52 protein-coding genes and 1 pseudogene (1 of these 53 running past the window's edge) are annotated in these 57,671 nt (G+C 68.7%); 36 read left to right on the forward strand and 17 right to left on the reverse strand.

All coding sequences use genetic code 11. The annotated features are described in order from the left end of the window. Positions 1 to 137 precede the first annotated feature (137 nt). The 5 genes from ABT130_RS05245 to ABT130_RS05265 all read right to left on the reverse strand — a co-directional run bounded on the left by ABT130_RS05245 (position 138) and on the right by ABT130_RS05265 (position 4,626). On the reverse strand, positions 138 to 1,142 hold the full coding sequence (locus ABT130_RS05245; RefSeq protein WP_350953029.1) for a methyltransferase: 1,005 nt from the start codon (positions 1,140 to 1,142) through the stop codon (positions 138 to 140). A 129-nt stretch (positions 1,143 to 1,271) separates the two neighbouring features. Then, positions 1,272 to 2,054: an ABC transporter ATP-binding protein gene (locus tag ABT130_RS05250; protein ID WP_350923981.1), complete on the reverse strand. Its 783-nt coding sequence runs from the start codon at positions 2,052 to 2,054 to the stop codon at positions 1,272 to 1,274. 9 nt (positions 2,055 to 2,063) lie between these two features. Then, positions 2,064 to 2,855, reverse strand: a complete 792-nt coding sequence (locus ABT130_RS05255; RefSeq protein WP_350953031.1) for an ABC transporter permease — start codon at positions 2,853 to 2,855, stop codon at positions 2,064 to 2,066. After that, positions 2,855 to 3,643, reverse strand: a complete 789-nt coding sequence (locus ABT130_RS05260; protein WP_350923985.1) for an ABC transporter permease — start codon at positions 3,641 to 3,643, stop codon at positions 2,855 to 2,857. The genes ABT130_RS05255 and ABT130_RS05260 overlap by 1 nt, the downstream gene beginning before the upstream one ends. Next, positions 3,640 to 4,626 carry an ABC transporter substrate-binding protein gene (locus ABT130_RS05265; RefSeq protein WP_350953033.1) on the reverse strand — a complete coding sequence of 329 codons (987 nt, stop codon included), beginning with the start codon at positions 4,624 to 4,626 and terminating at the stop codon, positions 3,640 to 3,642. Before ABT130_RS05265 ends, ABT130_RS05260 begins: the two co-directional genes overlap by 4 nt. Before the next feature lie 677 nt (positions 4,627 to 5,303). On the opposite strand from ABT130_RS05265, the gene ABT130_RS05270 reads away from it, so the two are divergent. From ABT130_RS05270 to ffh, 5 genes are all read left to right on the forward strand, one after another. Further along, on the forward strand, positions 5,304 to 8,309 hold the full coding sequence (locus ABT130_RS05270) for a nitrate- and nitrite sensing domain-containing protein (protein ID WP_350953034.1): 3,006 nt from the start codon (positions 5,304 to 5,306) through the stop codon (positions 8,307 to 8,309). 43 nt (positions 8,310 to 8,352) lie between these two features. Further along, entirely contained in the window at positions 8,353 to 8,766 is a 414-nt protein-coding gene (locus ABT130_RS05275) for a roadblock/LC7 domain-containing protein (protein WP_326646986.1), read from the forward strand. 24 nt (positions 8,767 to 8,790) lie between these two features. Then, on the forward strand, positions 8,791 to 9,249 hold the full coding sequence (locus ABT130_RS05280; RefSeq protein ID WP_451935512.1) for a DUF742 domain-containing protein: 459 nt from the start codon (positions 8,791 to 8,793) through the stop codon (positions 9,247 to 9,249). After that, positions 9,230 to 9,823 (forward strand): GTP-binding protein, encoded by a 594-nt coding sequence (locus tag ABT130_RS05285; RefSeq protein WP_350923991.1) that lies wholly within the window; start codon positions 9,230 to 9,232, stop codon positions 9,821 to 9,823. Before ABT130_RS05280 ends, ABT130_RS05285 begins: the two co-directional genes overlap by 20 nt. Before the next feature lie 85 nt (positions 9,824 to 9,908). After that, on the forward strand, positions 9,909 to 11,468 hold the full coding sequence (gene ffh, locus ABT130_RS05290) for a signal recognition particle protein (protein WP_350923993.1): 1,560 nt from the start codon (positions 9,909 to 9,911) through the stop codon (positions 11,466 to 11,468). Here the strand turns inward: ffh and ABT130_RS05295 are convergent. Continuing rightward, entirely contained in the window at positions 11,446 to 12,021 is a 576-nt protein-coding gene (locus ABT130_RS05295; RefSeq protein WP_350953035.1) for a hypothetical protein, read from the reverse strand. The genes ffh and ABT130_RS05295 overlap by 23 nt on opposite strands. Positions 12,022 to 12,279: 258 nt before the next feature. Here ABT130_RS05295 and rpsP point away from each other — a divergent pair, with 258 nt between their 5' ends. From rpsP to ABT130_RS05350, 11 genes and pseudogenes are all read left to right on the forward strand, one after another. After that, on the forward strand, positions 12,280 to 12,747 hold the full coding sequence (gene rpsP / locus ABT130_RS05300) for a 30S ribosomal protein S16 (protein WP_350953036.1): 468 nt from the start codon (positions 12,280 to 12,282) through the stop codon (positions 12,745 to 12,747). Between the two features lies 1 nt (position 12,748). Then, on the forward strand, positions 12,749 to 12,991 hold the full coding sequence (locus ABT130_RS05305) for an RNA-binding protein (RefSeq protein WP_030906210.1): 243 nt from the start codon (positions 12,749 to 12,751) through the stop codon (positions 12,989 to 12,991). Positions 12,992 to 13,084: 93 nt separating this feature from the next. Then, positions 13,085 to 13,600: a ribosome maturation factor RimM gene (rimM, locus tag ABT130_RS05310; RefSeq protein ID WP_350953037.1), complete on the forward strand. Its 516-nt coding sequence runs from the start codon at positions 13,085 to 13,087 to the stop codon at positions 13,598 to 13,600. A gap of 1 nt (position 13,601) precedes the next feature. Beyond that, entirely contained in the window at positions 13,602 to 14,393 is a 792-nt protein-coding gene (gene trmD / locus ABT130_RS05315) for a tRNA (guanosine(37)-N1)-methyltransferase TrmD (protein ID WP_350924001.1), read from the forward strand. 254 nt (positions 14,394 to 14,647) lie between these two features. Further along, the gene (gene rplS, locus ABT130_RS05320) at positions 14,648 to 15,001 is read left to right on the forward strand and encodes a 50S ribosomal protein L19 (RefSeq protein ID WP_350924003.1); all 354 of its coding nucleotides are present in this window, start codon (positions 14,648 to 14,650) and stop codon (positions 14,999 to 15,001) included. A 154-nt stretch (positions 15,002 to 15,155) separates the two neighbouring features. Continuing rightward, positions 15,156 to 16,022, forward strand: a complete 867-nt coding sequence (gene lepB / locus ABT130_RS05325; protein WP_350953038.1) for a signal peptidase I — start codon at positions 15,156 to 15,158, stop codon at positions 16,020 to 16,022. Between the two features lie 9 nt (positions 16,023 to 16,031). Continuing rightward, entirely contained in the window at positions 16,032 to 16,625 is a 594-nt protein-coding gene (lepB, locus tag ABT130_RS05330; protein WP_350953040.1) for a signal peptidase I, read from the forward strand. Positions 16,626 to 16,689: 64 nt separating this feature from the next. Then, positions 16,690 to 17,418 (forward strand): ribonuclease HII, encoded by a 729-nt coding sequence (locus ABT130_RS05335; RefSeq protein ID WP_350953042.1) that lies wholly within the window; start codon positions 16,690 to 16,692, stop codon positions 17,416 to 17,418. Next, positions 17,415 to 17,738, forward strand: a complete 324-nt coding sequence (locus ABT130_RS05340) for a DUF2469 domain-containing protein (protein ID WP_030511723.1) — start codon at positions 17,415 to 17,417, stop codon at positions 17,736 to 17,738. The genes ABT130_RS05335 and ABT130_RS05340 overlap by 4 nt, the downstream gene beginning before the upstream one ends. A 167-nt stretch (positions 17,739 to 17,905) precedes the next feature. Continuing rightward, positions 17,906 to 18,259 carry a YraN family protein gene (locus tag ABT130_RS05345; RefSeq protein ID WP_350924013.1) on the forward strand — a complete coding sequence of 118 codons (354 nt, stop codon included), beginning with the start codon at positions 17,906 to 17,908 and terminating at the stop codon, positions 18,257 to 18,259. Positions 18,260 to 18,321: 62 nt separating this feature from the next. Further along, positions 18,322 to 19,329: pseudogene (locus ABT130_RS05350) on the forward strand (ATP-binding protein); the annotation flags it as partial. Positions 19,330 to 20,686: 1,357 nt separating this feature from the next. Here ABT130_RS05350 and ABT130_RS05355 read toward each other — a convergent pair. From ABT130_RS05355 to ABT130_RS05370, 4 genes are read right to left on the reverse strand one after another with little or no spacing between them, the layout of a single operon-like run. Next, positions 20,687 to 21,133: a hypothetical protein gene (locus ABT130_RS05355; protein ID WP_350953046.1), complete on the reverse strand. Its 447-nt coding sequence runs from the start codon at positions 21,131 to 21,133 to the stop codon at positions 20,687 to 20,689. Next, on the reverse strand, positions 21,130 to 23,349 hold the full coding sequence (locus tag ABT130_RS05360; RefSeq protein WP_350953048.1) for a site-specific integrase: 2,220 nt from the start codon (positions 23,347 to 23,349) through the stop codon (positions 21,130 to 21,132). Before ABT130_RS05360 ends, ABT130_RS05355 begins: the two co-directional genes overlap by 4 nt. After that, positions 23,346 to 25,181, reverse strand: coding sequence for a hypothetical protein (locus tag ABT130_RS05365; protein ID WP_350953049.1), 1,836 nt, complete (start codon positions 25,179 to 25,181; stop codon positions 23,346 to 23,348). Before ABT130_RS05365 ends, ABT130_RS05360 begins: the two co-directional genes overlap by 4 nt. Beyond that, a complete protein-coding gene (locus tag ABT130_RS05370; RefSeq protein WP_350953051.1) occupies positions 25,178 to 26,629 on the reverse strand; it encodes a tyrosine-type recombinase/integrase in 1,452 nt (483 codons plus the stop codon). Before ABT130_RS05370 ends, ABT130_RS05365 begins: the two co-directional genes overlap by 4 nt. 63 nt (positions 26,630 to 26,692) lie before the next feature. Between ABT130_RS05370 and ABT130_RS05375 the strand changes: the two genes are divergently transcribed. Then, positions 26,693 to 27,307, forward strand: coding sequence for an ATP-binding protein (locus ABT130_RS05375; protein ID WP_350953053.1), 615 nt, complete (start codon positions 26,693 to 26,695; stop codon positions 27,305 to 27,307). Beyond that, complete coding sequence (dprA, locus tag ABT130_RS05380; protein WP_350953054.1) at positions 27,304 to 28,629, forward strand: DNA-processing protein DprA; 1,326 nt, start codon at positions 27,304 to 27,306, stop codon at positions 28,627 to 28,629. Before ABT130_RS05375 ends, dprA begins: the two co-directional genes overlap by 4 nt. Before the next feature lie 92 nt (positions 28,630 to 28,721). Here dprA and ABT130_RS05385 read toward each other — a convergent pair whose 3' ends face one another. Continuing rightward, a complete protein-coding gene (locus ABT130_RS05385; RefSeq protein WP_350953057.1) occupies positions 28,722 to 29,354 on the reverse strand; it encodes a murein hydrolase activator EnvC family protein in 633 nt (210 codons plus the stop codon). 86 nt (positions 29,355 to 29,440) lie between these two features. On the opposite strand from ABT130_RS05385, the gene ABT130_RS05390 reads away from it, so the two are divergent. Next, a complete protein-coding gene (locus ABT130_RS05390) occupies positions 29,441 to 30,793 on the forward strand; it encodes a CoA transferase (protein WP_350953059.1) in 1,353 nt (450 codons plus the stop codon). A 23-nt stretch (positions 30,794 to 30,816) separates the two neighbouring features. Here ABT130_RS05390 and ABT130_RS05395 read toward each other — a convergent pair whose 3' ends face one another. After that, a complete protein-coding gene (locus ABT130_RS05395; protein WP_350953061.1) occupies positions 30,817 to 32,064 on the reverse strand; it encodes an MFS transporter in 1,248 nt (415 codons plus the stop codon). A 103-nt stretch (positions 32,065 to 32,167) separates the two neighbouring features. Here ABT130_RS05395 and ABT130_RS05400 point away from each other — a divergent pair, with 103 nt between their 5' ends. The 6 genes from ABT130_RS05400 to ABT130_RS05425 all read left to right on the forward strand — a co-directional run bounded on the left by ABT130_RS05400 (position 32,168) and on the right by ABT130_RS05425 (position 37,403). Continuing rightward, a complete protein-coding gene (locus ABT130_RS05400; RefSeq protein ID WP_350953062.1) occupies positions 32,168 to 32,776 on the forward strand; it encodes an ArsR/SmtB family transcription factor in 609 nt (202 codons plus the stop codon). A 228-nt stretch (positions 32,777 to 33,004) separates the two neighbouring features. Next, complete coding sequence (gene rpsB / locus ABT130_RS05405) at positions 33,005 to 33,910, forward strand: 30S ribosomal protein S2 (protein WP_350953064.1); 906 nt, start codon at positions 33,005 to 33,007, stop codon at positions 33,908 to 33,910. A 108-nt stretch (positions 33,911 to 34,018) separates the two neighbouring features. Next, the gene (gene tsf / locus ABT130_RS05410) at positions 34,019 to 34,852 is read left to right on the forward strand and encodes a translation elongation factor Ts (protein WP_350924037.1); all 834 of its coding nucleotides are present in this window, start codon (positions 34,019 to 34,021) and stop codon (positions 34,850 to 34,852) included. Positions 34,853 to 34,974: 122 nt separating this feature from the next. Continuing rightward, complete coding sequence (gene pyrH, locus ABT130_RS05415; RefSeq protein WP_350924039.1) at positions 34,975 to 35,670, forward strand: UMP kinase; 696 nt, start codon at positions 34,975 to 34,977, stop codon at positions 35,668 to 35,670. A 276-nt stretch (positions 35,671 to 35,946) separates the two neighbouring features. Beyond that, positions 35,947 to 36,504, forward strand: coding sequence for a ribosome recycling factor (gene frr / locus ABT130_RS05420; RefSeq protein WP_343971771.1), 558 nt, complete (start codon positions 35,947 to 35,949; stop codon positions 36,502 to 36,504). Positions 36,505 to 36,578: 74 nt separating this feature from the next. Then, positions 36,579 to 37,403 (forward strand): phosphatidate cytidylyltransferase, encoded by an 825-nt coding sequence (locus ABT130_RS05425; protein ID WP_350924041.1) that lies wholly within the window; start codon positions 36,579 to 36,581, stop codon positions 37,401 to 37,403. Positions 37,404 to 37,409: 6 nt separating this feature from the next. Here ABT130_RS05425 and ABT130_RS05430 read toward each other — a convergent pair whose 3' ends face one another. Beyond that, positions 37,410 to 38,492, reverse strand: a complete 1,083-nt coding sequence (locus ABT130_RS05430) for a suppressor of fused domain protein (RefSeq protein WP_350953066.1) — start codon at positions 38,490 to 38,492, stop codon at positions 37,410 to 37,412. A 72-nt stretch (positions 38,493 to 38,564) separates the two neighbouring features. Here ABT130_RS05430 and rlmN point away from each other — a divergent pair, with 72 nt between their 5' ends. Further along, positions 38,565 to 39,689, forward strand: a complete 1,125-nt coding sequence (gene rlmN / locus ABT130_RS05435) for a dual-specificity RNA methyltransferase RlmN (protein WP_350924045.1) — start codon at positions 38,565 to 38,567, stop codon at positions 39,687 to 39,689. Between the two features lie 315 nt (positions 39,690 to 40,004). Here the strand turns inward: rlmN and ABT130_RS05440 are convergent, their stop codons facing one another. Together ABT130_RS05440 and ABT130_RS05445 are read right to left on the reverse strand one after the other, a co-directional pair. Further along, positions 40,005 to 40,676: a hypothetical protein gene (locus tag ABT130_RS05440; protein ID WP_350953068.1), complete on the reverse strand. Its 672-nt coding sequence runs from the start codon at positions 40,674 to 40,676 to the stop codon at positions 40,005 to 40,007. Continuing rightward, complete coding sequence (locus ABT130_RS05445) at positions 40,673 to 41,491, reverse strand: ATP-binding cassette domain-containing protein (protein ID WP_350953070.1); 819 nt, start codon at positions 41,489 to 41,491, stop codon at positions 40,673 to 40,675. Before ABT130_RS05445 ends, ABT130_RS05440 begins: the two co-directional genes overlap by 4 nt. 803 nt (positions 41,492 to 42,294) lie before the next feature. Between ABT130_RS05445 and ABT130_RS05450 the strand changes: the two genes are divergently transcribed. Both ABT130_RS05450 and ABT130_RS05455 read left to right on the forward strand, forming a co-directional pair. Further along, the gene (locus tag ABT130_RS05450) at positions 42,295 to 45,054 is read left to right on the forward strand and encodes a glycosyl hydrolase family 95 catalytic domain-containing protein (protein WP_350953072.1); all 2,760 of its coding nucleotides are present in this window, start codon (positions 42,295 to 42,297) and stop codon (positions 45,052 to 45,054) included. A gap of 265 nt (positions 45,055 to 45,319) precedes the next feature. Continuing rightward, complete coding sequence (locus ABT130_RS05455; RefSeq protein ID WP_350953073.1) at positions 45,320 to 46,060, forward strand: DivIVA domain-containing protein; 741 nt, start codon at positions 45,320 to 45,322, stop codon at positions 46,058 to 46,060. Between the two features lie 4 nt (positions 46,061 to 46,064). On the opposite strand, the gene ABT130_RS05460 is transcribed toward ABT130_RS05455, so the two are convergent. Further along, entirely contained in the window at positions 46,065 to 46,559 is a 495-nt protein-coding gene (locus ABT130_RS05460; RefSeq protein WP_030906137.1) for an Lrp/AsnC family transcriptional regulator, read from the reverse strand. Between the two features lie 193 nt (positions 46,560 to 46,752). Between ABT130_RS05460 and ABT130_RS05465 the strand changes: the two genes are divergently transcribed. The 8 genes from ABT130_RS05465 (at position 46,753) to ABT130_RS05500 (ending at position 55,971) form a co-directional block, all read left to right on the forward strand. Then, entirely contained in the window at positions 46,753 to 48,210 is a 1,458-nt protein-coding gene (locus ABT130_RS05465; protein ID WP_350953075.1) for a gamma-aminobutyraldehyde dehydrogenase, read from the forward strand. 25 nt (positions 48,211 to 48,235) lie between these two features. Next, a complete protein-coding gene (locus ABT130_RS05470; RefSeq protein WP_350924059.1) occupies positions 48,236 to 49,381 on the forward strand; it encodes an ABC transporter ATP-binding protein in 1,146 nt (381 codons plus the stop codon). A 19-nt stretch (positions 49,382 to 49,400) separates the two neighbouring features. Continuing rightward, entirely contained in the window at positions 49,401 to 50,630 is a 1,230-nt protein-coding gene (locus ABT130_RS05475) for a polyamine ABC transporter substrate-binding protein (protein ID WP_350953077.1), read from the forward strand. Positions 50,631 to 50,672: 42 nt separating this feature from the next. Continuing rightward, positions 50,673 to 51,524, forward strand: a complete 852-nt coding sequence (locus tag ABT130_RS05480) for an ABC transporter permease (RefSeq protein ID WP_350953079.1) — start codon at positions 50,673 to 50,675, stop codon at positions 51,522 to 51,524. A gap of 46 nt (positions 51,525 to 51,570) precedes the next feature. After that, positions 51,571 to 52,407, forward strand: a complete 837-nt coding sequence (locus ABT130_RS05485; RefSeq protein ID WP_451934872.1) for an ABC transporter permease — start codon at positions 51,571 to 51,573, stop codon at positions 52,405 to 52,407. A gap of 200 nt (positions 52,408 to 52,607) precedes the next feature. Beyond that, the gene (locus tag ABT130_RS05490) at positions 52,608 to 54,002 is read left to right on the forward strand and encodes an NAD(P)/FAD-dependent oxidoreductase (RefSeq protein ID WP_350924291.1); all 1,395 of its coding nucleotides are present in this window, start codon (positions 52,608 to 52,610) and stop codon (positions 54,000 to 54,002) included. A 68-nt stretch (positions 54,003 to 54,070) separates the two neighbouring features. Next, positions 54,071 to 54,958 carry an alpha/beta hydrolase gene (locus ABT130_RS05495; RefSeq protein WP_350924065.1) on the forward strand — a complete coding sequence of 296 codons (888 nt, stop codon included), beginning with the start codon at positions 54,071 to 54,073 and terminating at the stop codon, positions 54,956 to 54,958. A 5-nt stretch (positions 54,959 to 54,963) separates the two neighbouring features. Continuing rightward, on the forward strand, positions 54,964 to 55,971 hold the full coding sequence (locus ABT130_RS05500; protein WP_350953081.1) for an N-acetylglucosamine kinase: 1,008 nt from the start codon (positions 54,964 to 54,966) through the stop codon (positions 55,969 to 55,971). A 117-nt stretch (positions 55,972 to 56,088) separates the two neighbouring features. Here ABT130_RS05500 and ABT130_RS05505 read toward each other — a convergent pair whose 3' ends face one another. After that, on the reverse strand, positions 56,089 to 57,671 hold the 3' portion of the coding sequence (locus ABT130_RS05505) for a propionyl-CoA synthetase (protein WP_350953083.1). The gene runs 346 nt beyond the window's last position; 1,583 of the gene's 1,929 nt are visible here — the last part of the coding sequence; the start codon falls outside the window, past its right edge; the stop codon is at positions 56,089 to 56,091.

Raw genomic sequence — 57,671 nt, forward strand, 5'->3', positions numbered from 1 at the left:
AGGCGCCCGCGCTCCCAGAGGGCGGCGAAGCCGTCGGACACCGCCGGCGCGTGTAGGAGCTTGCGGGCCGTGGCGAGGCTGCCGTGCTCGGCGAGACGAGCCCGAGGTCGGCCTTTACGCCGGCCCCGTATCAGCCCCTAAATAGGCAGGGCCTCAACAATTGAGGCGCCGCCGGGCAGTTCCACCTGCCGGTTGAGCCGGAAACCGGACTTGCCCAGGAGTTCGGCGTACTCGGAGGTGCTGCGCTCCATACCCTCGCCGAAAAGGGCGAGCATTCGCATATCGATGTCCTTACTGATGTGCGACCTGTCGTCGTCCGGCACCACGGCCTCCACCAGGAGTACTCGGCCGTCGTCGGAGATGGCCTCCCTGACATTGCGCAGAATCCGCACCGAGTCCTCGTCGGACCAGTTGTGGATCACACTGCTCAGTAGGTAGGCGTCCGCCCCGGCGGGTACCGAGACGAAGAAGTCACCGTCCACGAATTTGCACCGGCTTTCAAGGCCGGCCTCGGCGAAGAACTCCCTGGCCGCGCTGACCACCTGTTTCTGGTCGAACAGCACCCCGTCCAGATCTGAGTGCGCCTTCAGAACGGCGGCCAGGATGTGCCCCTTGCCACCGGCCACGTCCACCAGGGTTCGCACCCCGGAGAAGTCGTAGCGGGAGGCCACGGCGTCCGCGAACGGCCGGGCCCTGACCACCATGTAGTCGTTGAACAGCGCACCGGCCCCGGGGTTGGCCTTCAGGTAGCCGTAGAGGTGCCCGTGCCGCTCGACGAAGCCCGACCTGCCGGTGCGCACGGTCTGCGGGAGCATGCCCATGCCGTACCAGAAGCCCTCCTCGACGATCATCCGTACGGCGGAGCGGAGCGAGCCGGGCACGTCGGTGCGGAGGGTGACACCCGCCTCGGTCAGTTCGTAGGTGCCGGGCGCCGCGGTGGCGACCATGCCCATGGCGGCGAGCTCGCGGAGCACCCTGCCGAGCGCGGAGGCGTCGGCGCCGCAGCGCAGTGCGAGCTCGTCAACGCTCAGGGCGCCGTCTCGCAGGTGGTCGGCGCAGCCCAGTTCGGCCATCGTGGCCAGGGCGGCGAAACGGGAGACGCCACCGATCGCATCCCATACCGGTGCCTGTGGGTCGCTCATGAAAATCCTCTCTCTGCGGCGTGCGGCCCTGAGGGGGGACCAGCACGTCCCGGCAAGCGTGCGCGCCGGACCCGCGTGCTCGGGCGGGGAGCGGTTCGGGTTCCGGCAGGCGTTTTTGAAGATCGGGCCTCAGGGGGTCGAGGCCGACGGGCTCCGCATGCCGCGCACCAGGCGGCCGACCTCGGCGCGCAGGTGCACGAAGTCGGGGTGCTCGCGGGTGGTGATCTGGTCGCGCGGTCCCGGCAGGTCCACGCGCAGGTCACCGACGATCCCGGCAGGGGCCTTGGACAGGACCACGACGCGGTCACCGACGTAGACGCTCTCGTCGATGTCGTGGGTGATCAGCACGATGGTCATGTTGTGCAGGTTGCGGACCCGCAGGGTCAGGTCTTCCAGGTCCTCGCGGGTCTGGGCGTCCACGGAGCCGAAGGGCTCGTCCATCAGCAACAGGGCCGGGCGGTAGGCCAGGGCACGGGCGATGGACACCCTCTGCTGCATGCCCCCGGAAAGTTGCCACGGGTACTTGGCCGCGGCGCTGTCCAGGCCGACCTCCTCCAGCGCCTCCATCGCCGCCTGCCCGCGCTGCCGTTTGTCCATTCCCCTGCGGCGCAGCGGGAGCGAGACGTTCTCGACCACCGACATCCAGGGGAACAGGGAGCGGCTGTAGTCCTGGAAGACCACGGCCAGGTTGTCGGGGGTCTGCTCGACCTGGGCGCCGTTGAGCGTGACCTGGCCGCCACTGGGCCGGAGCAGCCCCGCGATGGAGCGCAGCAGTGTGGACTTGCCGCATCCTGAGGGGCCGACGATGCACACCAGCTCACCCTGGGCGACCTTCAGGTCGATGCCACCCAGCGCGTTGTGGGCGGTCGGTCCGCTGCCGTAGGTGTGGGACAGATTCGTGATCTCAAGCACAGCAGGTCCTCAGGTCGTCTGCTTGGCGGAGCGGTGCCAGGACAGGACACGTCGCTCGGCCGCCAGGAACGCCGAGTTGAACACGTATCCCAGGACGCCGAGCACCACGATGGTTCCCCACACGCCGGAGAAGTCGTATGACCTCTGGGCGTCCAGAAGCTGGAAGCCGATCCCGTCGGTGCTGCCGACCAGCTCGGAGAGCACCATGAGGATCAGCGCCAGTGACAGGCTGACCCGGAGTCCGGCGAAGATCTTGGGCATGGCCGAGGGCAGGATGATCCGGAACAGCCGCTCAGCGCCCGACAGCCCGAAGACCCTGGCGGTGTCCAGATGCTGGCGGTCGACCTGCCGCGCCCCCTCGGAGGCGTTGATCAGGACCGGCCAGACGATGCCGAACGCGATGAAGCTGATCTGCATCCGGGGGCCGATGGAGAACAACGCCATGAAGAACGCCAGCAGCATGGGCGGCGGGATGGCGCGGGCGAACTGGACCAGGGGGTCGATGAAGCGGAAGAGCAGCGGGGAGCGGCCCAGGGCGACCCCGAGGACGATCCCGACGACCCCGGCCAGCACCCACCCGGCCAGCAGCCGGCCGATGCTCGCGGGGATGTTCGTCAGCGCCGCCTCGGTCAGCCAGAGCCGCTCCGCGGGGCCGGTCAGCCACATCGTGTACATGCTGGTCGCGATCTGCGACGGCGGCGGGAAGCTCAGCATCTCGATGCCGCGGGTGAGCAGTTCCCACAGCAGCAGCACGACGGGCACCGGCCACAGCCGGACCACGCCGCGCAGCAGGCCGTTCATCAGACCACCTCCGTACGGGCGGTGTGCCAGCGGAAGATCCGCCGTTCCGCGAGCACGAACAGGCTGTTGGTGACCACGCCGATGATCCCGGCCCAGATGGCGGCGGCGATGATGTACTCCACCGCGTCCGCGCTGCCGCCGCTCTCCAGGACGTAACTGCCGATGCCCTGGGCGCCGCCGCCGAGCAGTTCCGCGCTGATCGCCACGATGAGCGCGATCGCGGACGCCAGCCGGACACCGGTGGCGATGAAGGGCGCCGTGCTCGGCAGGGAGACGCGCCACAGCACGGCCGACTTCCCGAACCCGAAGCTGCGGAGGGTCTCCTTGGCGAGCGGGTCGACGTCCTTGAGGCCGTACATCGTGTTGATCAGGACGGGCCAGGTCGCCGCGTAGACGATCAGGGTGACCTTCATGTCGAACCTGTCGGAGAACACGGCGAGCGCCAGCGGGATCAGCGCGATCGACGGGATCGGGCGCAGGAACTCAAGGATCGGCCGGAGCGCGCTCTCCACCCGGGGCAGGCTGCCGAGCAGGAACCCGGCGGGCACGGCGAGCGCGACGGTGAACAGCAGTCCAAGAGCCCAGGCCCCGAGGGTCGAGGTGACGTCGGAGAGGAACTCCCCGTCGGTCACCAGCGTGGCTGCTCGACCGAGCACCGTGGAGGCCAGCGGAAACACGAGCGGGTCGATCAGCCCGGTCCGGCCCGCGACCTCCATGACGCAGAACAGCCCCGCGACGCCGAGGGCGCCGCAGAGCAGTCTGTTGTCGAGCGGGTTGCGCCGTGTCACCCGAGGTTGCCGGGAAGGATGGTCTTGGCCTGGATCGGGCTCTTCAGGTAGCCCTGCTCGACCATCAGGTCGGCGACGCGCTGCAGGCGGGTCTCGTCAAGGCTGGTGGGGAAGGAGCCGAGGGTGATGACGGCGGCGGTCGCGGCGTCGATCTTGGTGTAGGTCGGCAGGATCTGCTCGACGGCCTTGCGGTCGGTGGCGGAGATCTGCTGGGCCTTGGCGATCGCCCGCTGGAAGGCGGCGACGGTGTTGGGGTTCTCGGTGGCGAAGTTCTCCATGACGACCACGCCGGCGATGGGGAAGTCCGCCGTGGAGTCGACCATCGTGTCGGCGAGCTTCTGGGCGCCGAGGTTCTTCTGCACCGCGGTCAGGGCCGGCTCCGTCATCCAGGCCGCGTCGACGGTCTTGCTGGCCAGCTGGGCCCCCATCTCGGGGAAGGGGAACTCCAGGAACTGCACGTCGTTCTCGGTGAGGCCGTGCGTCTTGAGCACCGTGGTCACCGCCAGGGTGCCGATGTTCTTGAGGCTGTTGACCGCGATCTTCTTGCCCTTGAGGTCGGCGGGCGTCTTGATCGATGAGTCCTTGGGCACCATGATGTTGAACGAGTTCGGAGCGGCCTGGTAGAGGTCCGAGATGATCTTCATCTTGTTGCCGGCCGCGACGGCGAGGAAGGCCGAGACGTAGTTCGTCTGGGTGGCGTCCAGGGAGCCGCCGACGAGGGCCTGCTGGGCCTGGGCTCCGCCGACCACCGGCTCGATGTCGACGGTGAGGCCCTGCTCCTTGAAGAAGCCCCGATCCTTGGCGATGTAGAGCGCGGCCGAGTCGGGGATCGGCAGCGCGCCGATCTTGATCTGGGTCTTCTCAAGGCCACCCGCGTTCGCGGCGGTGGTGTCAGTGGACTTGTCGGAACCTCCGCAGGCGCTCAGCACCAGGGCGGCTGCGACTCCTGCGATGACGGCCCGGCTCGCAAGTGTGAACCTCATGGGTCTCCTTAGCTGCATTAGCTGCATTTGACCGCCCCTGCCGGAACTCGCGGTAACTCATCGGGCGACATGGAGGGGGTCCCGGGAGGCATGTTGGTCAAGGGGGGGTTTGCCGACCGCGGATCAGAGTAGCGGAGTAGATCAGTCAAATTACAAATATCACCCCTTTCGCCCCTATCGCCCCGAAGCTACAAAGCAGGCATACGCCACCCAGTTGCCACATCCGTAACAATCAACAGATAGGCCCGCATAGCGGGCAAAAGCAAAGATGTCAATAAATCTGTTTCGCAACTTTGTGGAAGTTTGTGGTTACAGGGCGGAGAGTCATCGCCCGGTTACGGGTGCGGTGTGCCCGTTCGGTGGGAAATGCGAGTTATGTGCTGTTGGCCGAACTCATCCGGCTGTGCTCCAATAACCCCTACCCCATGGATGCGTCGGCGTCACTAGCACATCATTGCGTGACGCGATCCCCTCCAAGCAGACGATCCGAGGAGAGGCAGCGGAGGCCAGTGAGGACAGCGTCAATCCCCAGCGAACGCGAATCCGGGCTGGCACCTGCCCTGGGATTCGACAATCAGGGGGGGCAGCCGCAGAGCGGCCCGGGTCAGGGCCCAGACGGCTCCGGCTCCGAGAGGTCTGCGAGGAACGGCGGCAAGCTCGCGCTCAAGAACTGGCGGGTGAGGTCGCGACTGGTCGCGCTCATCGTCATCCCCACGGCCGCCGCGATCGTGCTGGGCGGCCTGCGGGTCACCACCTCGATCAGCAGCGCCGCCGAGTACGAGCGCGTGCGTACCACCGCCGAACTCACCGCGGGCCTGAGCAACCTGGCCGACGAGCTGCAGCTCGAGCGGGACCTGTCGGCCCGGTACGTGGCACAGGGGCGTCTGAGCACCGGCAAGTCGAACCTGCGCAAGCAGTACGAGAGCGTCGACGGTGTCGCCCGCGAGGTGCGCACCCGCATCGACGGCGTCATCAATGACAGCGGCATCGTTGAGTCGTTCAGCACCCGGAGCAGGGACGAGCTCACGCAGATCCGCGCCCGCATCGACGAGCTCAAGAGCCTGCGTGACGCGGCGACGGCCACCCAGATGCCGGCCCAGCCCATGGTCGCCGCGTACTCCCGTACCATCGCGGACCTGCTCGCCCTGCACGACGAGATCATTCAGGGCGTCGCGGACCAGGAGATCACCGCCAGCGCGGCCGCGTTCGCCGCGCTGGCCAGGGCCAAGGAACAGGCGTCCAGGGAGCGGGCGAACCTCGCCATCGCCCTCGCCGTCAGGGGGTTCAGCGCCGAAGGCCTCAACGCCATGCTGGCCGCCCGGGCGCAGTTCGACAGCGAGCTCGCGACCTTCCGCTCCGAGGCCTCGGTCGCCCAGCGCCAGCTCTACGACGACACGGTCAGCAGCCAGAAGAAGGACCGCGCGGCGGCACTGCGCGCCCGCGCCATCGTCCTGGCCCTCAACGGTCAGCCGCTGAGGAACGTCGACGTCTCCAGGACCGGACTCGGTGACCAGACGACGTGGTTCGACGCCTCCAGCGACATCGTCGAGCGCATGCGCACCGTGGAGGAGCAGGTCGCCGACACCCTCATCACGCAGAGCCGGGTCCTGCAGGAGTCGGAGCAGCGCGGAGCGCTGATCGCCGCCGGGCTGAGCGCGCTGCTGCTCATCCTCGTCCTGATCATCACCGCGGTCATGGCGCGGTCGCTGGTCAGGCCGCTGCGCAGGCTCCGTACCGAGGCGCTGTCCATCGCCGGCCAGCGTCTCCCCGAGACCGTCCAGAGCATGCGCGAGAGCGGCGAGGTCTCGACCACCGACATCACCCCGATCGGTGTCGCCTCCGACGACGAGATCGGTGAGGTGGCCCGGGCCTTCGACGAGGTCCACCGCGAGGCCGTGCGGCTGGCGGGCCAGGAGGCCACGCTGCGGAGCAACGTCAACTCGATGTTCGTCAACCTCTCCCGGCGCAGCCAGACCCTGGTGGAGCGCCAGCTCTCCCTCATCGAGAGCCTGGAGCAGGGCGAGCAGGACGAGGGCCGGCTCGGCAGCCTCTTCCGCCTCGACCACCTCGCCACCCGCATGCGCCGCAACTCGGAGAACCTCCTGGTCCTCGCCGGTCAGGAGCCCGCCCGCCGGTGGAGCCAGCCGGTCCCGCTCATCGACGTGGTCCGCGCCTCGCTGTCGGAGGTCGAGAACTACGAGCGGGTCGACCTGCAGCTGTCCGCGGGCGTGGCCGTGGCCGGAACCTCCGTCAACGACGTCGTCCACCTGATCGCGGAGCTCGTGGAGAACGCGATCTCCTTCTCCCCCCGGGAGACCAAGGTCATCGTCTCCAGCAACCGCATCGACGGCGGTGGCGTGATGGTCTCGGTGACCGACATCGGCATCGGCATGACCGCCGAGGAGCTCGCCCAGGCCAACTGGCGACTGGCCAACCCGCCGGTGGTGGACGTCTCGGTCTCCCGCCGGATGGGCCTGTTCGTGGTCGGCCGCCTTGCCCTGCGGCACGGCATCCGAGTCCAGCTCAGGCAGCAGGACAGCGGCGGCCTGACCGCCATGGTCCTGCTCCCGGAGAACCTGCTCGCCGTCACCGCCCGCCCGGGAGGCGCGCCCGGTGCCACGTCGCAGGGCGGAGACTGGGCCGGGTCCATGGCCTCCATGGACCGCCCGCCCGTGCTGGCCAGCCCCGCGGCTCCCCAGATGCCGTCCTTCGCCTCGTTCGAGGCCGCCCACCAGAACTCGTTCGCCTCCTTCGACCTGGGGCAGCAGTTCAACTCCTTCGAGGCCTCGCAGTCTCCCTTCGGAGGCGGCCAGTTCGGGCAGGCACCCGTCGACACCCCGTGGCCGGGACAGCTTCCGCCGCCCGGCGCCACCCCCGGCTGGCCGGACGCCTCCCAGCCCGACCCCACCGCGTGGCATCAGGGCCAGGGCAGCCCGTCCAGAGGCGACACCGGAATGTGGTCCGGGGGGCCGAGCGCGCCCGCGCGCGGTGACGCCCCCGTCTGGCCCGGCGGGCAGAGCAGGGACGGCGGCTCCGACGTCTGGTCGAGCTCCTCGTTCCGCGGCGGCGACTCCGGAGGCTGGCCGTCCACCGGTAACTCCGGTCCGTTCGGGCGGCGCCCGTTCGACGCGGCGGACAACACCGGCCCGCTGCCGGTGATCCCCGACTCCTCGCCCATGGAAGAGGCGAAGGAGGAGTTCCTGCCGATCTTCGCGGCCGTCGAGTCCGACTGGTTCAGGAAGGTCGATCCGGTCCAGGCCGCCGAGGAACGGGACGAGGAGGTCGAACCGGCCCGGCCGGCCCAGGCCGTTCAGGAGACCGTCCAGCTCTCACAGCAGGCCGCCCCCACGCAGGGGACCGGCTGGTCGTCACCCGCCGACGTGGGCTGGCAGGCGGCCAAGGCCGCCAGCGAGCCCTCACTCGGCGGGATCACCGGTTCCGGGCTGCCCAAGCGGGTGCCCAAGGCGAACCTGGTGCCCGGCACGGCCGCGCCCGACCTGAGCGCGGCCCCCCAAACTCCCGCGCTCCGGCCGACAGTCTCCCCGGAGGCGGTGCGCAACAGGCTGGCCAGCTTCCAGCAGGGCGTACGGCAGGGCCGCGCGGCCGCCAGGGGCGGAGCCGCGGACGGACGGCCGTATCCCGACTTCGGCCGGGACGTTGAAGGAAACAAGGAGGACCGGTGAGCGAGCTCATCATGGTCGCCAAGGAGGATGACACGTGCGCGAAATGAGCCAGGCCGCCCGGGGGGTCAATTGGCTGATCACTGACTTTGTGAACAACGTCCCAGGTGTGGCGCACACAGTCGTCGTGTCGGCGGACGGTCTGCCGTTGGCGTATTCCGACGGATTTCCCAGGGACAGGGCGGACCAGCTGGCCGCGGTCGCGGCCGGCCTGATCAGCCTGACCCAGGGCGCCTCACGGGTTTTCGAAGGCGGTGCGGTCACCCAGACCGTGGTGGAGATGCAACGAGGGCTGCTCCTCATCATGTCCATCAGTGACGGTTCCTGTCTGGCGGTGCTGGCCGCCGCCGACTGTGACATGGGACTGGTGGCCTACCAGATGACGATGCTCGTCGAGCGGGCGGGCCAGGTGCTGACCCCGGCCGTCCGTGCGGAACTGCAGTCTTCCCACTCACGGTGACGGCGATGACGCTAGGAGGCTGTCGTGGCAGGCCGCGGCTGGACCGGTGAGGGCGACCCGCACAGCGGGTTTCCCTACCAATCGATGGACGACCCCCACCGGCAACAGGGGGGTCCTTCGCATCTCATGCAGCCGGCGCCGTCGGAGCAGAGCTCCCTCGTCCGTCCGTATGCCGTGACCGGGGGGCGCACCGCCCCCCGGACCCAACTCGCCCTGGAGGCCCTGGTCTCCTCGGCGACTTCCATACATCACGATTTATCCACCCGCACCCCGGAGTATCAGGCGATCAGTGCCCTGTGCCGGCAAGTGCGTTCGGTCGCTGAGATCTCCGCGATGCTCCGCATCCCGCTCGGCGTGACCCGGATCCTGGTCGCCGACATGGCCGCCGAGGGTCTGATCCAGCTGCATCAGCCGCAGCTGGACGCGGGCAAGCCGGATCTCAACCTGCTGGAAAGGGTGCTCAGTGGACTTCGCAGGCTCTAGCCGCGGCGGCGGCCTGACATCGACGAAAATCGTCGTCGCCGGGGGATTCGGTGTCGGTAAGACCACGTTCGTGGGGGCGGTGTCGGAGATCCTGCCGCTGACCACGGAGGCGGTGATGACCGACGCCAGCGCCGGGATCGACGATCTCGGCCTCACTCCGAACAAGACCACCACCACGGTCGCGATGGACTTCGGTCGCGTCTCGCTGGACCGCGACCTGATCCTTTACCTGTTCGGCACGCCCGGCCAGCACCGGTTCTGGTTCATGTGGGACGACCTGGTCCGCGGCGCGATCGGCGCGATCGTGCTCGTCGACACCCGGCGGCTGGCCGACAGCTTCCCGGCGATCGACTACTTCGAGGAGGCCAAGCTCCCCTTCGTGGTCGCGGTCAACGGGTGGGACGGCACCTACCTGCACGGTGAGGAGGAGGTACGCGAGGCGCTGACGCTGGCGCCTCACATCCCCATCTCCAGGACCGACGCCCGCTCGCGCGACGCGGTGAAGGCCACGCTCATCACGCTTGTGGAGCACGCGCTCACCGTGCGGATGGCCGTTCCCGGCTGGGGCCGCTGACCGCGGGAGGGCGTCAGTCGCACCTCCCAGCGGATAGGCTGGGAGGTCGAGTCGCAGACCTGTAGCGCAGAGGCTGGCCAATCACGTGTTCGAGACGCTTTCCGACCGGCTGACATCGGTCTTCTCCTCCCTTCGATCCAAGGGTCGGCTCTCCGAGGCCGACATCGACGCGACCTGCCGCGAGATCCGCATCGCGCTCCTCGAGGCCGATGTCGCGCTGCCCGTGGTCAAGGCGTTCGTCGCCCAGGTCAAGGAGCGCGCCCGCGGCGCCGAGGTCTCCCAGGCGCTGAACCCGGCGCAGCAGGTCGTCAAGATCGTCAATGACGAGCTCATCGAGATCCTCGGCGGCGAGACCCGGCGGCTCCGCTATGCCAAGAACCCGCCGACCGTCATCATGCTCGCGGGCCTGCAGGGCGCGGGCAAGACGACCCTGGCCGGCAAGCTCGCCCGCTGGCTGCGTGAGCAGAACCACACGCCGCTGCTGGTCGCCGCCGACCTCCAGCGGCCCAACGCGGTACAGCAGCTCTCGGTCGTGGCCGAGCGCGCGGGCGTCGCGGTCTACGCGCCCGAGCCGGGAAACGGCGTCGGCGACCCGGTCGCGGTGGCCCGCCAGTCGATCGACCACGCCAAGCGGCAGCAGCACGACATCGTCATCATCGACACCGCGGGCCGCCTGGGCATCGACCAGGAGCTGATGAAGCAGGCGGCGGACATCCGCGACGCGGTCTCGCCCGACGAGGTCCTGTTCGTCGTCGACGCGATGATCGGCCAGGACGCCGTCAGCACGGCCCAGGCGTTCATGGAGGGCGTCGGTTTCGACGGCGTCGTGCTGACCAAGCTCGACGGCGACGCCCGCGGTGGCGCCGCACTGTCGGTCCGCCACATCACCGGCAGGCCGATCATGTTCGCGTCCACCGGTGAGAAGCTCGAGGACTTCGACGCCTTCCACCCGGACCGGATGGCCTCCCGCATCCTCGACATGGGTGACATCCTCACCCTGATCGAGCAGGCCCAGAAGACCTTCGACGAGGCCGAGGCCGCCAAGATGGCGAGCAAGCTCACCTCGGGCGAGGGCTTCACCCTGGAGGACTTCCTCGAGCAGATGATGATGGTCCAGAAGATGGGCCCCATCAAGAACCTGCTCGGCATGATGCCCGGCATGGGGCAGATGCGTGATCAGCTCAACCAGGTGGACGACCGCGACCTCGACCGCATCGCCGCCATCATCCGCTCCATGACCCCCGCCGAGCGTCACAATCCGAAGATGATCGACGGCTCACGTCGTGCCCGTATCGCGAGGGGCTCCGGTGTGACGGTGACCGAGGTGAGCGGCCTGGTCACCCGCTTCTTCGACGCCCAGAAGATGATGAAGCGGATGGCCGGCGGCATGGGCATCCCCGGCATGCCCGGCGGTCGCAAGGGGGCCAAGGCCGCGCAGAAGAAGGCGGCCAAGGGACGCAGGGTCAGCGGTGACCCGCGCAAGGCGGCGCTCGGCAAGGCCGCCCCCGACAAGTCCGGCGAGCCCGCGGCCCCGGCGGGGAACGGCCTCCTCGGCAAGCTCGGTTCCCGGCAGCAGCTGCCTCCTGGCCTGGAGCTGCCGCCGGGCTTCGACCCCTCGAAGTTCAAGCTCCCCGGTCAGAAATGAGCGATGGCCCCTTCCACGCGCGTGCCAGATGGATCTGGGTGATCATCGTCGCGGGGTTCATCCTGGTGGCCGTGCTCGAACTGCTCGGGGTACGTCCGAAGTAGCGCTCCCACCACGGCATCCCGGCCGACGGATCGTACGGCGGGTACGCGGGCCGCGCGGGTGCTCCCGGGGGTGCGGGAATCTCCGGCGGCTGGGCGGCTCCCGGCAGGATCGGCGCCTCGGGCAGGACGGGGGCTCCGAGCCGCGAGGCGGTCCCCGGCGGGTCGAGGGTCTCCGGCGGGGCGGGTGCTCCCGGCCGCGCCGGAGCCCCGGGCAGGAGCGGGGTCTGAGGAGGCACGGACGTTCCTCGTGGGACGTGAGACGGCCAGGGGATCCAGGGGACACCGTCGTGGCCGGTTCCCGGGGTTACGGCGGGGGACGGGGCGGACGCCGGAGGCGCGTCGGCCTGACCGGCAGGGGTCGCCCTGATGGTCAGCACCGCTCCCAGCACGGTGATGGATCCGGTCGCGGTCAGCAGCAGAGATCTGAGGGTGGTTGCCACGGCGGCCATTTAGCGCAGCAGGCCGGACCCGCCGGGGGCCCGGACACACGTGGATTACCGAGATTTGCCCTCCGGCCGCCGCGGGGGATGGCCGCGGATTGGCCGGGCACCCCCGCGCGTCTGGCACAATGACATGTTGGAACATCGTGACACGTGGTTGCCCTCTCACTCCCGCGTGCCATGCCTGTCCCTCGATCGGTCCTCTCCTCGTGCCCCACTCGATGAGACACCGTTCACCCACGCTCTAATGCAGGAGAGACCACACCAGTGGCAGTCAAGATCAAGCTCAAGCGGCTCGGCATGATCCGCAACCCGCAGTACCGCATCGTCATCGCCGACAGCCGCACCAAGCGTGACGGCCGGGCGATCGAGGAGATCGGCCTCTACCACCCGAAGGAGAACCCCTCGCGCATCGAGGTCAACTCCGAGCGGGCGGCCTACTGGCTGGGTGTCGGCGCGCAGCCGACCGAGCCCGTCCTCAAGCTCCTCAAGCTCACCGGCGACTGGCAGAAGTTCAAGGGCGAGTCGGCTCCGGCTCCGCTCCTGGTCGCCGAGCCCAAGGCCGACCGCCACGCCGCCTACGAGGCCGCGGCCAAGGAGGCGCTGTCTCTGGAAGCCGCCACCACGCCGAAGAAGTCGACCCGCAAGGCGGCTCCCAAGGCTGAAGAGGCCCCCGCCGAGGCCCCGGCTGAGCCCACCGCGGCCGCCGAGGAGAAGCCGGAAGGCGAGGCCTGAGGTGCTTGAGGAGGCCCTCGAGCACCTGGTGAAGGGCATCGTCGAATATCCCGACGACGTCCAGGTTCACGCTCGCCGCATCCGTAGCGGGCGTGTGCTTGAGGTCCGGGTGCATCCCGAGGACCTCGGTAAGGTCATCGGCCGCGGTGGCCGTACGGCCAAGGCGCTTCGCACGGTCGTGAACGCCCTCGGCGACGGCAAGTACGTCCGGGTCGATCTGCTCGACCTGAACGAGGCCCGCTAGCCGCCGGACGCGTCCAATCGAGCGAACGGGCCACCCGCCCAGCGCGGGTGGCCCGTCTGCTTTCCACCGGCACCACTATGTGAGGAGGCGGGCGTGCAGCTCGTCGTAGGGCGGATCGGTCGCCCGCACGGACTCCGCGGAGACGTGTCCGTGGAGGTGCGCACCGACGAGCCTGACAGGCGCTTCGCCCCGGGCACCGCCCTGGCCACCGACCCCGCCTCGGCCGGCCCGCTGGTCGTCGAGTCCCGCCGCTGGCATTCGGGCATCCTGCTGGTCAGGTTCGAGGGCGTGAGCGACCGCGACCACGCCGAGGAGCTCCGCGGCACCATGCTCGTCATCGACTCGGCGGACATTCCGCCGTCCGACGATCCCGACGAGTTCTACGATCACCAGCTCATCGGCCTCACCGTGGTCAAGCCCGACGGCGAGCGGGTGGGCGAGGTGTCCGACGTGCTCCACCACGGCCAGGACCTGCTCGTCGTACGGCGTGGGAAGGCGGAGGTCTACGTGCCGTTCGTCAAGGCGCTGGTCCCGGTGATCGACCTTGAGAAGGGCATCCTCGTCGTGGACGCCCCGGCGGGACTGCTCGATCCGGACGAGATCGTCTGACATGCGCGTCGACGTCATCTCGATCTTCCCCGAGTACTTCGCCCCCCTCGACGTCTCCCTCATCGGCAAGGCCCGCGAGCGCGGCATCCTCGACGTCCGTCTCCACCAGCTCCGCGACCACGCCCACGACGTGCACCGCACGGTGGACGACACACCCTACGGGGGCGGCCCCGGCATGGTCATGAAGCCAGAGCCCTGGGGAGAGGCCCTCGACGAGGTCCTCGCCGCGGACCCCGTGGCCCTGCCGCGGATGATCGTGCCGACTCCCAGCGGTGTGCCCTTCACCCAGAAGCTGGCGATGGAGTACGCCGCCGAGCCCTGGCTGCTGTTCACCCCGGCCCGCTACGAGGGCATCGACTCCAGGGTGATGGCCGAGTACGGCGCGCGCATGCGGGTGGACGAGGTCAGTATCGGGGACTACGTGCTCGCCGGAGGCGAGGTGGCCGTGCTGGTGATGATCGAGGCCATCGGGCGGCTGCTGCCGGGGGTGCTCGGCAACGTCCACTCGGCCGTGGACGACTCCTTCGCGCCCGGCGCGATGGAGAACCTTCTCGAAGGCCCCGTCTACACCAAGCCGCCCGAGTGGCGGGGGCACGAGGTGCCGGAGATCCTGCTCTCCGGGCATCACGGAAAGATCGCCCGGTGGCGGCGGGACCAGGCACTGCGCCGTACCGCGAGGAACCGGCCCGAACTGCTGGCGGCGCTCGCCCCGCAGAGCCTGGACAAGCACGACAGGCAGCTCCTGTCCGAGCTCGACCAGCCCGGGACCGGACCCGTCGGCCAGGCTCCCTGACCGGTTCCGTCCCCTGGCCGACGGAGCCGATGCGGAGGCCGGCCCGGCCGCCCTGACCGGCTGATTTCCGGTCGGTCGGGAAAATATGGCAGACTGAAGCGTTGCCGCCGACCGTCCATGGGTTGGCGCGCACTGCCGGAAGAGCGACCCGGCTCCCGAGACACAGTCCACTTCAGCACGCGTGTCCATCACGACGCCGCTCCGTCGCGGCCGGATGGACCTCCGGGTGCGTTTAAAAATGAGGTACCACTGCCATGCACACGCTGATCAGCGAGCTCGAGAAGTCCGCGCTCCGCACCGACATCCCGAACTTCCGGCCCGGTGACACGCTCGAGGTCCACGTCCGGGTCATTGAGGGCAGCAGGTCCCGTGTCCAGGTCTTCAAGGGCTTCGTCCTCCGCCGCCAGGGCGGTGGCGCCCGCGAGACCTTCACGGTTCGCAAGGTCAGCTACAGCGTCGGCGTCGAGCGCACCTTCCCGGTGCACAGCCCGGTCATCGAGAAGATCGTCCTCGTGACCCGTGGCGATGTCCGCCGTGCCAAGCTCTACTACATGCGTGACCTGCGCGGCAAGGCCGCCCGTATCCGCGAGAAGCGCGAGGCCCGCTAGGCGCGCGGTAGTCGCCGCCCTGGCCCGCGTCCTCTTTTCCGGGAGCGGGCCAGTCGCATGTAAGGAGGTTTGACCTCCTATGGCAATACGCATGGCTATGCGGTACCCCGTCACTCGACCACTTGGTGCCGCCCATCATCTAGGCTCGTCAGCGATGACTAGCGAAGACCGGGAGTACGGCGCAGTCTCGCGTCGACCTGTCGAGGACGAGGTGGACGTGGTCGCCGAAGACACCCAGAAGAACGCCAAGAGCGACAAGGGCAAGAAGAAGGGCTCCTTCTGGAAGGAGCTGCCTGTTCTGATCGTCGTGGCGGTGGTGCTCGCTCTCATAATCAAGACCTTCGTGATCCAGGCGTTCTACATTCCTTCGGAGTCGATGGAGAACACCCTCCTCACGAACGACCGGGTCCTGGTCAACAAGCTCGTCTACCGCGTCCGGGACATCGAACGCGGCGACGTGGTGGTGTTCTCCGGGGTCGACTCCTGGGATCCCGAGATCGTCCTTGAGGAGCCGTCCAACCCGGTCACGGGGTTCTTCCGCTGGGTCGGAACCGCCTTCGGCGTGGTCCCCGGTGAGAAGGACTACATCAAGCGGGTCATCGGCGTCGGTGGCGACACGGTGAAGTGCTGCGACGCCCAGGGCCGGGTGACGGTCAACGGGGTCCCCCTCGACGAGGACTACCTCTACCCGGGTGACGTGCCGTCCCAGAGGTTCTTCGAGGCCAAGGTCCCCGAGGGCCGCCTGTGGGTGATGGGCGACCACCGGTTGGTCTCCCTCGACTCCCGCTCCCACCTGGGCGATCCCGGCGGCGGAACGATCTCGGTGGACAAGGTGATCGGCCGGGCCTTCGTGATCGTGTGGCCGTTCTCCAGGGCCACGACCATCCCCATTCCCGACACCTTCGGTCAACCGGCTCTCAAGGCCGCCGCGGCCGTGGGAGGCGCGGCCCCGTTCCTCGCGGGCTTCGCAGGCGCAGTGCCGCTGGTGCTGTGGCGTCGTCGCCGGCTTTCAAGGCGGTAACCGGACCTCATGACCGTGGAACCCGAGGCTGACAAGAACAAGAAGTCCGGTAAGGGCGGCAACCTGCGCGAGTCGCTGTTCCTGCTGGCGTGCGGGGTGGTGGTGGCGCTGCTGTTGCAGGCCTTCGTCTTCCAGTCGTTCTGGATCCCGTCGGAGTCGATGGAGAACACCCTTCAGGTGGGTGACCGGGTGGTCGTCAACAAGCTGCACGGCGACGCCGAGCGTGGCGACATCGTGGTTTTCAAGGGCTGGAACGACGAGGACACCATCAAGCGGGTCATCGCGGTCGGTGGTGACACGGTGAAGTGCTGCGACGCCAAGAAGCGGATCACGGTCAACGGAGTGCCGCTCGAAGAGGGCTCCTACCTGTATCCCGGCGACTTCCCCTCGGGGGACGCGTTCGAGAAGGTGGTCCCCGCCGGGAGACTGTGGGTCATGGGCGACCATCGCACCGCCTCCGCCGACTCGCGCGCCCACGAGGAGCGGGAGGAGGAGGGCACGGTCTCCGAGGACGACGTCGTCGGCCGTGCGGTGGCGATCTACTGGCCGTTCTCCAGGGCCACGATCCTTTCGAGGCCGGAGAGCTTTCTCAAGGTGAGATAGCGGTACCGAATGCACCGGAGGGGGCGTACTCTCTGGTCATGGTCGCTGTGTCACCCGAGGTGTCATGACGGTTGCGTTTCGCCCCAGGCCCAGCGTGGTCCGGCGCGATTTAGGGCTGTACGGCTACGAGCGGGCCCTTGACCGCCGCGGGCTCGGTCCCGTGGCAGGGGTCGACGAGGCGGGCCGTGGCGCCTGTGCCGGGCCTCTGGTGGTCGCCGCCGTGGTGCTGGGCGGCCGGATCGACGGCCTGGGTGATTCCAAGCAGCTGACGGCCTCCCGTCGTGAGTCGTTGTACGAGCGGATCACGGCGACCGCGGAGGCGGTGAGCGTGATGGTGATCCCGCCGGGTGAGATCGACGCCCGTGGTCTGCACAGATCCAACATCGACGGAATGCGCAGGGCCGTGGCACGACTTCCCCGTCAGCCCGGCTACGTTCTCACCGACGGGTTTCCCGTTCCCGGGTTGCCCATGCCGTCATTGGGGGTGTGGAAGGGAGATCAGGTCGCGGCCTGCATCGCCGCGGCCTCGATCGTGGCCAAGGTGACGCGGGACGAGATGATGGTCGCGTTGCACGAACGTCATCCCTGGTACGGATTCGCCGTGCACAAGGGGTATGGCACCGTCGATCATCGCAGGGCTCTCAGAACCTACGGTCCGTGTCCGGACCACCGCTTCTCGTTCTCGACGGTGGCACGGTCAGGAGCGGGCGAGGTGATGGGTGAGAATGAACTGGGGGCCGGTGCGTCTGATCGGGCGGGCCGGGGTGTGCGTTTAACAGGAGGACCGGTATGAGCGCAGAGGATCTCGAGAAGTACGAAACCGAGATGGAGCTGCAGCTTTACCGTGAGTACCGCGACGTTGTCGGCCTGTTCACATACGTCGTGGAGACTGAGCGGCGCTTCTATCTCACCAACTCCGTCGATCTCGACGTGCGGACCGCCGAGAACGGCGACGTGTTCTTCGACGTGAAGATGCAGGACGCCTGGGTCTGGGACATGTACCGGCCCGCGAGGTTCGTCAAGAACGTCCGCGTGGTGACCTTCAAGGACGTGAACGTCGAGGAGCTCGCCAAACCCGATCTGGAGATGCCGAAGGAGGGCTTCTCCTCCTGAGGGGCTTTGCGGCTTTTTGACCATTGCTGAGCGGCGAGAACGCTGTCCGCGGGGCCGGGGCGTCGTCCACAGGGGCGCCTGGTGTCCGGCCGGTTGTCCACAGAGTCCCGTTCGGCTCGTCGGGGGCGCGGTGAGCTGAGCGAAGGTCGGGAACTGGAGGTGGTTCCATGGCCGCGAAGGATGAGCTCGGCAGGTACGGCGAACAGGTCGCCGTCGACTATCTGCTCGCGCACGACCTGCAGATCCTGGATCGCAACTGGCGATGCCCGGACGGGGAGATCGACGTCGTCGCCCGAGAGGGGCGCACGCTCGTCGCGGTGGAGGTGAAGACCCGCTCCGGCCGCCGTCACGGCACCGCCTTCGAGGCGGTCACCGATGCGAAGATCGCGCGCCTGCGCATGCTCGTGGCCAGATGGGTCGCCGAGCACCAGGAGGGGTTCGACGCGATCCGCGTCGACGTCGTCGCCCTTGAGCGGTTCGCCGGGGATTTCGCCATCCGCCACGAGCGGGGGGTGTGCTGATGTCTCCTGGCCTGTCCTGGATCATTCGCTCCCCACATCCCACCCCGTGGGAGGTGAGGTGAGTGGCCGTCGCACGTACGCGCTGCGTCGCCCTGGTCGGGGTGACCGGCCGTCTCGTCGAGATCGAGGCCGACATCGGCAGCGGTGTCGCGGGTCTGCACCTGATCGGAATGCTGGACACCGCGCTGAGCGAAGCCCGCGACCGGGTCCGCTCCGCCCTGGTCAACAGCCGGTACGCGTGGCCCGACGCCCGGATCACCGTCAGCCTGTTTCCCGCCAGCCTGCCCAAGCGGGGCAGCCTCTTCGACCTGGCGATCGCGATGGCCCTGCTCGCGGCGGCCGGATTCGTGCCCGCGGCCAGGGTCGCCGAGCCGTTCTTCCTGGGTGAGCTGGGGCTCGACGGCTCGGTGAGGCCGGTGAGGGGCGTTCTCCCCGCGGTGCTGGCGGCCGTCGCCGCGGGTGCCCGCACCGTCGTCGTCCCCGCGCGCAACGCCGCCGAGGCGGGTCTCGTGCCGGGCGTGACCGTGATCCCCGCGACCACCCTGGGCGCGCTGGTGAGCGGGCTGCGAAGCGGCGAGCCGCCGGGAGGCGTCCTGGACGGCGCCGGAGACCCCGGTCACCGGGCCGCGCGCCCGCTTCCGTCGGGATGTCCCGGCGAGGCCGTCCCCGGGCACGACCTGGGAGACAGTGCCGCCGGTGGCGCCGAGGACGGCCCCGACCTGGGAGACGTCGCCGGGCAACCCGTCGCCCGCCGCGCGCTGGAGGTCTGCGCCGCCGGTGGTCACAACCTCTGGATGCTCGGTCCTCCCGGCACCGGCAAGACCATGCTCGCCGAGCGGCTGCCGACCCTGCTTCCGGCCCTGGAGTGGGATCAGGCCCTGGAGGTGACCGCCATACACTCGGTCGCCGGAGTGCTGCCCAGGGACCGCCCGCTGCTGGTCCGCCCGCCGTTCGTGGCGCCACACCACACCGCGACCGTCGCGTCCGTCATCGGTGGGGGCAGCGGGATGATCCGTCCTGGTGCGGTCTCGCTGGCCCACCGGGGAGTGCTCTTTCTCGATGAGGCCCCAGTTATGTGAACTGTCAAGTTGTCGCTGCTGGCTAGATGTCGCAGTCCTGCGTGCAGTGAGGCTGCCTCGCGGCTGAGAGGCTTCACGTGCCCCTGTCGACCTGACCCTGGAGCTAGACCTCCCGGGCTTCAGCCGAAGCCTCCTTGCCCCCCTCAAGGGCGAGTGGGGTGTCTTCACCGGCTGAGGGCCTTGAGGCATCGACGGTGCTGCTGGAAGATGTAGAGCGCGCGGGCAGCAGTGCCGCGGTGATGGCGACCAGCGCTGCTGCGGCGCTGACTCGCTCCTCGGGAAGCAGAAGGCCGATCACAGCGCTGATCAAAATGATCGCAGCGCGACGCCGTCGCGTCGCCAGAGGGTTTCGGGCAAGATGGATGATGGACCGGACGAGGCGCATAGGCGTGTTCTCTTTCGGTTCGGGCATCTGTCCGTCCGCCGCCTGAGGTTGCGAGCCAAGTGGGCGGCGTCCGGACAGTGTCCGGGCTGTCCGGACTCTTTAATTCCTACCACCCCTGATATGCAGGCGTTTCGTGTGCGCAGAGTATGGGATGTTTAGGTGACAAGCAGGGGACAAGGGGGCGTCATGGTGAAGAGAAGCTTGGGGGCTCCGAAGGTGCCGCGGGGACCTCAGTACGACTTCTTTGATCTGCTCCAGGGGATAGTCCGCCGTCATGGTGATCTCTCCCTAAGTGATCTCGTCGCTCAGGGGGTGCGTTGCAGTCGGCAAGTCCTCCATCGCGTGCTCGTCGGCCCCGACCTTCCAAGCAGGCCACTGGTCGCGATGCTCCTTGACGTCCTGAACTGCTCCGACGAGGAGAAGAAAGCGGTCGAAGGGGCCCTTCTGCGCGCGCAGGAAGATCGAATTCGTCGGCGCAGGCGCGACCAAACCATGGCCGGGGACAAGAGCAACCCTGCGCAACCGTTAAGACGCACGCAGCTGTTAAGGATCAAGGATTTCCAGCGTGAGCTCCATCAGCTTAGGGCTGCTGCAGGAAGTCCCAGCTTTCGCGACATTGCGGCGAGGAGCGGGCAGTATGGGCTGCTCCTGCCTAGAAGCACCCTGGGTGACTGGTTTCAGGGGCAGCACATCCCCTCGAACTTCGATGCGCTCCTTGTTCTGGTTCACACGCTTGAGGCGATGAGATCAGCTCAGGACGGCTCAGAGACGCGTGTGGATCTGGAGAAGTGGCGTAGCCTCTGGGCGGCTGCGAGACCGGAGTCCGTGCCCGTCGGTCGAGACGTGTCCGGGAGCGGTCTCCGGCCATAACCCGGACGTGACCGGTGGTAGGCCAGTGAGCTGCGGTTATGCAGACAAAGTTCTGACGTGTCCGGAAGCGTTGCCGGACACCGAGAAAATGAGTCATCCTTCCCCGGCGCCCGACGGGGTGCTCCTCAGCGGCCGGACCTTCCTGTCGGCTTCAACGTGCTTTCGGAGGCGGCGACACTCTGCCTCGAGTTCGGCGTTGCGCAGGGCCAGGACCTGGATCTGATTGGCGTAGTTCTTGACGAGTTCCTCCAGCTCGCGTCGCCCTTCGGCGGCCTGCTGGGCCTGCTGACGGGCCTGGCGGCGCAGCTCTGTGACCTCGTCTCGGAGCTGGATCAGTTCGGGCTTGCGTGCTTCGATATTGGTCTTGGCCGCGGTGAACTTCTCGACGATCTCCGAGCAGCGGTAGTAGGAATCTCGCCCGACTCCGGCTTCCCTGCAGAGGTTAGACACGGTCAGCTCTCCGTCGCTGATGGTGGGCTGACCGGCAAGCAGCCTGCTCATGGCTGCTTCGAGACGGGCCAGGGTAGCGGCGTGGGTCATGCGGGGGACTCCGAAGGTTGAAGCTCGTCGATGAGCTGGGCGAGTTCGGCGACGTAGCTGGTGATCGCGATCTGTTGCGGCTGAGGAACAGGCCCGGCGTGCGCGCAGGCGGCCTGAAATTCCAGCGCCTGGCCTCGCGCGGCGACCAGACGGGGCAGATGGACGCTGGAGCGGCGGGCGTTGGGGCAGCGTAAACACATGTTGTGCTGCGGAACCGGGCGCCCGATGATCTTGGCGCGTTTGACGCAGACCGCGGTGGCTGCCTGGAAGAAGCAGTCGTTGAGGACACCGGGATGCAACGTCTTGGCCAGATGGGTGAGCATGGTGCGCAGGCGGGTGGGGTTGCCGACCACGCCAGGCAGGTCACCGAGTTCCCGGCGGATCCGGTCGAACTCGGCGTTGATTCGTGCTGCGGCGCCTCCGGCCGCGCCCTGGCCGGTGTCCCAGTCCAGGTAGAGCTCTTCCAGATAGTCCAGCATCGCCACGGCCTCCTCGGCGGCGACCTCGGCGGCGAACCCGGAAGCGGAGGTCCCGGCGTAGCCCTCGAACATGGCGATCTTGGCGTGTTTGTATTGGCGGGCGCCGGCCACGACCCCGAACGGCTGGTGGGCGAGGTGCCAGGCCAGGGTGCGGCGGAACTGGCGAGTGGTGAACCGCCAGTCGTGCTCGCCGTCGGGTGGGATGAGCGGCTCGTCGCTGGTGAGTGGCAGCGTGTTGAGGTGGTCGCGGAAGTCGTCCAGCAGCGCCGGCACCGTGTCCAGCAGCGTGTAATGACCCAGCTTGGAGCGGTATCCGAACAGGTGGGTGGGGTCGTCGTTGATCTCCAGCAGGACCTTCACCGCCTGGTGCACGACATCTAAGACCACCCATTCGTCTTCCTCGCCGCTTAGCTTCCGCCCTTTGAACACCCGGCCGTGCAGCTTGTAGCGGGTGCGGCCATCGTGCCCCTCGGTGGTGAAGGCGCAATCGCGGCGGAGCTCGCGAACCTCGGTGTCACGCATGCCTGACAGGTAGGCGATGACGATCCAGCAAGCGATCCGCAGCATGTAGATCTCGTTGCGCAGCGTTGGGCGGCTCAGCCGCGGCCGCCAAGGCTGGCCGGTATCGGGCCAAACCGATATCGGAGTGTCCAGGCCGCCGTCCTCATAGCCAAGCTCAGCGCCCGCCTGAAGGATCAGGGGCTGGCAGTGCCAGGCCTGCCCGACTTCAGAGAGCTGGAAGACCAGGGTGTAGTTCGGTGCCTGGATCACTCCGTCGACCACCGGAGCCTCGGGTGCTCGAGCCCGTGACCTCGAGGGGAGGGCGGGGATTCCGCGGCCCTGACGGCGCCGCAGGTCGATAAAGGCGCGGATGCGCTGTTCGACCTCACCGGCGCGCAGCTTGGGACGGGCCTCATCGGCGGCGTCCAAGCGTTCCAGCTCCCGCAGGGCGGCCGTGATGTCGACGCTGGCAGTGGTCACGTAGAACACCGCGGCCTTGAGCAGCGGCGCCATGATCACTTCCGGGATCCGGGGAGTGTCGTTCTCCTCGTCGTCACCGGGGTGTTGGGCGACATGCAAGGCTGGTCGTCCGGGCCATGGATCGAAGGTCAGCGCGTCGCCGCTGATGAACCGGCGGTGCGCCGCCATGTGCTTGATCGTCGAAATCCGGGTGCCGACCGTTCGCGGCTTGATCGGCTCAGCGGGCTGCTCCTGACGTGCGCGCTTGTTGTGACTGCGATAGCGGCGGTCCGTGACGGGAACCGTCCGGGACTCGCGAGGCTTTTTCATCTCGGTCAGCCAAGCCCTCAGCACGACGTCCAGGTGCTCCTGGGTGGCCTCAGCCAGCCGCGTCACCCCAAGCTCGGCGAGAGCCTCGACGATCATGACGTAACGGTTGAACTCTTGGTTCACCCAGGTGATCTTCATCGGGCGAGTGCCGGCTCGGGGCCGATGCCGATTGGGGACGGCTCGGTTGATCCGTGAGTAGAAGTACTCCCGTGCGGCGAGTTGAGCCGGACCGTCCGGCAGACGATCGAATCGGATCATGGCGTCCTTCACCGTCCGCGGGACGAATGGTGTGAAGTCCCACTCCAGGTCGGCGAACTTCGGGCCCCGCCCGGTGCGCTCGTCGGTCACATACTCAGGCAGGACGTACTGATCCGGGGCCAGCGGTGAGGCCGGCCTGGAAGTCGGAGCGGCCAGCGGTCTTTGCTCCGTGCTGGCTGACCTGCTCACGCCACTCCTTCGGTGAACTCGGGCGGCAGCAGCAGGTGGGCCCCGCCGCCTTCAGCGATCGCCCAGGCGGTGGAGATCTGATCGGAACGGAACCGGTTGCGGACCCCGTGGACGATCCGCTGCCAGGCCAGGCCATAGCGCAGGTTCCATTCGGCGACCGGGAGCTCGTCGCGTTGCCGTTCGATGAAGTCCAGGAACGTCAGCACCTGCGGCAGGTGTCGGGCGGTGAACACGGCGTTCGGGCATTCCAGGCATCCCCAGAGCGCGACCGGGCAGGCCTTGCCCTTGGAACCGAAGGGAGAGTCGTAGAAGTCCCGGCAAGAGGCCAGGAACACATCACTCTCCCCGCTGAGAGCGGCCCTCACCTGCTCAGGCGGCAGCGGTTCTCCCTCATCCAGGCGGCCCCCGTCCTCGTCCAGGACGACCGGTGCCGGTAGCGAGACCTCCAGAGCCTCGTGCAGTCCAGCCTCCAGGGCCAGATCGTGAATCTCCTCGTGTGCTTCGATATCGGCGTAGTGGCGGGCGGCGACGTCAGGCGTGTGGCCCTGGGTGAAGTCAGCCAGGACACCAGCGGCCTTCAGGTATTGCTGTGACTTGAAGCTCTTGCGCAGCCTGCGCATGTCCAGCCGCACCGAGGTGCCGTCGAAGTCGGTCAGCTTGTCCAGCCCGTGCGAGGCCATCCAGCCGTCCGTGTGGAACGCCAGTATGCCGAGATGCCGGTCGAAGGCCGCCCGGGTGCCGGCCTGGCCGTGGTAGCACCACAGGTAGTCGCTGCCGATCCTGGCCCGGGCGCGCTCGGTGAGCCTCAACGCCAGCCGTAGCAGCCCTCCAGGCTGTTTGAGGGTGCCGCCGTCGCTGACCCGTAGTTGCTTGACCTCACGCCCCTTAGCGCGGCGTTTGACGTACTGAATGCTGACGAAGCCGCGGGCGGGACTGACCAGGCAACTGGCCCGCAGCCGTTTCACCGACTCCGACTCCATCCCGGTCAGGCAGATCACCGCGACCACGAACGGAAGCAGATCATGGATCGCCAGATATAAGCGGCGGTTGCAGGCCCGGACACCGCCGAACACGTGTCCCAGCTGGTAGGCGCTGCCTCGGTGACGGGTGTCGGCCTCCTGCAGCGGACGGCGATTGGCCACCAGCCAGAGCACGTCCTCCAGCCGACCCCAGCCGACCTCATCGGGGTCCTGGCCCGTCGCGGCCAGGGCCTCGCCCTCGGTCATCCGCTTGCCCGCCGCCGCCACGTCGGCCAAGGCGGCGTCTCGAATCGCCTCAAACACCCTCGGCGAATAGGCATTCACCGGCTTGGGGCTGCGCGACGACACGCGGGCGCCGAACCCGATCCGCTCGACCAGATCGGCCTCGAACGCCTCCGGGCTGGCCAAGTGGGCGTGCCGCAGCACCCGGATCATCGCCGAGGCCACCACGTTCGGTTGCGGGCTGGCAGCGCCATACTTGACCAGCAGGGCCTGCTCGAACGCGTCGACGTGGTCGGGCTCCAGATCGGCTGCGACCAGATCGTCATCGTGCTCAGCGCGAGCGACGAAGGAGACGAACATCCGGAGCGCCGACAGCACATGCGCCACCGAATTCCAGGTCGTGATCGTGCCGCCTTCGCCGGCGTAGGCCTTCACCCCTTCGGCCAGGACACGAACCAGCCGCGGGCAAGGCAGATCCGAGAAGTCCACCCCATGATCGTGTCCGTCGTAGCGCAGCGTGAAGATCACCGGTCCCAGCTGCGGGACACCAGCCGGAGCAGCCGGCGTCTCTTCGACATCGGGCAGCCGGGCCCAGCGGCCCCGCCGTCGCGGGCCGGTCTCGGCGCTCACGCCGCGTCCTCGCCAAGCTCGGGGACCTTGACCCGGGCCAGCGCTTCCGCCTGCTCGTCCCAGTCCTGCAACGCGGCTAAGACGATCTCCTGCGCCTCATCCAGGACGTCCAGATAGATGAAGACGGTTTCGCGGTGGCGATGCCCCAACAGCAGTTGCAGCCGCCGCAGCGGGTCGCCGATCAGCATCCGCTTGACCCGCTGGCTCATCAGTGATTCGCCAGGCTCCAGCCGTAGTGCCTTCACCGTCTGCCGCAGCAGCAGCCCGAGCATGTGAACGGCGAAGGTGTGACGGAGCATGTGCGGATGGACCTCCAGGTCCAAACCGAAACGGGCGCATCGCTCGTTCGCCCGGCGAAACACCGCCTGCCAGGTCGATCGCGCCAGTGGCAGCCCGTCCTCGCCCAGCCAGAGCCACAACGGCTCGCCGGGCACCGTCCCATCCATCCGCCGCAACCGCAGCCGATCCTCGATCGACAGCTCCCGAAATGACTTACGGCCTCCTCCAGCCAGCAGGACCGACGCCCGGCTGGCCGAGACCATTCCGATCCACCCCGCCGCCTTCGCATACGACCCATCGGCTCGCTTGCGATGCACCAGTTCGTCCCGCTCGATATCGAGGTATTGATGCAAGTTCCGCAGCACCCGCCGGGAGATGAACACCGTGCGCGCCTTGGCCCGCTTGGTGATCGAGGGCGGCAGATGCAGATCACCGACCTTGCCGTGATTAAGCGGCGGCGGCACCTCACTGACCAGCAGGCTAGAGGCCTCGGTCAACCGCATCCCCGTCCCCACCAGCAGATCGGCGAACATCGCGTTGCGTTCGCCATGTCGACCTCGCCAGGCCGGATCCGGGCGCCCGTCCGGTAGCTGCCCACGCAACCCCACATCCCGCCAGGTCAGGTAGTCCTCATAGGCCAGGAACCGGACCGCGGACGCTTCCTCATCGACCTCCCGCAGGGCGTTGATGCGGACCACTTCAGAGCCCCACGGAGTGAGCACCGTCTTCTCGACCATCCGGAACGGCTCAACCTCCAGCAGCTGCTCCGACAGCGCCCAGGTCACCCACTTGGTCAGCGCCGCCAGAAACCGGTTCCACGTCGACGCCGAGACCCTGAACTCTCCCGCCGTCTGGCGCCGCGCCCGCTGATAGGCCAGCAGATCCTGCTGCTTCGCCTCCCACAACGTAAGACCGCCCCGCCGCTGATCCAGAAACCGGCCGAACACCGCCAGATCATGGGCATAGGCCGCGATCGTGTGCGGCGAGCGGACCCGCCGCCCCGGCAGCTCCCGAAGGAACCGATTCAACTGCAGGTCATACGAACCATCCGCCGCCAAGACGAACGGCATCCCCTCCTCGCCGGCCGCCCTGCTCAACACCTCCGATTCCCTGCCCAGCAAGCAAGGCGCACCGGCCGCCCTGCTCAGAGACGTCTTGTAGACGAACAACCCCACCCCTCCAAAAGACCTTTCGCAGAGAAACCAGTGAAGCCACTGCGACACCAGAGAAGTGTGAACATAACCCCCGAGTTCTCGACGACCGTTCTCGACGCGCTCAGGCAGCCGCTCGAATCGGGCCGGGTGACGGTCTCCAGGGCACTGGGGGCGGTGACCTTTCCCGCCAGGTTCGCGCTGGTGATGGCGGCCAACAGGTGCCCGTGCGCGCGGCCCTCCACCCCCAAGGATCCGTGCGCGTGCGCTCCCGCCGCCCGCCGCCGCTATCTCGCCAGGCTCTCCGGCCCGCTGCTCGACCGGGTGGACGTCAAGGTCAGCCTCTTCAGGTCGACCCGGCGCGAACTCCTCGCCGACCGCCGCTTCATCGAGCCCAGCAAGGTGGTGGCGGAGCGGGTGCTGCTCGCCCGTGAGCGCGCCGCCAAGCGGTTCGCGAACACGCCGTGGCGCTGCAACGCGGAGATGCCCGCCCGCGCCCTCCATGCCGAATACCGGCCGCCACCCGCGGCGATGTCACCGCTGCTCCGGCATCTCGACAGCGGCCTGCTGAGCGCCCGGGGTCTTGACCGGATCATCAAACTGGCCTGGACCCTGGCCGATCTCGCCGGCAAGGACCGGCCGGAGCCGCACGAGACCAACTCCGCCCTCGGGCTGTGGCTGGGGGAGGAACGTTGAACGACAGGCTCGCGCGGCTCACCCTGACGCGCCTGGCAGAGCCGGGTGACACCGCGATGGGCGCACTCGTCGCCCTACGCGGTCCACAGGCCGCCGTCGCCCTGGTCCGGGAGGGCGCCGCGGACGCGGATTTCACCCGATGGTTCGCCGACACCCACGGTCGCCCGGCTGGAGGCCCCGGTCCCCGCGACGGGGGCTCCGGTCCGTACGGCGATCTGTACGACAGGGGCCCGGACCGGCGTGGGGGAGGGGCCGGTGCGTCCGATGGTGCCTCAGCCGGCGCCTCAGGGGCGGGTGGTGGCAGGAGGGCCGGGTGGGACGGACGGCTCGCGGGCAGGTTCGACCGGATGGTCGCGTCCTGGGCGGCCCGGCTGAAGACGGCCGACCCCGAGCGTGATCTGGCCGAGGGCGAGCGGATAGGCGCCAGGCTGGTGATTCCCGGCGACGCCGAGTGGCCGAGCCAGCTGGATGACCTGGGAGACTCACGGCCCCATGCGCTCTGGCTGCACGGCGACGCCGACCTGCGATTCTCCTGCCTCAGGTCCGTCGCGGTCGTCGGTTCCCGGGCCGCCACGCCATACGGCACGCACGTGGCGGCGGAACTCGGGGCGGGGCTGAGCGAGAGGGGATGGGGGGTCGTCTCCGGCGGCGCCTACGGCATCGACGGTGCCGCCCACCGCGGTGCGCTCGCCGGCGAGGCACCGACGGTCGTCGTGCTCGCCTGTGGCGCCGACGTCGCCTATCCCAGCGCGCACCAGCAGCTGTTCGCGGCCGTTCGGGCGCAGGGGGTGCTGGTCAGCGAATGTCCCATGGGCGCGCACCCGACCCGGCCGAGGTTTCTGGTCAGGAACCGTCTCATCGCGGCCCTGTCACGGAGCACCGTGGTCGTCGAGGCCGCCGTGCGCAGCGGGGCGCTCAACACCGCCGGGCACGCGGTCGCGCTCAACCGGCAGCTGGCCGCGGTGCCGGGCCCGGTGACCTCGGATGCTTCGGCGGGGTGCCATCGGCTGATCCGCCAGGGCAAAGCCATCTGCGTCACCGGTGCCGAGGAGGTGATCGAGCTCGCCGGAGCGATGGGCACCGATCTGGCCCCAGAGGCGCGCGGGCCGGTGCTCCCCCGTGACCGGCTCGACCCAGAGAGCAGGAAGGTCGTCGAGGCCATGCCCACCCGGATCGGCATGGGTCCGGCGACGATAGCCGTCGCCGCGGGCGTCGACCTGGAGACCGTGCTCTCCTGCCTCGGCGGCCTGGCCGCCGCGGGCTACGTCGAGCGTGTCTCTCAGGGCTGGCGTCTCCGCGCCGATCGTCCTTTCGGTGGATAGCCTTTTCCCCGGACAGGGAGGCGGGAGGCCTGCCCGGGGAAAAGGCCGCCTAGGCATCCGTCAGGGACGAGCACCGGCGTGCCCATCGGCGATCACCGCTGCGCGGGACGGTCGGCGAGATCCCGGCCGGGCCACAGGGGGAGCAGGCGGACCTGGCCGTGACCGAGGAGGAGCAGGGGGTCGAGATAGGCACGGTCGCGGAGCAGCCCCCAGTGCAGGCAGGCGGTGGGGCAGTGCCCGGGGACGTCCTGGAGGACGCCGATCACCTCGCCGGTGGCCACCGCCCGCCCGCGTCCCACCGAGGGCTGGACGGGCAGGTAGGTCGTCCGCAGGCCGCCGGAGTGGAGCACGGTCACCACTCCACGGTCCGCGAGCGGGCCCGCGTAGCCGACCGTTCCGGCTCCCGCGGCACGCACCTCGGCTCCGGGCGACGCGGCGAGGTCGGTGCCCCTGTGGCCGGCCAGCCACGGCTGCGCCGGTGGCGCGAACCCCCTGAGCACCCGTGGTCGCCCGGCGAGCGGCCATCCCCAGAGTGGAGAGGGGGCGGGCGCCTCGCCCGGACGCGTCGCCCCCGCCATGCCGAGCGCGGCCTCGCGGCCGGTTGCTCCGCCGGTTGCTCCGCCGGGGGATGCGAGGGGGGTCGCGTGGTGGGCGCCGGCTGCCGGAGCGGCCAGGATCAGCGAGCAGAGCACGGCTCGCAGTCCGATGGCGGAGAAGGGTCTCATGCCTGCGAGCATGCGGACCAGCGGTGCGGCGGGTATGGGCCGAACTGGATTCTGTGGATAGGCGGCCGAGGGTGTGGAGGGATCGCGTGGCCGAAGAACGTATTCGCGAGCTGGCGGCCGAGGTGGGGGTCGAGCTGCCGCCGGTACGGGTGACCGGGGATGATCCGGTGCTGCCTTCCGTCTTCCGGGTGGGCGCCGCCGCCGCCGTCGCCGTCGGAGCCGCCACCGCGGCGGCCGCGGCGCTCGGGGGAGGCGGGCGTGAGGCGGCGGTGGACGTACGGGAGGCGGCAGCGGCCTTCAGGGACGAGCGTCACTTCAGGATCGACGGAGTCGCCGGGGAGCTGTGGGCCCCCCTCTCGGGTGACTACCGCGCCGCCGACGGCTGGGTCCGGTTGCACGGTAACTTCGACCACCACCGGGACGCGGCTCTCGCGGCGCTTGGACTTCCCCCGGCCGCGGGCAGGGACGCCGTCGTGCGCGCCTGCGCCGGCCGGGCCGCCGTCGAGGTCGAGGAGTCGGTGACGGCCGCGGGAGGATGCGCCGCGGCCATGCGCAGCCGTGCCGAATGGGGCGAGCACCCCCAGGCCCGCCAGGTCGCCAGGTCGCCGCTCGTCGGCCTGACCCGGTTCGGAGACTCCGGCGGTGGGCGGACCCGTGCCCCGAGGAGGGGAGAAGGGCGGCCGCTGGACGGGGTTCGGGTGCTCGACCTGACCAGGGTGATCGCGGGGCCGGTGGCGACACGCACGCTGGCGGCCCACGGCGCCCAGGTGCTCAGGGTGGGCGCCGGGCACCTTCCCGAGGTGCCGGGGCTGGTGATCGGCACCGCGTTCGGCAAGCGGTCCTGTCACCTCGACCTGAGGACGACGGCCGGGAGCGCCGCGCTGCGCGACCTGGTGGCCGGGGCGGACGTGTTCGTGCAGTCCTACCGGCCGGGGGCTCTCCAATCGCTGGGGTTCGGCCCCGGGGAACTGGCGGCGATCAGGCCGGGGATCGTCTGCGTGGACGTCTCGGCGTACGGGGGACGCGGGCCGTGGGCGCTCCGGCGCGGGTTCGACAGCCTGGTGCAGATGGCGTGCGGCATCGCGCACGAGGGTGGTGACGGATCACGGCCGCATCCGCTTCCCGCCCAGGTCCTCGACCACGCCACCGGCTACCTGGCCGCTTTCGGGGCGATGGCCGCCCTGCTCCGCCGGTCCGCCGAGGGAGGCTCCTGGAGGGTTGAGCTCTCCCTGGCGGGGACCGCGCGATGGCTGGACGGCCTCGGCCGGATCGACGGCGCGGCCACCCCGGAGCCGGACGTCACCGATCTGATCGAGGAGATGGACAGCGCCTTCGGCCGCCTGACCTATCTCCGGCCCCCCGGCACCGTCGGTGGCGTCTCGCCGTACTGGTCGAGCCCGCCTCCGGAGAACGGCGAGCACCCGCCCGCCTGGTGGTGAGGTGGCCGCGCGGGGCATCGCGATCACCGTGTCGAAATGCCGGCGGAGTGGCGGAGCGGGGAGAGGCCGATCCAGGCGATCGTGGTCAGCACCCCGGCCGCGGAGATCCACAGCACCGGGCGGAGCCCCAGCAGCTCGCCGAGCAGGCCACCGGCCAGGCTGCCGAGGGTGAGGACGCCCTGGATCATGAAGGACATCGTGGCGTTGACCCGGCCGCGCAGTTCGGCGGGGGTCTCGCGCAGGGTGATGGCGCCCATGCAGACGGAGAAGGCCACGATGGCCATGCCGGAGGTCACCGCGGTGGCGGACATGAGCAGGAGGCTGCGCCACGCCGGCCCGCCGGCGAGCGCCGCGACCGCGTAGTCGACGGGGAAGAGCAGGGTGGCGCAGACCAGCATCCGGTTCTCACCGAACCGTCTGGTCAGGCGCGGCACCACGGCGGCACCGAGCAGGCCGCCGATGCCGAAGCAGGCGGTGATCGCGCCGACCAGGCCCCCGGGCAGGTCGAGCACGTTGAGCGCGTAGATCACGAACAGCGCCATGTACACGCCGCCGAAGAAGTTGATCGTCACCCCGCTGCCGCAGAGCGCGCGGAGCGCCGGGTGCCGGGCCACGGTGCCCAGGCCCTCGCGGATCTCGGTCCACATGCCGCGCGGGGGAGCGGGGGTGTGGGTTTCCGGCGCGGTGATCCTCCGGATCAGGAACGCCGAGAGCAGGAAGGACAGCGCGTCGACCAGGATCGCGAACGGCGCGGTGATCAGCTGGACGAGCAGCCCGGCGAGGCCGGGGCCGCCGACGCTCGCCACGGCGAAGGCCGACTGGAAACCCGCGAGCGCCTCGGTCCGCTGGCTCTCGTGGACCACGGTGGCCAGGTGCGGGAAGTTGACCGTCCTGAAGATCACTGAGCAGGTGCCGACCACGAACGCCACCGCGATCAGCCACGGCACGGTCAGCAGTCCGGTGATCCAGGCCGCCGGGACGGTGGCCATGGCGGCGGCCGAGACCAGGTCGCAGGCGATCATGACCGGCCGGTGCCGCCTCAGCCGGTCGGCGAGGGCACCCGCCTGGAGCCCGATCAGCAGGTAGGGCAGCGAGGTCGCGGCGGTGAGCACGCCCATCTGGGTAGGGGAGGCGCCGAGCAGGACGGCGGCGGTGAGCGGCACCGCCAGCCGGGAGACCTCGGCGCCGGTCTCGGTGACGGCACGGGCGGAGAGCAGGAGCCGGTAGTCGCGCTGCCTCCTGAGCGGCACCGGCTGGAACACGGAGGTCACGTCGCCCTCCGGAAACTGTGAAGGGAATGCTTCATAATTGTGAAGGTAGTCCTTCATAGTTATGAAGGCAATGTTTCATATTTGGAGTGGGTACGGTCTGCACATGACCGAGGTACGGAAGCACAGGTCCCTCACCGATCCCACGGCGATGCGCGCGCTGGCCCACCCCGCGCGGCTCGCGATCCTGAACCGGCTCCACGCCGAGGGGCCCTGCACCGCGACCGAGGTCGCCGAGGTCGTCGGGGTCACGCCGAGCGCGGCCAGCTATCACCTGCGCATGCTCGCCAAGTACGGCTTCGTCGAGGACGCGCCCGCGCGCGGCGACGGCAGGGAGCGGCTGTGGCGCTCCAGCTCCGTGGGCCTGAGCGTCACTCCCGATCCGGACGACGGCCCGGACGTGCGCAGCGCCAAGGAGTTCCTGATCAAGGCCCTACGGGACCAGGCGGCGGACGAGGTGACCCGGGCGATGGAGAACTTGGAGCGGGAGTCCCGGGAGTGGCGCGGGGCCGCGGTGTTCAACCGCGCCGTCCTGCTGGTCGACGCCGATGAGCTGAAGCGGCTGAACGAGCGGATCGACGAGCTGCTCGCCCCCTACAAGACCACCGTCAGAGACCGGGCGGACGCTCCGTCCGGGGCTCGGATCGCCGAGGCGCAGATCAATCTCTTTGCTCGGGCTCGACGCCGGCCACACGGCCTCCCCCGTGACGCGTAAGGGGCGCTTGACGACCGAAGGTCAGGGAGAGGCCCGGTTACGGGTACAATTTTTGGTGGCCCATTCGTCATGGGCCGACTTCGCATGCCCCGTCAAGAGCCAAGATCCCTCGGTCCGGGTGAGAGCCCGGCTGGATCCGGTTCGGGGCATCAGGGCGACAGCCGCAGGTTGTCGCGGCCAACCGAGAACAGCGCCCAGAGATGGGCGCCCCGATCTGGAGGACAATCAATGTCCACCCCCGTCGTCACCATGCGACAGCTGCTCGAAAGCGGCGTGCACTTCGGCCACCAGACCCGTCGCTGGAACCCGAAGATGAAGCGCTTCATCTTCACCGAGCGTAACGGCATCTACATCATCGACCTGCAGAAGTCGCTGGCCTTCATCGACAGGGCCTACGACTTCGTCAAGGAGACCGTCGCGCACGGCGGCACGATCATGTTCATCGGCACGAAGAAGCAGGCCCAGGAGGCCATCGCCGAGCAGGCCGCCCGCGTCGGCATGCCGTACGTCAACCAGCGCTGGCTGGGTGGCATGCTCACCAACTTCTCCACCGTGCACAAGAGGCTCCAGCGCCTGAAGGAGCTGGAGGAGCTCGACTTCGACAACGTGGCCGCCTCGGGGCTCACGAAGAAGGAGCTCCTCATGCGCCGTCGTGAGAAGGAGAAGCTCGAGCGCACCCTCGGCGGCATCCGGGACATGTCCCGGATTCCCAGCGCCGTGTGGGTCGTCGACACCAAGAAGGAGCACATCGGGATCAGCGAGGCTCGCAAGCTTCACATCCCGGTCGTGGCCATCCTCGACACCAACTGTGACCCCGACGAGGTCGACTACCCGATCCCGGGTAACGACGACGCCATCCGCGCCGTCGGCCTGCTGACCCGCGTCGTCGCCGACGCCGTCGCCGCCGGTCTGATGGCCCGCGCCGGTGCGGGCCGTGGTGGCGACGACAAGCCGGCCGTCGCCGGTGGCGCCGAGCCGCTGGCCGAGTGGGAGCAGGAGCTGCTGGCCGGTGGCGCCGAGAGCGCCCCGGCCGCCGAGGCCGAGGCCGAGGTCGTGGAGGCCCCTGCCGAGACCGAGGCCGCGGAGGCTTCCGCCGAGACCGCCGAGGCCGAGACCGCCGAGAAGCAGGCCTAGGTCATCTCCGTACGGCCTGGCCGTACGACCCGCAAGACCCTTCCGGGTGGGTGCCGCTCAGTCGGGGGCACCCACCCGATCCACGACGATTCCCACGAGGAAAAGACAATGGCTTCCGTGAACATGGCCGACGTCAAGCGGCTTCGTGAGCTGACCGCCGCCGGCATGATGGACTGTAAGAAGGCTCTTGAGGAGTCCGAGGGCGACTTCGACCGCGCGGTCGAGCTCCTCCGTCTCAAGGGTGCCAAGGACGTCGGCAAGCGTGAGGCTCGCACCGCCTCCAACGGCCTGGTCGCCCTGGAGCAGGACAGCGACTCCGCCGCCGCGCTGCTGGAGCTCAACTGCGAGACCGACTTCGTCGCCAAGGGCGAGCGTTTCCAGGAGCTCGCGGCCCAGGTGGTCAAGCACGTCCTGGCTTCCAGGCCGACCGACGTGCCCTCGCTGCTCGAGTCCGAGCTCGACGGCAAGAGCGTCAAGACGCACCTCGACGAGGCCAACGCCGCGCTCGGCGAGAAGATCGAGATCCGCCGGTTCGCCGTGCTCGAGGGCGGTTTCATCGGCTCCTACATGCACAAGACCGACCCCCAGCTTCCCCCGGCGGTCGGCGTGCTCGTGCAGCTCGACACCCCGAACGCCGGTGTCGCCAAGGACATCGCGCAGCACGCCGCCGCGATGGCCCCGAAGTACCTCAGCCCCGCCGAGGTCCCGGCCGACGTCATCGAGAAGGAGCGCGCGCTCTTCGAGGAGATGACCCGCGAGGAGGGCAAGCCCGAGGCAGCCATCGGCAAGATCGTCGATGGTCGCATCAACGGCTGGTACAAGGACTTCACCCTTCTTGAGCAGTCCTTCGTCAAGGACAACAAGAAGTCCGTCGCGAAGTTCGCGGACGAGAATGGTGTCAAGGTCCAGGCCTTCGTCCGCTTCAAGGTTGGCCAGGCCTAATTCCAGACACCCGCTCTTTACGCAGAGCACCAAACGAGGAGGCCGCCGCCGTGCAGGAGAATCCAGGACCCGCCACGTCGGCGGTTTCTTCGTACTCGGATCCGCTTCGCTGGAAGCGGGTGATGTTGAAGCTGTCCGGCGAGGCGTTCGCCGGCGGCGAGCCGCTGGGCATTGACCCGGCGGTCGTGGGTCACCTCGCGGACTCGATCGCCGAGGCCGTCCGAGGTGGCGTCCAGGTCTCGGTGGTCGTGGGCGGCGGCAACATGTTCCGGGGTGCCGCCCTCTCCGAGCGCGGCATGGACCGGGCGAGGGCCGACTACATGGGCATGCTCGGTACGGTCATCAACTGCCTGGCCCTCCAGGACTTCCTGGAGAAGCGGGGTGTCGACACCCGCGTCCAGACGGCCATCACCATGCAGCAGGTCGCCGAGCCGTTCCTGCCCCGCCGTGCCATCCGTCACCTGGAGAAGGGCCGAGTGGTCATCTTCGGGGCGGGGCTCGGCTCGCCGTTCTTCTCCACCGACACCTGCGCCGCGCAGCGAGCGCTGGAGATCGGTGCCGAGGCTCTGCTCAAGGGCACCCAGGTGGACGGTGTCTACGACGCCGACCCTCGTAAGAACCCCGATGCCGTCCGGTTCGACCACCTCGAATATGGTGAGGTGCTGACCCGCGGACTGGGGGTCATGGACGCCACCGCCATCAGTCTGTGCATGGACAACAACCTTCCCATCGTGGTCTTCGACCTCATGGGTGAGGGCAACATCCTGCGGGCCGTGCGCGGTGAGAAGATCGGCACGCTGGTAAGTCCGGCACGTTAGGGAGCGAGCCCGACGTAGCGAGCGGAGTGGTGCGTGAGGTAGGTGCGTGCCGCGAAGTGAGTGAGGAGTGGTGAGTGACCAGGAGACAGGGAGCGAGCCCGACGTAGCGAGCGGAGTGGTGCGTGAGGTAGGAGCGTGCCGCGAAGTGAGTGAGGAGTGGTGAGTGACCAGGAGACAGGGAGCGAGCCCGACGTAGCGAGCGGAGTGGTGCGTGAAGTAGGAGCGTGCCGCGAAGTGAGCGAGGATGGTGAGTGACCGAGAAGACAGGGAGCCGCTGTGATCGACGATACTCTCCTCGAAGCCGAGGAAAAGATGGACAAGGCCGTGTCGGTGGCGAAGGAAGACTTCGCAGGCATCCGCACCGGTCGGGTCACCCCGTCGATGTTCAACAAGATCAGCGCTGAGTACTACGGGACGCCCACCCCCATTCAGCAGCTTGCCTCGTTCCACGTGCCCGAGGCGCGCATGGTCATCATCCAGCCTTTTGACAAGAGCTCGATGGCCGCGATCGAGAAGGCGATCCGCAACTCGGACCTCGGTGTGAACCCTGGTAACGACGGAGCGGTGATTCGGGTGGCCTTCCCCGAGCTGTCGGAGGAGCGCCGCAAGGAGTACATCAAGGTCGCCAGGAACAAGGCGGAGCACTCCAAGGTCTCCATCCGTAACATTCGTCGTAATGCCAAGGAGATCCTGGACAAGCTGGTCAAGGATGGCGAGGCCGGTGAGGATGAGGTACGCCGGGCGGAGAAGGAGCTTGACGACCTCACCCAGAAGCATGTCGCCAAGATTGACGAGCTGCTCAAGCACAAGGAATCCGAGCTGCTTGAGGTTTGATCCATGATCCTTGTCCCGCGCGGGGGCTCCGTGCGGGACAAGGATTTTGTGTATGTATGAAAGTAGGACCCCCTGTGGAACCCGTGGCGGGCAGTAGCCGTACCGGCCGGAATCTCCCCGCTGCGGTGGCGGTAGGTCTCGCCCTGGCGGCGGTCACCATAGCCTCCCTCTACTTCGTAAAGGTGCTCTTCCTCGTCGTGGTGATCGCGGCGGTGGGCGTCGGAGTGACGGAGCTGGTCAGGTCGTTCGAGGCCAGAGACATCAGGATCCCGCTGATCCCGGTTCTGGCCGGCATGGCCGCCATGCTGACCGGCGCCTACTGGGGCGGGCCCGCCTGGCTGGTCGGCGTCTTCGCGATGACCGTGCTGGTGTTGATGATCTGGCGGATGTTCCTGGGCACCGAGAACTACGTCCGCGACATCACCGCGACCATCCTGGTCGTCGTCTATCCCTCCCTGCTCGCGGGGTTCGTGGCGCTGCTTCTCGCCCACCCGACCAAGGGCGCGGACCTGGTGCTCGTCTTCATCGCCACCACGGTCGCGAGCGACATCGGTGGATATTTCGCTGGGATATCCCTTGGCAGGCACAAGATGTCCCCGACGATCAGTCCGAAGAAGACCTGGGAGGGCTTCGCCGGGTCGGCACTGGCCTGCATGGCCGTGGGCGGCTGGCTGGTGGCGTGGCTGCTGAAGGACGACATCTGGAAAGGTGTCCTCATCGGCGCGGTCGTGGTGGTCTTCGCCACCCTCGGTGACCTGGTCGAGTCGGTGATCAAGCGCGACCTCGGCGTCAAGGACATGAGCAGCGTGCTCCCCGGCCACGGTGGCATGATGGACCGCCTCGACTCCCTCGTCGTGGCGCTGATTCCGGTCTGGGTGCTGTTCACCCTGCTGCTGTGAAGAGGCTCATCTCGTCCCGGTGAGCCTGGTCGCCGACAGGCGCGGAAGTACCGCCCAGTAGCCCTCGGCCGAGACCAGGTTCAGCTCGTCCGGCGTGATCGGGATGAGCCAGAGCCACTGGACGGAGTCCCCGCCGAAGGAGAAGCCCGACAGGTCGGGCAGTCCCGGCAGCCCGGTCAGCATCATGACCCCGCCGTAGGCGGAGCCGAGCGGGAAGGTCTCCGGCCGGTGGTACCACCTGGCGGTGTGGCCGTGGCCCAGCCAGGTGACCGAGTGCCAGGGGTACTGTCCCAGCCACAGGAAGAGCCGGGCCGCGTCACGGGCGTCGCCGGGGGAGGCGACGGCGAGCTCCACCCGGGCATAGGCGTCGGGCCGGTCGATGTACTGCTCGACGGTGGGCATCCGCTGGCAGCTCATCCCGACGGTGGACAGGATCGTGTACTCCCTGCCCCGCTCCGGCGGTCGCTCGGTGATGCCCACCGTGGGCATCCGCTCGCCCCCGGCGTCCCAGAACCGGCCCGCGGTGCCGACCCTGCGGTCCAGATGGCCCATCACGAACTGCTGGAACGACGCCCAGGCGCCGTCGCCGCCTCGCCACTCCCAGTAGGCGCGGGCCTTGGCGATCCGGGAGGCCAGGCCGTCATGGGCCTCCTCCAGTGACCAGGCGAGCGGGGACTCGCCCAGCGCGTCGCGGCAGTAGCCGGGCATTCCCCGGTGCATGTCCGCCCAGCCGGGAATGACCGCGAGCAGCTCTTCGTTCTCGTACAGGGCGACGCCGTCGCCCTCCTCGAACCACAGCGCCCGCAGCGTGCCCAGGGGGCCTCTGCCGTCAGGGTGCCGGGTGTTCGCCCTGGGGGCGGTCGGCGGGAGTGCGGAGTCCAGGCGGTCCTGGTCGAGCCCCTCGGGAGCGGGGCCGTGATTGGCCAGCCAGACGGCTCCGTGCACCTCCCCCTGCGACCCGCACAGGTAAGCTACCGAGGAAGTCTCGTCGCGTTCGACCACCAGGGTGCGGCTCCCGTAGGGATTGACGTCGGTGAGCACGACCTCGACGCCGTCTCCCCGCTCTCCTGTGGGGCGGTTTGTCGCCATACCTCCGGACTCTAGATTACGGTCGGGCACCGCTTCGAGTATTCGCGTAACCGTCGAGAGAAGGCATTGGACGTGTCGACTGCCAGCCCGTCCGGGACCCCCGTACCCGGCCAGCTCACCTTTGTGGCGCCGCGCCGGGCCAAGCCCGCCCGCCACCTGGCCGACCTGACCATGGCCGAGCGCCGGGCGGCGGTCGCCGAGCTGGGCGAGAAGCCGTTCCGTGCCGACCAGCTCTCCCGGCACTACTTCGAGAAGCTCAACGGCGACCCCGCGCTGATGACGGATCTTCCGGCCGCCGCCAGGGAGAAGTTCGCCGCCGCGTTCTTCCCCAGCCTGCTGACCTCCGTCCGGGAGATGACCACCGACGCCGGCACCACCCGTAAGACGCTGTGGCGGCTCTTCGACGGCGCGCTGGTCGAGTCGGTCCTGATGCGCTACAGCGACCGCACGACCATGTGCGTGTCCTCGCAGGCGGGCTGTGGCATGAACTGCCCGTTCTGCGCCACCGGACAGGCGGGCCTGACCCGCAACATGACCACCGCCGAGATCGTCGAGCAGGTCGTCGCCGGAGCGCGGGCGCTGGCCGCCGGTGAGGTTCCCGGCGGTCCCGGGCGGGTCAGCAACGTGGTCTTCATGGGCATGGGCGAGCCGCTGGCCAACTACAAGGCCGTGGTCGGCGCCGTCCGCCGTATGGTCGAGCCCGCGCCCGACGGCCTGGGCATCTCCGCCCGGGGCATCACCGTCTCCACGGTCGGCCTGGTTCCGGCGATCGGCAAGCTCGCCGGGGAGGGGCTGCCGGTGACGCTGGCGCTCTCGCTGCACGCTCCCGACGACGAGCTCCGCGACACCCTGGTGCCGATCAACACCCGGTGGAAGGTCGCCGAGGTCCTCGACGCGGCCTGGGACTACGCGGCCAGGACCAAGCGCCGGGTCTCCATCGAGTACGCGCTGATCAAGGACATCAACGACCAGGAGTGGCGGGCCGACCTGCTCGGCAAGCTGATCAAGAACAAGCTCGTGCACGTCAACCTGATCCCGCTCAACCCGACCCCGGGTTCCAAGTGGACCGCCTCCCGGCCCCAGGACGAGCGGGCCTTCGTCCGGCGCCTGGAGTTCCACGGTGTGCCGGTGACGGTCCGCGACACCCGCGGCCGCGAGATCGACGGCGCCTGCGGCCAGCTCGCCGCCGCCGAGTAACCCCCCTTTTCCTTACGGCTGCGCCCCCGAGGCGCCGACCGCCGCCCGGCGCACTCCCGCCGGGCGGCGCTCCTCTCCCGTCCGTGCTCCCCGCCGCATCGTCGTCCGGCGCGGCGCGGCTCGTTCGGACGTGGTGACGGCCATGTCGATCCGGTCAGCGCATCGCCGTGCGGCCCGGCCTGACCCGGATGGATCCCCACCCCGCCCGGCATGTCCACGCTCGATGTCACGGCACGCATGCGGTCACGGCCTATCCGGACCAAGCGTCGAGAAAAGCATGCCGCCAAACGCCACGAGTCGAAGCTCGGTAGTCGTTCAGGGGTTCAGGCGGCGGAGGCGCACGTAGAGGGCGAGGCTCGCGGCGGTCCAGAAGAGGGTGGCGGCGGAGATAGGGAGGAGGACCGTGTCGAGCAGGCCGTCGTTGGCGGCGCGCATCCAGGGCATGATCGGCACCGAGAGGCGGCCCACGGGAGTCAGGCTGATCAGCAGCAGGGCCAGGTAGCCGCCGAAGAGGGCGAGCATCGAGACCGCGGGGGAGGCCAGGATCGGCCGGCTGGTCAGCGCGCCCAGCGCGGTCCCGGCGCTCACGCCGAGCACGTGCAGCGCGATACCGCTTGCCAGGTCGGCGGGTGCGGGCATGGCGGCGAAGCCGTGGATCAGCGGGAGCCCGATCGCGATCGTCGCCATGCCGAGGTTGACCGTCAGCGCGGCGAGCAGCCCGGCCCCGATCTCGCGGCCCGGCCGTCCGGCCGCCGTCATGGAGATCAGCCGTTGCGTCGGGGGCTCGGTGTCGAGCAGTCCCCGTGCTGCCCAGGCGAAGACGAGGATCAGCAGTCCGGCCGAGTCGGCGTAGGCGGACAGCTCCTTGCCGGGCGGGGTCAGCGTGGAGTAGAAGATGGCCAGCATCATCAGGAGCCCGATCATCGGCTGGAACAGCCGGTGCGATCGGGCGTAGGCGGAGAGTTTGAAACGCGCGAGATGGATCATGATGACCGCCTGGTGAGGTAGCCGTCGGCGCGGAGCTTCTGTTCCACCTCGTCGGCGTCGCCGGCGTCCACGATCACCTCGATGACCACCTGCCGGGACGATCCTTCCGAGGCGTCCCGGGGAACCAGGGGAAGCGGTCGCGGTTCTTCGTAGGTGTCTCGGGGGGAGAGAACGGGCTGGGAGGGGGCGTCGGGGCCGGGTGTGGAAAGCGCTGAGGGCTCGTGGGTGCCGATGGTGACGTTGCCGTCCGCGACGAGCCAGTGCTCGGCGCCGGGGAAGTCCTGGAGTTGTTTCTGGTGGTCGCTGACCACGACCGTCCCGCCGCGTGCGGCGATCTCTTCGATGATCACGGGAAGTTCGGTGCGGGTCTGCTCGTCGAGCCCGGCGAAGGGCTCGTCCAGGATCAGCAGGTCCGGCGGGGCCAGCAGCGACTGGATGAGTCCGATCTTCTGCGCGCTGCCCTTGGACAGGTCGCCGAGCGGCTGGTCCAGCAGGTGGGTCGCGTTCAGCCGTCCCGCCAGGTCCCCGGCGGCGGAGGTGGAGGAGATGCCCCGGATCCTGGACATGTGGGTCAGGTAGGCGGCGACGGTGAACGGCTGGTCCACCGGGAACACGTCGGGGGCGTAGCCGACGACGTCGGGCCGGTCGGTGATCGAGCCCCGGGACGGGGGGACGAACCCCGCCATCAGCCGCAGCAGCGTCGACTTTCCTGCGCCGTTGCGGCCGGTGACCTCGATGACGGAGCCGGGACGGAGCGTGAGCTCGACATCCCGCAGGATCCAGGGGCTGCGCCGTGAGTATCGGAAGGACAGCATGGAGAGCCGCATAAGCCGCAACCATACCGCGATCATTCGCCGGACCCGGTTGATGGAGCGGGTGGCGCCCGGGTCAACGGTGATCCACTGCGGGTCTGCGTAGGCGCTGCCTCAGCGGGTGGCCGCGGTTGCCGTCCACCGCGTTCGCCCCGACGTGCGCGCTGCCGCTCTCCACGCTGGAGGTCGTGACCGGCCTGCCCTGCGTCCGCGTCCTCCGTGGCGGCCGTCGTGAAGCCTCCTGCCGCGCCGAGCCGCTGGATGGCGGAGACCCCAAAAGATTCCCGCGAGCCGGCGAAAGTGGCAGTAGGTCGTGGGTGTTACGTGCGATTCACGCACGATGATCTCGATACATCGGATGTATTTATTTGCGGCACCCGGTGATTTCTGGCCGAGGTGGCCAAAGTATGGCCTGGTCGGCGACTTGCTGTGAGTATCTGGCCAGCTTTTCCCATCCAAGGGGGATATTTCACGTCTTGACGTATCTAGACATCCGATGTTAACTACGGCTGACAGGTCCGATCTACCAACTGTGAAGCAAGGGTCCACTTTGTGATGGCAGTCGTCCTGGTGACGGATCTGCACCTACGGGGAAGTCAAGGAGCCGCCGCCGGTCGCCGATTGCCGGCGGCGGCTCACTGACTCCCGGAGTGCTCCCCTGCAGCACGTCACCCGCTCACCGGAACGTCCCGCCCAAGCGACCCGCTCTCACCCGGCGGAGGCGCCGGCACGTAGGTGGGTGAGTCGCGCGCTTGGTCAAGGCGGGGCGGCGTGGCCGCCGTCCCCGGTGGCGATTAAGGAAGATCATGTCGAGAAAACCAGTACGCCTCTTACTCGTGTGGTTCCTCGTGACATGCCTGGCCTCGGTCGGCATGGCCGCGCCGGCGTGGGCGGCACCGGGTGACACGGCCTTCGACCAGACGGCCGGGGTTCTGAAGGTCGACTACGGGTCGTACCTGTCGAAGCACGACATCGTCTACAACCGCCCCAACACCAACCCGATCCAGGGCCTGACCGTCGGCAACGGCCGCACCGGGGCCATGGCCTGGAACCAGAACGGGCTGACGATGCAGGTGTCGGGGGTGGACCTGTCGCCGCAGTCGACCTACGCGGCGGGCCTGGCGAACCTCAGCACCAGCCCGGCCATGGACACCGGGTACACGACCTTCCAGCAGCGACTGTCGCTGTACGACGGGACGCTGACCACCAAGTACGACTCCAACCGGACCGTGACCGTGATGGGGTCACCGAACTCCGAGGTCATGGGCATCCACGTCGAGGACACCCGGGGCGGCATATCCAACGTGGCGTTCGACCTCAGCATGTGGGACCCGGCCACCGTCCAGAACATCGCGGACGTGCCCGACCTGAACACCTGGCGGACGATCTCCACCTTCTCCGACGCCGGAGTGGCCGGATTCAGCAGAGGCCAGACCGACGCAGGCGGCTTCGGCTACACCATGGCCGCCACCGTCGAGGGCGCGAACTTCACCACCCAGGTCGTGGACGGCAGGAGGGTACGGCTGAACATCACACCCACCTCCAGCTACACGATCTGGTTCACCGCCGCCAGCCGGATCAACGCCCCCAACCGAGACTCGGTCGCCCAGGCCCGCAGCCAGCTCACCTCGGTCAAGAACACCGGCTACGCCAACACGTTCAACAACTACCGCAACTGGTGGCACGCGTTCTGGGCCAAGTCGTTCGTCCAGTACTCCAACTCCTCCCGCGACGCGGACTACATGGAGAACGTCTACTACCTCAGCACGTACATGATCGCCGCGGGCGGCTACGGCGACTACCCGCTGCACTTCATCAACGGGGTCTTCCGCGCCACGCAGGACAACTCCAAGTGGAGCAACGCCTACTGGTACTGGAACCAGCGAGACGTCTACAACTCCTTCCTGGCCTCCAACCACACCGACCTGATGAACACCTTCAACCGGCTCTACAGCCGTAATTACAACGCGCTGAAGTCGTACACGACGACGAGGTACGGGATCGACGCCCTGTGGGTGCCCGAGACCATGGGCTGGGACGGCAACGCGCGCGGCACGATCAACAGCGACTACACCAAGAACATCCTGACGACCGGCTACCAGGCCGCCCACAACATGTACCTGCAGTACCGCTACACCAACGACGCGAACTACCTGCGGGACGTGGCGTACCCGTACATGCGGGAGACCGCGAAGCTCTACAAGGGCCTGCTGTCCTTCGACGGGCCGACCGGCAAGTACTACATGGCCAACTCCAACTCCCACGAGACGTACTGGAACGTCCGCAACGCGATCACCGACCTGGCCGCGGTGCGCAGTATCTTCCCGCTGACGATCCAGGTCAGCCAGCAGCTCGGTCTCGACAGCGGCCTGCGTGCCGACTGGCAGAACATCCTGAACAACCTGACCGCCTACTCCGTGGTCAACGGTGCCTACCAGCCGCACCAGCCGCCGATCTCACAGACGAGGAACAACGAGAACGTCGCCTCCGAGCTGATCTGGCCGTACAACATCACCGGCATCGGCTACCCCGACTACCAGACCGCGGTGAACACCTGGAACCAGCGGCCGTTCCCCTACGGCAACGTCTGGTCCAACGACGCGGTCCAGGCGGCCCGTCTCGGTCTCGGTGACCAGGCCTACCAGGGCATGAAGACGATGCTGCAGAAGTACCAGAACCACCCCAACGGCATGACCACCAACACCAACGGCGTCTTCGAGTATCTCGGCGTGCACCTGTCGGCGCTGAACGAGTCGCTCATGCAGAGCTACAACGACAAGATCAGGGTGTTCCCGGCGGTGCCGGGCGACTCCTCCTTCGTCGGCAAGTTCACTCTCCTGGCCAAGGACGGCTTCCAGGTCAGCTCCGAGCGCGAGGCCGGGGAGATCAAGTACGTCGGGCTCAGGAGCCTGCACGGCAAGCAGGCCACGGTGGTCAACCCCTGGGGCACCCAGCAGATCCGGGTGCGCCGCGCCTCCGACAACGCCGTCCTGACCACCGTCTCCGCCGGCGAGGTCTCCTTCGCCACCGCCGCCAACACCGTGTACGTCGTGGAGCGGACCGCCAAGCCGCTGAGCGGTTACGCCTCGACGACGCTGACCGGATCAGCCAACCAGGGCGTCAAGGCGCTGAGCGGCACCGCCTCCACCCTGGGTCTCCCGGGGGGTACGACCGGCACCGGGACGATCAGCCTGCGTTCCAAGGCCAACGGTCTCTACGTCACCGCCTCCAGCGGCTCGCCGCTGATCGCGAACGGGACGTCCAACGGGACGGCGCAGCAGTTCGACCGCGTCGATCTGGGCAACGGCAACGTGGCTCTCCGGGCGAAGATCAACAATCAGTTCGTGGCCGCCGAGGGCGCCGGAGCTCAGGCGCTGATCGCCAACCGCCCCTCCGCCGGGCCTTGGGAGACCTTCCAGCTCAGCACCAACCCGGACGGCTCGGTCAGCCTCAAGGCTCAGGTCAACGGCAAGTTCGTGTGCGCCGAGGGCGGCGGAGCCCAGGCGCTGATCGCCAACCGCGACGCGGTCGGTCCCTGGGAGCAGTTCGACCTGATAAATAACTAAATCAGCTGATTTTGCGGAAACCGAGTTCGGTGGGCTCGGTTTCCGCTATTCCCGCCGGTTACCCGGTCTGTCGGGCTCGGCTGCCGTCGTCCTCGCGGGGTTATCCGACCTCGCCGGGTGCCGAGGCCGTTTCCGCGGGGCTCGGCACCCGCCGGAACGCCCGGATCCGCGCCCGCCCCTGACGTCTCGCTTTTGTCCGGTGACTCCCTTCAGAATGGATGCATCGGGTAAAGGGCCAATCGGGGAGATGCGAAAGGATGCGGGGTTGAACCGCTTTCCACGGGTTCTCGGGGTGCGTACGGGATATGACCCCGATCAGGTGGATCTGCTGGTCCGCCGAATCGAGGGCACCCTCGGCAGGGGCGCCCCGGAGGGGGAGCCGATCACCGCGGACGAGATCCGCGAGGCCCGTTTCCGCACGAAGCTCGGCGGCTACCACGAGATCGCCGTCGACTTCGCGCTGGAGGCCTTCATCGTGGCGATCGAGACCCGGCCCACCGGGGCGGACGGGCGTCCGATCGTTCCCGCGCGCCGGCAGCCCGCGCCCTGGCCGACCGCGCCCCAGGAACAGGAGTGGGCACAGCGCGCTGAACCGCCGCTCCGGGATCCGGGGGCCGCCGAGCGGGAACCGGCGGCGGTCGCCCGGCATCCGGGAGCGGCCGAGCGGGAACCGGCGGCCGTCGTCCGGGCCGTGTGGGAGCCGGTGGCCGGCGGGCTGCCGGAACCGCTCGGCGCCGATGAGATCGAGGAGCACGCCGTCCGGGTCGAGCGGGCCGCCTTCAGACCCGGACGGCTCGGCATGGGCTACAACGAGGACCAGGTCGACACCTTCCTCGACCGGATCGTGGCCACCCTGCGCGGCACCACCGACCAGCCCCTCACCCCCGATGACGTGCGCGGAGCGAGGTTCGCCACGGTGCTGCTGAGGCCGGGCTACGCGGTCGGCGAGGTCGACGAGTTCCTCGCCGACCTGGCGGGCGTCCTTGAGGCCCACCTCGGCCGTTGAGGTGTCAGCGGGTGCCCCAGGAGTAGGTCTGCTTGTGAAGCTTGAGGTAGACGAAGGTCTCGGTGGCGCGGACCGTGGGGATGGCCCGGATCTTGCCGAGGATCTCCAGGAGGTGCTGGTCGCTCTCGCAGACGACCTCGACCATGATGTCGAGCGACCCGGCGGTCAGCACCACGTAGTCGATCTCTTTTATGGCCGACAGTTCGTTGGCCACGATCTCCAGGTCGCCCTCGCACTTGATGCCGATCATGGCCTGGCGGGAGAAGCCCAGGGTCAACGGGTCGGTCACCGCGACGATCTGCATGACCCCCGCGTCGATCAGGCGCTGGACCCGCTGGCGTACCGCGGCCTCGGACAGTCCCACGGCCTTGCCGATGGCGGCATAGGGCTTGCGCCCGTCCGCCTGCAGCTGTTCGATGATCTGCTTGGAGATCTCGTCGAGGACGACGGGGCCTGACCTGGCGTCGTTGTCACGGCGTACCTTGGGCGGCGTCGTCATCCGCGCTCCCTGGCGTCATATTGCGGGGCTGTTTCCGGCGTGTTGCGGCTCCGATGCGACATGCTGTCAGTTTCGGGCCATCTGTCAAGCGATTTCGTAGCAATTTGGTATCTTAACAACGAAATCCCTTGTCGTACGGTTCTTGCTCTGTAAGAGTCGCGACAACTCAGCCCCGATCCATAGGAGGCCGACGGTGACCACCCCGGTTGAGACCAGTGAGCTCCCCCGCCTGAGAAACTACGTCAACGGTGAGCTCGTGGAGGCCCGGAGCGGCCGGTTCTCCGACGTCATCGACCCCTGCACCGGAGAGATCTACCTTAGTGCTCCCATCTCCGGACAGGAGGACGTCGACGCCGCCTACGCCGCCGCTGCCGCCGCGTTCGAGTCGTGGAGTCAGGCCACTCCGGGCGAGCGCGCCAACCTGCTCCTGAAGGTGGCCGACGCGATCGAGGCGCGGGCCGAGGAGCTGAACGAGGCCGAGTGCCTCAACACCGGCAAGCCGCGCGCCCGGATGGCCGAGGACGAGACCCCGGTCGCCGCCGACCACTTCCGCTTCTTCGCCGGCGCCGCCCGCACGCTGGAGGGGCCGACCTCCGGTGAGTTCCTGGCCGAGCACACCTCGGTCATCAGGCACGAGCCGATCGGCGTGGTGGGCCAGGTGACGCCGTGGAACTACCCGATGATGATGGCGGTCTGGAAGATCGCCCCGGCGCTCGCCGCGGGTAACACCGTCGTGCTCAAGCCCTCCGACACCACTCCCGTCTCCACGGTCAAGCTGGCCGAGATCCTCGGCGAGGTCCTGCCGAAGGGTGTCTTCAACGTCGTCGTCGGCGACCGGGAGACCGGCGCGCTGGTCGTCGGCCACCCGAGCGCGTCGATGGTCGCGATCACCGGTTCCGTCGGCGCCGGCATGGCCGTGGCCAAGAGCGCCGCCGAGGACCTCAAGCGGGTCCACCTGGAGCTGGGCGGCAAGGCGCCCGTCATCGTGTTCGACGACGTCAAGGACCTCAAGGCCGCCGCCGAGTCGATCGCCACCGCGGGCCTGTACAACGCCGGCCAGGACTGCACCGCGGCCTGCCGCGTGCTGGTCCACGAGGAGGTCCACGACGAGTTCGTCGCCGCGCTCACCGAGGCGGTGGCGAACACCGTGACGGGCGACCTCTCCGACACGGAGGCCCTGTACGGCCCGCTCAACAACGCCGAGCAACTGGCCCGCGTCACCGGCTTCCTCGACCGGGTCCCCGGCCACGCCAAGGTCCTGACCGGCGGGAACCGGATCGGCGAGCGGGGCTACTTCTTCGCCCCCACGCTCGTCGACGGCCTGCGGCAGGACGACGAGATGGTGCAGAACGAGGTGTTCGGGCCGGTCATCACGGTCCAGACCTTCTCCGACGAGGCGGACGCGGTGGCCAAGGCCAACGACGTCAGGTACGGCCTGTCGGGCTCGGTGTGGACCTCCGACCACGGCCGGGCGATGCGCGTGTCGAACCGTCTCGACTTTGGTGTCGTCTGGGTCAACACTCACATCCCATTCGTCTCAGAAATGCCACACGGAGGCTTCAAGCACTCCGGTTACGGCAAGGATTTGTCCGTTTTTGGCCTGCACGACTACCTTCGCGTCAAGCACGTCATGCATTACATCGGCGAATAGCCGCGAACAGAGGGATAAGCCTGGCATGACCGAAATCCAGGTGGGTGCGGAGGCGGCCGACGCCGCCTCCCGCTCGCCCCAAATGCCCGCGATCGAACTCGATGGGGTCGTCAAGGAGTATGTCTCCCACGGCGAGGTCGTCCAGGCGGTCAAGGGTGTCACCCTGACGATCGCCGAGGGGGAGTTCTTCTCCCTCCTCGGCCCCTCGGGCTGCGGCAAGACCACCACCATGCGCATGATCGCCGGGTTTGAGGATCCGTCGCGGGGCAACGTGCGGCTGCACGGCCAGGATGTCACCAACGTTCCCCCCAACAAGCGCGACGTCAACATGGTCTTCCAGTCGTACGCCCTCTTCCCGCACATGAACGTCTGGGAGAACGTCGCCTTCGGCCTGCGGCGCAAGAAGGTGGCCGAGGCCGAGATCAAGCGCCGCGTCGGCGAGATCCTGGAGATCGTCGATCTCACCGGGCGCGAGAAGCGCCGCCCCCGTGAGATGTCCGGGGGCCAGCAGCAGCGGGTCGCCCTGGCACGGGCCCTGGTCAACAACCCCCGCGCGCTCCTGCTGGACGAGCCGCTCGGCGCCCTCGACCTCAAGCTCCGCCAGGCCATGCAGATCGAGCTCAAGCGCATCCAGCGCGAGGTCGGCATCACCTTCGTGTACGTCACCCACGACCAGAGCGAGGCGCTCACCATGAGTGACCGCATCGCGGTCATGAACGATGGCATGGTCGAGCAGTTGGGCACTCCGAGAGAGATCTACGAGCGGCCGGCAACCGCCTTCGTGGCCGGATTCATCGGCACGTCCAACCTGCTCAGCGGCACCGTCGACCGCCTCCAGTCCGGTTTCGCGGTGCTTAGGCTGGGCGATGAGGACCAGGTGCTCGCCGAAGGCGGATCGTTCACCGCCGGGGAACCGATCGCGATCACGGTGCGCCCGGAGAAGATCAGTATTTCCACCGAGGAGCCCACCGGAGACCTCAGCGTCGTACGAGGCGTCGTCTCCGAGGTGGTCTACCTGGGGCTCTACAACTCCTACACGGTCGGCCTGGCCCAGGGGGCAGAGGTGACCGTCTTCCAGCAGAACGCACTCGACAGCACGAGTACGGCGGAGCGTGGCGACGCCGTTTGGCTGTCGTGGCAGCCGCACCACTCGTACGCGATCGGAAGTTGAGTCCGCTATGTACTCCCGCATGAACCCCGCCTTCCTGCGTGGCATGACGCAGAGCCGCTCCGTCACCCGCCGTGACGCCCTCCGCCTGGGGGGAATGTCGGCCGCAGGTCTGGCCCTCGCCGCCTGCGGCGTGCAGGGCAAGAAGGTGGAGGCGCCCCAGAAGGACGCCGTCGCCGAGTACTGGGGCTCCAAGAAGAAGAACGGCACGCTGCGCTTCGCCAACTGGCCGCTCTACATCGACAAGGACGGCAAGCGGTACCCGTCCCTGGAGATGTTCGAGGCCGACACCGGCATCAAGGTGACCTACACGGAGGCCATCCAGGACATCCCCACGTTCTTCGGCAAGATCCAGCCGCTGCTCGCCGCCAACAACGACATCGGCTACGACCTGATGGTCCTGACCAACGGCCTGCAGCTGTCCAAGGCCATCGCGCTGGGCTACCTCGTCCCGCTCGACCACTCTAAGCTGCCGAACTTCGCCGCCAACGCCAGCTCCGTGGTCAAGAACCCCACCTGGGACCCGAACAACGCCCACACGGTCCCGTGGGCGGGCGGCCTGACCGGCATCGCCTACAACCCCAAGTACGTGGAGGAGGTCAAGAGCATCGCCGACCTCTGGAACCCCAAGTACAAGGGCAAGGTCGGCATGATGCTCGACACCCAGGAGGTCGCCAACTTCGGCATGTTCGCCCTGGGCATCGACCCTGACAAGTCGACCGAGGCCGACTGGAAGAAGGCGGGGGAGAAGCTCAAGCAGCAGCGCGACGCGGGTCTGGTGCGCAAGTACTACGAGAACGACTACGTCGACGCCCTCGCCAGGGGAGACATCTGGATCACCATGGCCTGGTCGGGTGACATCTTCCAGCAGGTCGCCGAGGGCAAGGACCTGAGGTTCGTGGTGCCCGAGGAGGGCGGCACGATCTGGACGGACAACCTGTGCATCCCGAAGACCTCGCAGAACCCGGTCGACGCGCTGACCTTCATGGACTACGTCTACCAGCCGAAGATCGCCACGATGCTGGTCGAGTCCATCAACTACATCACGCCGGTCTCCTCCGCCAAGGACCTGGTCCTCGCCGACGCCGCCAAGGCCACCGGCAAGGAGAAGGCCGCGCTGGAGCAGATCGCCGAGAGCCCGATGATCTTCCCCTCGGAGACGGACATGGCCAAGCTGCGGTCGTACAAGAAGCTGAACCCGGGTGAGGAGAAGGTCTTCGAGGACATCTTCCAGCCGATCACGCAGGGTTAGGCCGATGAGAGAGCGAACCAGTCGGGAAGGGGCAAGCGGCCGGTGAAACGCCTCGCCCCCTATCTGCTCATCCTGCCCGGCGGACTCTGGCTGGCGATCTTCCTGGTGGTGCCGATGGTCTTCATGGCCTCGGTCTCCACCCAGGAGGGCGACGTGGTCAACGGGTTCGCCCAGACGTTCAACTTCTCGGTGTACGGCGACGCCCTGGTGCAGTACAAGACCCAGTTCCTGCGCTCGGCCGGGTACGGTCTGGTCGCGACCGTCGTCTCCATCGCGCTGGCCTACCCGATGGCCTACTGGATCGCGTTCAAGGGCGGCAACCGCAAGTCCACCTACCTGCTGCTGGTGCTGCTGCCGTTCTTCGTCTCGTTCGTGCTGCGCACGGTGTCCTGGCGGTTCCTGCTCGCCGACGACGGCATGCTGCTCTCGCCGCTCAAGTCGGCAGGGCTGCTGCCCGAGGACTTCCACGTGCTGCAGACGACGTTCGCGGTGATCGGCGGCCTGGTCTACAACTACCTGCCGTTCATGATCCTGCCGATCTACGTCGCGCTGGAGCGGGTGGACCCCAAGGTGGTCGAGGCCGCCCAGGACCTGTACGCGGCCAAGCGCGAGGCGTTCACCAAGATCGTGCTGCCGCTCTCGCTGCCCGGCGTGTTCGCCGGGGTGCTGATGACGTTCGTCCCGATGACCGCGGACTACGTCAACGCCGGCATCCTCGGCGGCCCGGAGAACACGATGATCGGCAACATCATCCAGACCGAGTACCTGGTCAACAACGACTACCCGACCGCCGCCGCGCTGTCGTTCACGCTGATGGCGGCGATGCTGATCGGCATCTTCGCCTACGCCAAGGCGCTCGGCACCGAGAACGTCCTGGAGGCGGCGGCCCGATGAGCCCTGACACCCTCCGCAGGAGCAGGAACGGTGAGCGACCGTGAGCATCAGCGAAACCGCTGTCCGAGGCGAGGCGCCCACCAGGCGGAGGTCCCCGCTGAACACGAGGCGGCTGGGTGACCGGCTGCTCCGGGCCTACGTCTGGCTGATCATCGCCTGGCTGTTCCTGCCGATCGCCGTCATGATCGTGTTCGGCTTCAACGACACCCAGAGCAAGTCGAACGTGACCTGGCAGGGCTTCACCCTCAGGTGGTGGGGCCGCCTGGACGAGTATCCGGAGCTGGTCACAGCGGTGATCAACTCGCTCAAGATCGCCGTGCTGGCCACGGTGATCACGACGCTGATCGGCACGCTCATGGGCCTGGCCCTGGGCCGCTACCGCTTCCGCGGGCAGGGCGCGACCAACCTGGTGATGTTCGCCGCGATCGCCTCGCCCGAACTCGTCATGGGCGCCTCGCTGCTCTCGCTGTTCATCAGCGCCGGCGTGCAGACCGGCTTCGCGACCGTGGTCATCGCGCACGTGCTCTTCTCGCTCTCCTTCGTGGCGATCACCGTGCGCGCCCGGGTGATCGGGCTCGACCGGTCGATCGAGGAGGCGGCGCGCGACCTGGGCGCGTCCACCTGGACGACGTTCTGGCGGGTCACCTTCCCGATGATCCTGCCCGGCGTCGTCTCCGGCGCGCTGCTGGCCTTCGCGCTCTCCATCGACGACTTCGTGATCACCCAGTTCACCAGCGGTGCCACCCAGACGTTCCCGCTGTGGATCTGGGGTGCCACCCGTATCGGGGTGCCGCCTCAGGTCAACATCCTCGGGACGCTTATATTCGCGGTAGGCGTCGCCATCGCCGTGTTCAACACGGTCAACGCGCGCCGCCGCACCTAGCCGCCGTCAAGCCCCGTGCCCTCACCGGGTGGCGCGGGGCTTCGGTGTATCCGGATGCCCGCAAGGACATCCATGACAGAACATCCACGGCACAGAACAGGGAGGCGAGATCGGATTCAGGCGGGGGGAACCCGCGCGTGATCTTCACGACCACGCGATACACACAGAGAAAACCTGACTCACGTAGGGAAGTGAGATTTGTGGATCCGCTGAAGGCTCTTGCTGATGCGGAGCGCAAGCCGTACTGGCTCGACAGTCCGGCGAAACCCGAGCCGCTGGCGCGGCTCTTCGGTGAGACGAGCGCCGACCTGGCAGTGGTCGGCGGAGGATTCTCAGGGCTCTGGACCGCCCTGATGGCAAAGGAACGCGACCCGTCACTCGACGTCGTCCTGCTTGAGGGACGGAGGGTCGGCTGGGCGGCCTCCGGTCGCAACGGTGGCTTCGCACTGGCGACGCTCACCCACGGTCTCCCCAACGGGCTGGAGCGCTGGCCCGAGGAGATCTCCACGCTCGAACGCCTCGGTGTCGACAACCTCGACGAGATCGGCGAGGCCATAGCCAGGTACGGCATCGACTGCGGCTACGAGCGCACCGGCGAGCTGCACGTGGCCACCGAGCCGTGGCAGCTGGAGGAGATGAACCAGAGTATCGACATCGCCCGCGAGCTGGGCGCCCGCTTCGACGTCCTCGACGCGGAAGAGATCCGGGCGGAGGTGAACTCGCCCACCTACATCGGCGGCCACTGGGATCGCGACGGCTGCGCCATGCTCGACCCCGCCCGGCTGGCCTGGGGGCTTCGGGAGGCCTGCCTCTCGGTGGGCGTGCGCATCTATGAGCGCACGCCGGTACGCACCATGAAGGACACCCCGACGAGCCTGGACCTGCTCACCCCGCACGGCCTGGTCAGGGCGCGCAACGTCGCGCTCGGCACCGGGGTGTTCCAGCCGCTGCTGCGGCGGCTGAGGCACCTCCTCGTGCCGGTCTACGACTACGCGCTGATGACCGAGCCGCTCTCCGCCGACCAACTGGCCTCGGTGGGCTGGCAGAACCGGCAGGGGGTCGGGGACGCGGCCAACCAGTTCCACTACTACCGGCTGACCGAGGACAACCGGATCCTCTGGGGCGGCTACGACGCGGTCTACTACAACGGCGGCATGATCAAGCCCGAGTACGAGCAGCGTGACGAGACCTTCGTCAAGCTGGCCGAACACTTCTCCACCACCTTCCCCCAGCTGTCCGGGCTGCGCTTCACCCACAGGTGGGGCGGGGTCATCGACACCTGCAGCCGGTTCAGCGCCTTCTACGGCCGGTCGCACGGCGGGCGCCTGGCCTACGCCGCCGGATACACCGGTATGGGCGTCGGCGCGACCCGGTTCGGGGCGAACGTCATGCTCGACCTGCTCGCCGGGACGCGGACCGAGCGGACCGAGCTGCGGATGGTCAAGGAGAAGCCCGTCCCGTTCCCGCCCGAGCCGGTCCGCTCGGTCGGGATCCAGATGACCCGCTGGTCGATCGCCCAGGCAGACCTGCACCAGGGCCGCCGCAACCTCTGGTTGCGCACCCTGGACCGGATGGGCCTCGGGTTCGACTCCTAGGGACTGTCCCCGGCCCCGGCCGGGGACGGTCGTTGGCTTCCGGCACGCGGGCCGTACAGACTTGCACCATGTCGGAAAAGGTGAAGTTCACCGCCGGCGGGGTCACCCTCGCCGGCGACCTGCGGGTCCCGGTGGCACCGGGCCCGCACCCCGCCCTGGTCCTCACCGGCCCGTTCACCGGAACCCGGGACCAGGTCACCGGCCTGTACGCGTCCCGGCTGGCCGGAGCGGGATATGTGACGCTGGCGTTCGACCACCGCAACTGGGGCGAGTCGGGTGGCGAGCCGCGCAACCACGAGGACGCGCAGGGCAAGCTGGAGGACCTGCGGGCCGCGGTCTCGCTGCTGCGCTCGCGGCCCGAGGTGGACGCCGGCAGGATCGGCGCGGTCGGGATCTGCCTCGGCGCGGGCTACGCGCTCAGGTTCACCGCGTTCGACCCCCGGGTGAAGGCGTTCGCGGGCGTCGCGGGGGCGTACAACAACCCCTACGGCATGCGCGCGGGGATGTCGCCCGACGGGTACCAGCGGGCGCTGGCCTCCTTCACGGAGGTGCTGGAGCGGCAGGACAGGAGCGGTGAGGTGGAGTACCTGCCCGCGGTGGCCGAGGAGGGGGAGGCGGCCATGCCGGGCGACGAGCCGTTCGCCTACTACGGCACCTCCCGAGGCGCCTCGGCGCACTGGAGCAACACGGTGACCCGGGCCTCGATCCGAGAGCTGATCACCCTGGACAACATGACGGGCGCCGACTTCCTGTCCCCCAAGCCGGGCCTTGTCGTGCACGGTGTGGTCGACCGCTTCTGTTCGCCCGAGGGCGCCGAGGAGGCCTACCGGCGGATGGACGATCCCAAGAGGCTCGTCTGGCTGGACACCCGGCTCCATATCGACCTCTACGACACCGAGCCACACGTCACCCGGGCGGTCGAGGCGGTCGCCGCGTTCTTCGGAGAGTACCTCTGAACGCGATGTACGTCCTCGGACTGGACGTCGGCGGTACGTCCTCACGGGCGCTCCTGATCGACGCCGACGGCCGGCGGGCCGGATACGGCGTGGCCGGGGGCGGCAACCCGGCGGCCCACGGCAACGCCGTCGCCGTCGCCAACATCGGCCTGGCCCTGCGGCAGGCCCTGCACGGGACCGACCCGGGCCTGGTGGCGGGGGCGGTCATCGGGATGGCGGGCGCCGGGGCGCTGGACCGCCTGGTGTTCGACCCCATGTGGGCCTCGGCCGGCCTGCGCGTCCGGCCCCGGCTCACCGGCGACCTGGGCATCGCCTTCGCCGCCGGTACGGCGGAGCCGCGCGGCACCGTGCTCATCGCCGGGACCGGGGCGATCGCCGCCAGGATCGAGGACGGCGAGCCCGTGATGATCGCCGACGGGCTCGGCTGGCTCCTGGGCGACCAGGGCTCCGGCTTCTGGCTGGGCAGGCAGGCGGCCCGCGCCGCCGCCCACGCCCTCAGCCGGGGGGAGGCGGGCGGGACGTTGACCCGCCTCGTCGTCGACGCCCTGCTGGAGGGCGAGCCGCTCCCGCAGGGGAGGAGAACGGCTGGACAGGGCGACGGGGCCGGGGAGACGGCGGCGGCGGAGGAGCTGCGCGAGCTGGCGATCAGGCTGGTGGTCCGCGCCCAGTCGCGGCCCACGCTGGAGCTGGCCAGGCTCGCCCCGCTCGTCAGCCGGGCGGCGGCCGAGGGCGACCCGGTCGCCCTGGAGATCGCCTCCACCGCTGCCCGGCTGCTCTGCGAGACGGTGGCCGAGGTCCGCCCGACGGGCGAGACGAGCCCGATCGTGCTGGCCGGGAGCGTGCTGACCGGTGAGGGACCTGTCGGCCCCGCGGTACGGGAGAAGCTGGGGGCCGCGACGGTCCTGGCGGGTGACGGCGCGGGCGCGGCGGCGTGGCTGGCCGGGCGGGAGGCGTTCGGCTGGGACCCGGCGACCGCCGCGCGGCTGCACGCCCGCATCGTCTCCGGCGACTGATCCCGGCGGTCGGCCGGGAGCGAACGCGCTCTCGGCCGGGTCGCCCCTCGCCGCCGGAGAGGAGACCGGCTCGTTTCCGGAACGGACCGTACCGGCCTGAAAACCGGGGCAGGCCTGTCAGCCGTCGCCGGAACCCGAGCGGAGCGGATCGACGTCCCGGCCGTCCGGGGCGGTGGCGCCGCGCCCGACGATGGGTCGCAGCACGTCCAGCACCGCCGGGTCCTCGATGGTCGAAGGGACGGGTTCGTCGGCGCCCTCGGCGATGCCGCGCATGGTCTTGCGCAGGATCTTCCCCGACCTGGTCTTCGGCAGCGCCGGGACCACGTCCACCTGTTTCAGCGCCGCCACCGCGCCCACCTGCTCGCGGACGGCCAGGATCAGCTCGGCCCGCAGGGTCTCGACCTCGACCGTCGCCCCGCTCTTCAGCACCACGAAGCCACGCGGGACCTGCCCCTTCAGCTCGTCGGCGACTCCGATCACCGCGCACTCGGCCACCGCCGGGTGCGCGGCCAGCACCGCCTCCATGGACCCCGTCGACAGCCGGTGCCCGGCCACGTTGATCACGTCGTCGGTGCGGCCCATCACGAAGAGGTAGCCGTCCTCGTCGAGGTAGCCGCCGTCGCCGGTCAGGTAGTAGCCGGGAAAGGCCGACAGGTAGGACTTCACATAGCGCTCGTCGTCCTGCCAGAGCGTGGGGAGGGTGCCGGGCGGGAGCGGGAGCCGGATGCAGATCGCCCCCTCCTCGCCGGCGGCGCACTCGGCGCCCGAGGACCGCAGCACGCGCACGTCGTAGCCGGGGACGGGCACGGTGGGGGAGCCCGGCTTGATCGGCATGGGCTCCAGGCCGCGCAGGTTGGCCGCGACGGGCCAGCCGGTCTCGGTCTGCCACCAGTTGTCGACGACCGGGACGCCGAGCTTCTCCGCCGCCCAGTGGTAGGTGTCGGGGTCCAGGCGCTCCCCGGCGAGGAAGAGCGTCCGCAGCGACGAGATGTCACGGCCGCGCAGCAGGGCCGCCTCCGGGTCGGTCTTCCTGATCGCGCGGAACGCGGTCGGCGCGGTGAACAGCGCGTTCACCCGGTGCTCGGCGATCACCCGCCAGAACGCGCCCGCGTCGGGGGTGCCGACCGGCTTGCCCTCGTACAGCACCGTCGTGGCGCCCCGCAGCAGCGGCCCGTACACGATGTAGGAGTGCCCGACCACCCAGCCGATGTCGGACGCCGCCCAGAACACATCGCCGGGCGCGATGTCGTAGACGTTGGCCATGCTCCACAGCAGCGCCGCCGCGTGCCCGCCGTTGTCGCGTACGACGCCCTTCGGCAGCCCGGTGGTGCCGCTGGTGTAGAGGATGTAGAGCGGGTCGGTCGCCTTCACCGGCACGCACCCGGCGGGTTCGGCCGCAGTGCCGGCCCAGTCGACGTCCCGCCCGGGCACCAGCTCCGCCGGTGCCTGCTCGCGCTGGAGGATCACGCAGTGCGCGGGCCGGTGCCCGGCCAGGTCGAGCGCGGCGTCGAGCATGGGCTTGTACGGCACCACGCGGGTGGGCTCGATCCCGCAGGAGGCCGAGACGACCACCTTGGGGCGCGCGTCGTCGATCCTGGCCGCCAGCTCTTTGGGGGCGAACCCGCCGAACACCACCGAGTGCACGGCTCCCAGCCGCGCGCACGCCAGCATGGCGATCACCGCCTCGGGCACCATCGGCA

The organism is Streptosporangium sp. NPDC001681, assembly GCF_040298085.1.
In the GTDB taxonomy this organism is placed as follows: Bacteria; Actinomycetota; Actinomycetes; order Streptosporangiales; family Streptosporangiaceae; genus Streptosporangium.

What these genes read in the sequence shown, in the direction of transcription:
- ABT130_RS05245 (WP_350953029.1), bottom strand. Translation starts at nt 1,142, where the DNA reads ATGAGCGACCCACAGGCACCGGTATGGGATGCGATCGGTGGCGTCTCC.
- ABT130_RS05255 (WP_350953031.1), bottom strand. Translation starts at nt 2,855, where the DNA reads ATGAACGGCCTGCTGCGCGGCGTGGTCCGGCTGTGGCCGGTGCCCGTC.
- ABT130_RS05265 (WP_350953033.1), bottom strand. Translation starts at nt 4,626, where the DNA reads ATGAGGTTCACACTTGCGAGCCGGGCCGTCATCGCAGGAGTCGCAGCC.
- ABT130_RS05275 (WP_326646986.1), top strand. Translation starts at nt 8,353, where the DNA reads ATGAGCCAGGCCGCCCGGGGGGTCAATTGGCTGATCACTGACTTTGTG.
- ABT130_RS05295 (WP_350953035.1), bottom strand. Translation starts at nt 12,021, where the DNA reads ATGGCCGCCGTGGCAACCACCCTCAGATCTCTGCTGCTGACCGCGACC.
- trmD (WP_350924001.1), top strand. Translation starts at nt 13,602, where the DNA reads ATGCGCGTCGACGTCATCTCGATCTTCCCCGAGTACTTCGCCCCCCTC.
- rplS (WP_350924003.1), top strand. Translation starts at nt 14,648, where the DNA reads ATGCACACGCTGATCAGCGAGCTCGAGAAGTCCGCGCTCCGCACCGAC.
- lepB (WP_350953038.1), top strand. Translation starts at nt 15,156, where the DNA reads ATGACTAGCGAAGACCGGGAGTACGGCGCAGTCTCGCGTCGACCTGTC.
- lepB (WP_350953040.1), top strand. Translation starts at nt 16,032, where the DNA reads ATGACCGTGGAACCCGAGGCTGACAAGAACAAGAAGTCCGGTAAGGGC.
- ABT130_RS05335 (WP_350953042.1), top strand. Translation starts at nt 16,690, where the DNA reads ATGACGGTTGCGTTTCGCCCCAGGCCCAGCGTGGTCCGGCGCGATTTA.
- ABT130_RS05340 (WP_030511723.1), top strand. Translation starts at nt 17,415, where the DNA reads ATGAGCGCAGAGGATCTCGAGAAGTACGAAACCGAGATGGAGCTGCAG.
- ABT130_RS05345 (WP_350924013.1), top strand. Translation starts at nt 17,906, where the DNA reads ATGGCCGCGAAGGATGAGCTCGGCAGGTACGGCGAACAGGTCGCCGTC.
- ABT130_RS05355 (WP_350953046.1), bottom strand. Translation starts at nt 21,133, where the DNA reads ATGACCCACGCCGCTACCCTGGCCCGTCTCGAAGCAGCCATGAGCAGG.
- ABT130_RS05385 (WP_350953057.1), bottom strand. Translation starts at nt 29,354, where the DNA reads ATGAGACCCTTCTCCGCCATCGGACTGCGAGCCGTGCTCTGCTCGCTG.
- ABT130_RS05400 (WP_350953062.1), top strand. Translation starts at nt 32,168, where the DNA reads ATGACCGAGGTACGGAAGCACAGGTCCCTCACCGATCCCACGGCGATG.
- rpsB (WP_350953064.1), top strand. Translation starts at nt 33,005, where the DNA reads ATGTCCACCCCCGTCGTCACCATGCGACAGCTGCTCGAAAGCGGCGTG.
- tsf (WP_350924037.1), top strand. Translation starts at nt 34,019, where the DNA reads ATGGCTTCCGTGAACATGGCCGACGTCAAGCGGCTTCGTGAGCTGACC.
- pyrH (WP_350924039.1), top strand. Translation starts at nt 34,975, where the DNA reads ATGTTGAAGCTGTCCGGCGAGGCGTTCGCCGGCGGCGAGCCGCTGGGC.
- ABT130_RS05430 (WP_350953066.1), bottom strand. Translation starts at nt 38,492, where the DNA reads ATGGCGACAAACCGCCCCACAGGAGAGCGGGGAGACGGCGTCGAGGTC.
- ABT130_RS05440 (WP_350953068.1), bottom strand. Translation starts at nt 40,676, where the DNA reads ATGATCCATCTCGCGCGTTTCAAACTCTCCGCCTACGCCCGATCGCAC.
- ABT130_RS05445 (WP_350953070.1), bottom strand. Translation starts at nt 41,491, where the DNA reads ATGCTGTCCTTCCGATACTCACGGCGCAGCCCCTGGATCCTGCGGGAT.
- ABT130_RS05450 (WP_350953072.1), top strand. Translation starts at nt 42,295, where the DNA reads ATGTCGAGAAAACCAGTACGCCTCTTACTCGTGTGGTTCCTCGTGACA.
- ABT130_RS05460 (WP_030906137.1), bottom strand. Translation starts at nt 46,559, where the DNA reads ATGACGACGCCGCCCAAGGTACGCCGTGACAACGACGCCAGGTCAGGC.
- ABT130_RS05470 (WP_350924059.1), top strand. Translation starts at nt 48,236, where the DNA reads ATGACCGAAATCCAGGTGGGTGCGGAGGCGGCCGACGCCGCCTCCCGC.
- ABT130_RS05475 (WP_350953077.1), top strand. Translation starts at nt 49,401, where the DNA reads ATGAACCCCGCCTTCCTGCGTGGCATGACGCAGAGCCGCTCCGTCACC.
- ABT130_RS05495 (WP_350924065.1), top strand. Translation starts at nt 54,071, where the DNA reads ATGTCGGAAAAGGTGAAGTTCACCGCCGGCGGGGTCACCCTCGCCGGC.
- ABT130_RS05500 (WP_350953081.1), top strand. Translation starts at nt 54,964, where the DNA reads ATGTACGTCCTCGGACTGGACGTCGGCGGTACGTCCTCACGGGCGCTC.